Consider the following 56,201-nt stretch of genomic DNA (forward strand, 5'->3'; position numbering starts at 1 on the left):
CACGCCTATGCTCGCCAGCAGAGTATGGGTGAGGCAGCCCAGCGCACAGCCCAGGCCGAAGGCCATGCCCTGGCGCCGTCCGCGCGACATGCCCACGCCCAGCACCATCAGGTTGTCGGGACCGGGACTGGCCGTGACCAGCATGGCGGCGGCCAGGAAGGCCATCAATTGTTCGGGACTGAGCATGATTTTCGGTTCGCAGGGAAAAACTGCCATGATACAGAAACTGTTGCGGCTGCATCAGCTTTAATGCCTTAAATGCAAGTACTTGCATCCGCCCTGTACTTGTCGATTAGAATGAGAGATCCCAGCCCAGGGCCACCATGCCTAACGATGCCAGCCCTTTCCTTCCCTTTCCACCGCCGTCTTTGCCTGACACGCCGCTGCCTGGTGGCGTGGCTGGCCGTGCTGATGCTGGTCTGCCTGGCCGGCGGCGCGCGCGCGCAAGGGCAGGCGGCAACGGCCAGCATCGCCTTGCCGTTGCAGGGCATTCATCACCTGGGCACGCAAGGAAAACTCTACAGCGCCAGCAATGACGCGGCGCCGCTGGACGCCAGCGCCCTGCCCGCCTGGCTGGCGCGCCAGCGGCCGGCGCTGGAGGTCGACCTGTTCGGCGGCGCCTACTGGCTGCATGCGCGCGTACGCAACGACTCCAGTCAGACAGCCTGGGTGATCGACCCGAACGACACCCTGATCGACACCGTCGACATTCACGTGTATGGCCCCGGCCAGGCAGGCGCGCCCGTCACCCTGCTGTCCGGCTACCAGCGGCCGCACGAATACTTGCTGCACTATGGCAAGAACATCAGCCTGGCGCCGGGCGCCACGTATGACATCCTGATTCACTTTTCCAGTCCCTATTACGCGCGTCCGCCGCTGTTTGCCGTCAAGACCCAGCTGGAATACCGCAAGCTGGTGGGCAGGGAAAACTTCCAGATCATCGCCTCGCTCGGCGCCCTGCTGGCGCTGGGCCTGTTCAATTTCTTCATTTTTTCCCTGACGCGCGAAAAAGCCTCGTTCTATTACGCGCTGTATGTGCTGACCTATGGCCTGGCGTGGGCCATCACCTTCCACGTGTTTTCCGACCTGTTCGACTGGCGCTGGCTGCAGTTCCATTACGTGCCGTTCTTCCTGCTGCCGTTACTGAGCACCCTGTTCTACACGCACTTCCTGCGCCTGCGCGAGCTGGCGCCCCGGCTCCACCGGTGGAGCAGCATCAACCTGGTGCTGCCGCTGCTGCTGATGCCCAGCTGCTTTTTTTATCCGCAGTATGCGCATGCGCTGGCCACCATCGCCATCACCATCTGGATGGTGCTGGCCCTGGTCTGCGGCATCGTCGTGTGGCGCGGCGGCTACCAGCCGGCGCGCTTTTTCGTGCTGGGCTTTGTCGCCCTGATGCTGCCAGGCTTCGTGATCCTGCCGGCCAACCTGGGCCTGATACCGGCCGTGGTCAGCAACGCGCAACTATTGACGCTGCTGGGCGGCACGCTCGACGGCCTGCTGCTGGCGTTTGCGCTGGCCGAACAGATCCGGCTGCTGCGCAACCACCTGGAACAGCGGGTGCAGGAACGCACGCAGGCCCTCACCCATAGCAATGAAGCGCTGCTGGCGGCCAAGACCCAGGCCGAGGTGGTCAGCCGCCACCGCATCGATTTTCTGTCGGCCATGAGCCACGATATCCGCACGCCGCTGGCCGGCGTGATCGGCATGCTGAAATTCGCCCTGCGCGACCAGACCGTGCGCGGGCGCACCCAGGAATACCTGCGCATCGGCCTGCACAACGGCGTATCCTTGCTGACGATATTGAACGACATCCTCGATTTTTCCAAGATCGACGCCGGCAAGCTGACCCTGGAAACGGTGGACTTCGACCTGCTGGCCCTGATCGGCGACGCGGCCGGCATCGTGCAGGGCCAGGCCGACGCCAAGAGCCTGCTGCTGCGGCGCGAACTGGCGCTGGACCTGCCGCGCTATGTGCGGGCCGACCCCACGCGCCTGCGCCAGATCCTGATCAACCTGCTGGGCAACGCCATCAAATTCACCGCCAACGGCGAAGTGCTGCTGGAAGTCCGCTGCAGCAGCACGCCGTCGCACCACAAGGATTGCCACCAGATCGATTTTGTCATCAGCGACACCGGCGCCGGCATCGACGCCGACACCCTGCCCCGCCTGTTCCAGAAATTCGAGCAGGCCGACCACTCCACCACGCGCCGCTACGGCGGCACGGGCCTGGGCCTGGCCATCTGCAAGCAGCTGGTCGAACTGATGAAGGGCAGCATCGGCGTGGAAAGCCGGGTCGGCATCGGCTCGCGCTTTCATTTCACCCTGCCCCTGCCCGCAGGCAGCGCGCCGCTGGCCGACGCACGCCACGTGCCGCGCAATGCGCGCCACGAGTGCCGCCTGCATATCCTGTGCGCGGAAGACGTGCGCACCAACCAGATCATTATCGGCACCCTGCTGGAAGGCATGGGCCACACCGTGACCATCGTCGAAAACGGCGAGGAAGTGCTGCGCGCGCTGGCCGGCAGCGCCTACGACGCGGTACTGATGGACGGGCGCATGCCGCTGATGGATGGCGAACAGGCGGCGCGCCTGATACGCGCCGGCGGCAACCAGGCTTTCCCGATTCCGGACCCGCAGATCCCCATTATCGCGCTGACGGCCAACGCCAGCGAACATGACCGCCAGCGCTACCTGAACGCCGGCATGGACGACTTCCTCAGCAAGCCTGTTGACGAAGCGCTGCTGTTCCAGAAGATCGACGCGCTGATCGACCTGCTGCTGGCGCGCGGCCATGCGCTGCCATCCACCGCGCCCCTGCCGCCGCCTCAAATGCACGAAGATGCGCTGGCACGCCAGTTTGGCCTGGGCAAACCCGTCCGCGAGGAAGCCAGCGCGCCGGCCGCGCTCGACCCGATGACGGCGCCCGTGCACATCCTGCCGCTGGCCGGCCTGTCGGAGCAGCATTTGCAGCGCATCGCGCAGGCGTTTCTTGGCGAGGCGCCGCGCCGCTTCGACCTGGCCCGCCACGCCGTACGCGACGGCAACGCCAGCGCGGTGGCGGCCGCCTTCCATGCGCTCAAAGGCAGCGCGGGCTACCTGAGCCGTCCCACACTGCACGCCCTGTGCCACCAGATGGAAACGCTGGCGTCGGAAGGCAAGCTCGACGAAGTGGAAGACCATCTGCCGCAGATCGAGGCCGCGCTGGAAGAGGCGCGGCGCGACCTGGGCGCGTCAATCTGAACGGGCCTTGAGCCAGGCCTGCAGCAGCAGCGGCCAGGCGGCCGGCTCGCTGCCGGGCTTGCCCATGCCCCATCCATGGCCGCCGCGCTGGAACACATGCAGTTCCGCCGGCACTTGTGCGCGGCGCAGGGCCGCGAACATCAGCAGGCTGTTGTCGACCGGAGCTATCGGATCATCCAGCGCCTGTGCCAGGAACACCGGCGGCGTGCGGCCATCGACTTGCAATTCCACCGACAGCGCATCGCGCGCACTGTGCGAGGGCGCCGCGCCCAGCAGGATTTTTTTCGCATGCGTGGTGTCGAACGGCGCCTGCATGGTCAACACGGGGTATAACAGCACGGCAAAGTCGGGCCGCGCCGACACCGCATCGACCTTGTCGATGGCGGTGGTGAGTGGCGCATCGGGCCGCACCGCCGTCATGCCGGCCAGATGCGCGCCGGCGGAAAAACCGAGGACGCCGATGCGCGCCGGATCGATCTGCCACTGCGCCGCGTGGAAGCGCAGCAGCCGCATGGCGCGCTGCGCATCCTGGAACGGCGCCTGCGTGCCGCCACCCTCCCGCGGCAGGCGGTAGACCAGTTCAAAGGCGGCAATGCCCTGCGCCTGCAGCCACGCTGCCGCCGGTCCGCTTTCCTTGCCCGCCTCGATATGCGCATAGCCGCCGCCGCTGATCACCAGCATGGCCATGCCAGTGCTCCGCGCCGGCAGGTGGGCGATCAGGTAGGGCTGCGCCACCTGCGTGATCGAGCCCTTGCCGCTCGCCTGCTGCGGCCCGCCAGCCGCGCCACCGGGCGGCGCGCCGGGCCACAGGGCGATCGCGCCGGGCGGCATGGCCAGCGCGTGCAGGCTGGCAAACACAAGACATAGACCAGGCAGGCGTTTCATGGGCGCTCCGAAAAACAGGATGCACCATGATAGCAAGTCTAAAAATCCGTCTCGCCCTTGATCACGGCCGGGTGCCCCGTCATGGCGCGCGAGGTCTGCATGCCGGCCATCACGGCCGCCTCGACGCAGCCGGCGTTCAAGCCGGTTTTGATCCAGTCGCCGGTCAGGAACAGATTGCCGAACCCCGAGCCGTCCGTGGCCAGCCGGTATTGGGTGCTGCCGACCACCGACATCACATAGCGCTCGGACGGGTCGACATTGGCGCGCCAGTACTGGCTGTCGAAACGCGCCGGCCCGCTGGCCTCTTTCGCATCGACCAGCCATTGCCAGGGAAATGCGCCGGCCGGCCCCGCTTCGGGCCACAGCGCGGCGATCTGGTTTTCCAGCTGATTGACGGCGCCCTGTTTCGCCTGCGCGGCGCAGCGGGCCGGAAACCCCGTATCGGTGACGGGCGGATAGCTGGCGACCGGAAACGCGCTGCAAAAGTACGAGACGTTTTTGGGTTCATGACCCGCCGGCCAGTCTTCGTGCGCCAGCAGCTGGTCCATCGGCGCCCAGGTATCGTAGGGTTCCGTAAACGCCGACAGCACCGGCTGCTGGCCACCCGGCTGCCTGGTCCAGCCCATCTGCGCCAGGTCCTTGTTCAGCCACACCTGGTAGGCTTGCGTGGCCACGGTTTTCACCTTGTCGACCGTCTGCGCCAGCGCGGGGCTGGCCGCCAGCAACTGCGGGCACAGGGCCGGCAGCGAGCCGATGGAAATACCGAACACCACCTTGTCGAAGTCGACGCCCTTCTTCAATACCGTGACGGGCAGCGGCTGGCCGAAGGCCTGCCGGTACTGCTGCGGCCAGTCGCTCCAGTACGATTCCAGGTTGATGCCGGCCTGTTGCAACAGCGCCGCCTGGGCCGGCTCGAACTGGGCGTAATCGGGCGCGCTGGGCCAGCAGGCCAGGCCTTTCACGTCGACCAGCGGCGCGTAGCCATCGGCCGGGTCGCGCAGCGCCACCTGTTCGGTAATGCGGATGCTGTCGATCTCGCCGGTTCCGTTACCAGGCACCAGTTCTTCCACCCGCTGGAAGAATTTGAACCGCACGCCGCGCTTTTTCAGCACTTCATACAGCGGCGTGAAAATGGTGTCGCCCATGCCGGCCTGCATCTTGAACATGATGCCGCCCTTGTAGGCCAGGCCGATGCGCGCCATCGAACGCAGCAAGGTGCCGGCCTCGATGTTCGGCTTCGAAAAATCGCCGCCTTCGTAGGCGAACACCAGGTCGTAAAAGCCGCGCACGGGAGCCGAATCGACGCTGAAACGCTCGTCGCCGCCATGCTTGCGCAGCCAGTCGCGGAAGTCGATATCGTTGATGACGTCAAACCCGTTCTTGAACACGCCGTCCTCGAAACAGCCCTTCAGCACCGTGATGCCCAGGTCCAGGCAGGTAAACAGCCGGCGCAATTCATCGTCGGCGTCGATCAGCGCCCGGTAGCGCAGCCGCAGCCAGGCGCGGATGCCGGCAAGCGTACCGGCCAGCAGCTGGTGGCGGGCCGCATCGTGGCGCGTGGAGTCGGGCGCCAGGTCGGCCACCAGCGCCACCAGCGCGCCTACCGACAGCCCCACGTCCAGCCCCAGCTCGTCGGCCTGCTCCACCACTTCATCGGCCAGCCGGCGCAGCCAGCCCGGCCACTTGCCTTCGCCACCCTGGCCCAGGTCGGCCGCGGCGCGAGCGATGCGCGCGTCGGCCTCGGCCACCTGCCGGATCTGGCGTATCCACTGCTCGATCCAGCCCACCATCGCCACCGCCATCTGCCACAGGGTGACGTCTTCGCCGCCCTCGCCCGGTTCGCCCGGCAAGGTGGGAAACACGATCGACCAGTTGCGCCATTCGCCGCGCACGTCTTCCGACAGCGCCACGTAATCCTGCTGTTTGAAGGCGTCGCGCCAGGTGGCCAGCGGCGCGCCGGGCGGGCGATCCAGGCTGGCATACGCCTCCTTGATCATCCTGAAGGCATTGGCATAGAAGCCGAACCAGATATGCAGGCCGTGTTCCTCGATGCGCTGGCCCAGTTGCGCATTGCGCCCGCTGGCGCCCTTGCCGCCCAGGCGCCAGCCCAGTTGGTAGACGGTGATCTCATGCTGGTTTTGCCAGCCCGGCTGGTCGCTCAGGTAATACGCCGCAGTCAGCGCGCCGACGCCGCCGCCGAGAATAGCGATTTTCTCGGGCGCGATGGCCGAGTTGTCGACCAGTTCCTCGCCCGGCATGGCGGTAAAGTCGAAATTGATATTGAAGGGCAGGATCGCCGATTGCGTGCCCAGCTTCAGTCCCAGGGTCTGGTCCAGCGGGAAGCTGTCGAAGGCGTGCAAGGTGCACTCGTATTCATGGCCGAGCAAACGGCCGCTGTGCAGGCGGTTGATTTCGGCCGGCGCCGCCACCAGCGCCTGGTAGACGGCTTTCACGCCCGCGCTGTCGGGGAACTGCTTGAGAAAAATCTGGTCGATGCGCGGATTGCGCAGCAGCGACAGGATATCCTGCCAGCCGGCCGCATCGAGGTCGAAAAAGTCGGGGATCGACAGGAAAATCTTGAAGGCCTGCTCGATCAGCTCCAGGAAGCTGTTGACGGGTTTGTGCAGCCCCGTCTGCACGGTGGCGTTCACTTCCAGCAGCGGGTGCAGCGCGATTTTCGTCTCGGGCGAAAAAGGGTGGAAGCCCTTGGCGGCCACCGAACAGCGCAGCGGCTCGCTGCCGGCTTCGGGGATCTCGTACTCGCACAGGTATTTCGGGTAGCCGAACAATTCGCGCCCGTTAATCAGGGCCATCGCGTCATCGACAAAGATATGGCAGGGATACCAGTAGATATGCGCCAGCTTGCCGTGCTGGTCCATCTCGCCGACCATGATCCAGGTGACGATATCGACTTCTGTGATCCAGCCCTTGGCCTGGTCGACCGGGTTGGCCGAATCGGCATGGTTGACCCTGGTAAAAGTGAGCATCACGTACGGCGACAGTGCCTTGAACGTCATGCGCTTGCCTGCCACCTGGTTCAGGCAGGCGTTGACGGTGGCCTGCAGCTTCGCCAGGTCGCCCTTGACGAAGTAGCCGTACATTTCGGACTGTTTCAGTTGCAGCGGCGAGTGCATCATCACCGAGCCGCCCTGGTAGATATAAGAAGGTCTTGCCATCATCGCCTTGCCCCCGCAGCTGAAGAAAAAATGTTGCATATAGTCTAGGTGAAAATGAAAGATTAACGATATGAAATTAATTGCCGGGCTCGCCAAGGCGAACCCACCCCGGCGCGCCGCGCGGTGTACGATGGCGGCATGCCACTCGCACCCGCCAACCAGACTATCGACATGCAAGCCGCTACCGTGACCACCGATTACGTTTCCACCTTTTCCGGCAACCGCTTCTATCCGCTGCGGCCGCATATCGACCGGGTCGCCATCGAGGACATCGCCCACGGCCTGGCCTACCAGTGCCGCTTCAATGGCCAGACGAAAACCTTTTATTCGATTGCCCAGCACAGCCTGATCGTCGCCGGCCTGGTGCCGCCGCCGCTGCGCCTGGCCGCCCTGCTGCATGACGCGGCCGAAGCCTACCTGGGCGACATGGTGAAGCCCTTGAAAGTGCTGATGCCGGAATTTGCCGCGCTGGAAGACCAGGTGACGGCGATTATCGCCGCCACCTACGGCATCGACTTTTCCGACTACGCGCCCATCAAGCGGGCCGACCTGATCGCGCTGGCCACGGAAAAGCGCGACCTGATGCCCCATTCCGCCGAGCGCTGGGCCTACCTTGACGGCATCGCCCCCTTGCCCGGTATAATTGTTGCCATGGATCCTGGCGAAGCGAAGCAATGCTTCCTGCAGCGTTTCCATGCATTGCGCGGCGCTTGAGGCCGCGGGCTGATTGCGTGCTGGCACGCTAAGCCCCGGTTTTTGCACGGCTTTTTCAGATATCCACAGCAACTGTGGATAAAGTTGTTGATAAACCCCTCTTGACAAGCCGCAACGCCAGTATTGATGCGGGTTTCAATAATTTGCTGAATTCGCAGGCAATTTTTTTCCTGAATATAATCAATGACTTGCAACACCACCCTTGCGCTGGCGCAGCAATGTTTTGTCCATGAGGAAAAATATTTTTTCTGTGCATAAGCGCGGGGCGTAAAACCGCCCTGCCCTTTGACAAAGCGCGCGCACTGGCCTAAGGTAGATGCGGCGCGCACGCTCAACGCTGGGAAATGCATGAATACCGATACTGTAAAAGCCGCCAACGCGGATGATGAACCCGACTGGCTGGTCGACGATCCGCAGCACGGCGATGACGAAGACGCCGCCCAGGCCATCGCGCAACCGTGGCGGGTGCTGATCGTCGATGATGACGTCGACGTCCACGTGGTCACCAAATTCGCTCTCAGCCAGGCCAGCTTCGAAGGCCGCAGGCTGAGCTTTCTGCACGCCTATACGGGCGAGGAAGCACTGACCTTGCTGCGCAGTACACAAGACATCGCGGTGGTGCTGCTCGACGTTATCATGGAAACCCAGGATGCTGGCCTGCACGTGGCGCGCCAGATCCGCGAAGACCTGCACAACAGTGCCGTGCGCATCATCCTGCGCACCGGCCAGCCGGGCCAGGCGCTCGAGCACCGCATCATCATCGACTACGACATCAACGATTTCTGGTGCAAGACCGATCTCACCACGCGCAAACTGTTTACCACCGTGATTTCCTCGCTGCGCACCTACGCCAGCCTGCGCGACGCCGAGCGGCAGGTCAGCGACCTGGCGGCGGCGCTCGAGCACTGCATCGAGCTGCCGCCTCACCCTGCACGCTGATGCCGGCACGTGTGACTTTTGCTCGGTAAACAACAGCACTGGATGGGCATACAGCACTTCCAGCCTGCCGCCTGGCCCTGGCTCCGGAACCAAAAAAAACACTGTATTTTGCCGAACAAGCGCTAAGTGGCGGATTGTTAAGCGCTTTTTCAGATATCCACACAGATTGTGGATATCTTTGTGGATAAGCGCCTCTTGACAGCCCTCAAAGCCACAGCCCGTGCGGCTTTCAATAAACTGCTCAATCAAGCAGCAAAAATAAAACCTAACAAAATCAAACAGTTACAAAACCATCTATCGACAGCCGAAAATAATTTCCAGGATTTCGCGATCTCATCATTTGTGCATAACTGCGCCGCAATGATCATTTCGGCAAGCCTGGTGCTACGCTTTCTGCAATAACATTTGCAATTTGCAAATAACTTGGCAAGGGTAGCCGAGGCGGACTGCGGCGGCGCCGCCGCTTGAATTCAGGTAGCGGCAAAAGCCATGGACAAGGGCGCGCAGGCGCGGTGATAATCTGACATGACCACCCCCTCCTTCGCCCCGCCCGCCGCCGACCCGCCCGAGGGCAGCCAGCCCCGGCCTGCCTCGCTGTCCGACCTGTTCTTCTCGTTTACCTGGCTGGCCCTGCAGGGCTTTGGCGGCGTGCTGGCCGTGATACAGCGCGAAATGGTCGAGCGCAAGCGCTGGCTGACGCAGGAACAGTTCCTGGAAGACTGGGCGGTGGCGCAGATCATGCCAGGCCCGAATGTGGTGAACCTGGCGCTGATGGTGGGCGGCCGCTATTTCGGCTTGCCCGGCGCCCTGGCGGCGCTGGCCGGCATGCTGGCCGTGCCGCTGCTGATCGTGCTGGTACTGGGCGTGCTGTACACGCGCTTCGGCACCGACCCGCAACTGGCAGGCGCCTTGCGTGGCATGGCGGCGGTGTCGGCCGGCATGATCGCCGCCACCGGCATCAAGCTGGCCGCCGCCCTGGCCAGGCACCCGCTGCCGCTATGGCTGAGCTTGAGCCTGGTGGCGCTGGGCGTGCTGGCCGTGGCCGTGCTGCGCCTGCCCCTGGTGTATGTGCTGCTGGTGCTGGGCGGCCTGGGCTGCACGCTAACCTGGCGCAGGCTGTCGCCATGAGCCCGCCCCTGCAACTGGTGCTGAGCACCTCCGACTGGCTCAGCCTGTTCGGCCACTACCTGATGCTGTCCCTGATGTCGGTCGGCGGCGCCATTTCCACCACCGCCGAAATGCACCGCTTCCTGGTAGAACAGCATGGCTGGCTGACGCAGGCGCAATTCAATGAATCGATCGCCATCGCCCAGGCCGCCCCCGGACCCAACGTGCTGTTTGTCGCCCTGATGGGCTGGAACGTGGGGATGAACGCCGGCAGCACGGCCGCCGCCTGCCTGGGCGTGCTGGTCACCATGGTGGGCATCATGCTGCCCAGCACCACCCTGACCTATATGGCTGCGCGCTGGGGCCACCGCAACCGCCACCTGCGCGGCGTGCGCGCCTTCAAGCAGGGCATGGCGCCCATCGTCGTCGCGCTCCTGATCTCCACCGGCATGATCCTCGGCGGCGCCAACCACAACGTCACCACCGACTGGCCGATCTGGAGTTTATCCATCGTGGCCGGCCTGATCATCTGGCGCACCAAAATACATCTGCTGTGGCTGCTGGCGACAGGCGCCGTGCTGGGCTGGTTTCAGCTGATCTGAATCACACGGCCAGATGCCGTTTCACATCCTCGCCATCCATCAAGTCCGCCCCACCGCTGGCCACCACGCTGCCGCGTGACAGCACGATGAACTGGTCGGCCAGTTCGCGTGCGAAATCGAAATACTGTTCGCACAGCACGATGGCGATATCGCCGCGCTGTTTCAGCAGCCGGATCACGCGGCCGATATCCTTGATCACGGACGGCTGGATACCCTCCGTCGGCTCATCGAAGATGATCAGTTCCGGGCTGGCCAGCAAGGCGCGCGCGATCGCCAGCTGCTGCTGCTGGCCGCCGGACAAATCGCCGCCGCGCCGCTGCAGCATTTCCTTCAGCACCGGAAACAGGTCATACACCATGTCGTCGATGCGCGAGGCCTGCCGGCCGCTTTTAACGGCCATGCCCATCAGCAGGTTTTCCTCGACCGTCAGGCGGGCGAAGATATCGCGCCCCTGCGGCACATAGGCGATGCCCAATTTTGCCCGCGCATGCGGCGACAACTTCGTGATGTCGCGGCCATTGAACACCACCTTGCCCTGCGCCACGGGCAGCACGCCCATCAGGCACTTGAGCAAGGTGGTCTTGCCGACGCCATTGCGGCCCAACAAGGCCAGGCATTCGCCTTTTTTTGCCGTCAGGGACACGCCGCGCAAGGTGTGCGAGGAGCCATAATATTGGTTCAGTTGCGTCACTTCCAGCATGTTATCTTCCCAGGTAGACTTCGATGACGCGTTCGTCGGCTTGCACTTCGTCCATGCGGCCCTGCGCCAGCACCGAGCCTTCATGCAGCACGGTCACGATGCCCTGCTGGGCGATTTCCGTGACAAAGCCCATGTCATGCTCGACCACCATGATGGAGTGCTTGCCGCGCAACTCGTTGAGCAATTCCGCCGTGCGCGCCGTTTCCGCGTCCGACATGCCGGCCACGGGTTCGTCGAGCAAGATCAATTGCGGCTCCTGCATCAGCAGCATGCCGATTTCCAGCCACTGCTTCTGGCCGTGCGACAGCAGCCCGGCCAGTCGCGCTTCCTGGCCGTGCAGGCGGATCAGGCGCAGGATGGCTTCGATCTTGCCTTCCTGCTCGGAGTTCAGGCGCGCAAACAGGGTCGGCGCCACTCGCTTGTTCATCTTCATCGCCAGTTCCAGGTTGTCGAACACCGTGTGCTGCTCGAACACGGTGGGGCGCTGGAACTTGCGGCCGATGCCGGCATGGGCGATCGCATATTCGGTCATGGTCGACAAGTCCATGGTCTGGCCGAACCAGGCCGTGCCGGAGGTGGGCCGCGTCTTGCCGGTGATCACGTCCATCATGGTGGTCTTGCCGGCGCCGTTAGGGCCGATAATGCAGCGCAACTCGCCGACCGAAATATCGAGGCTCAGCTTGTTGATGGCCTTGAAACCGTCGAACGACACCGTGATGTCTTCCAGGTACAAAATCGCGCCATGGGTGGTATCGAGACCCTCGCCTTTCACGCGCGCATACGACGAGCCGGAGCCCGCTTCCGAACCAGCCATGCCGGGAACCATGCGGATGCTCATGCGGCCTCCTCTGCCGCCACGGCGGCTTTCTTGCGTTTCAGTTTGGCCAGCACTCCGAGGATGCCCTGCTGCATGAACAAAGTGACGACGATAAACAGCAGGCCCAGCGCGAACAGCCACAGCTCGGGCAAGGCGGCCGTAAACCAGCTTTTCAGGCCATTGACGGTAAATGCGCCCAGGATCGGGCCGATCAGGGTGCCGCGCCCGCCGACCGCCACCCACACCACCATCTCGATGGAATTGGCGGGCGACATTTCGGACGGATTGATAATGCCCACCTGCGGCACGTAGAGTGCACCAGCGATGCCGCACAGCACGGCGGACAGGGTCCACACGAAGAGCTTGAACCACAGCGGGTTGTAACCCAAAAACATCAGCCGCGCCTCGCCGTCGCGCACGCCCTGCAGCACCCGCCCCAGTTTCGAGCTGACGATGGCGCGCGCGCCGATCAGCGCGGTGACCAGGAACGCCAGGGTCAGGAGAAACAGCACGGCCTTGGTGGCGGGCGCCGTCACGCTATGGCCGAGGATGGTCTTGAAGTCCGTAAAACCGTTGTTGCCGCCAAAGCCGGTATCGTTGCGGAAGAACAGCAGCATGAAGGCATACGTCATCGCTTGCGTGATGATGGAAAAATACACGCCCTTGATGCGCGAACGAAAGGCGAAATAACCGAACACGAACGCCAGCACGCCCGGTACAAGGACAACCAGCGCCATGCAGTACCAGAAATGTTCCGTAAACGCCCAGTACCAGGGATAGGTCTTCCAGTCGAGGAACACCATAAAGTCGGGCAAGGCGCTTTGATACTGGCCCTCGGCACCGATCGCGCGCATCAGATACATGCCATGCGCATACGCACCCAGCGCAAAGAATACGCCGTGGCCCAGCGACAATATGCCCGTGTAGCCCCATACCAGGTCCAGCGCCAGCGCGGCCAGCGCATAGCACATGAACTTGCCAACGAGACCCACGGTATAGGCCGACACATGCAGCGGATGGCCTTCGGCAAACAGCAGGTTAAAAATGGGCAGCAAGGCCGCCACGATGGTGAAGGCGGCAATCGCCGCCCAGACGGGCCGCGAAAACAGGCCCTGGTTGACACGAAGTGAGGTAATCATTCGACGCTGCGTCCCTTCATGGCAAACAGGCCCTGCGGCCGGCGCTGGATAAAGATGATGATGAACACCAGGATGGCGATCTTGGCCAGCACCGCGCCCGCCACCGGTTCCAGGAATTTGTTGACTTCGCCCAGGCCAATCGCCGCGATCACGGTGCCGGCCAGCTGGCCCACGCCACCCAGCACCACCACCATGAAGGAGTCGACGATATAGCTTTGGCCAAGGTCCGGCCCCACGTTGCCCAGCTGCGACAGCGCCACGCCACCCAGGCCCGCAATCCCGGAACCGAGGCCGAAGGTCAGCATGTCGACCTTGCCGGTGGCCACGCCCACGCAATCGGCCATGCGGCGGTTTTGCGTAACGGCGCGCACGAACAGGCCGAGCCGGGTTTTATTCAGGATCAGCCACACGGCCACCACCACCAGCATGGCGAACACGATGATGGCGATGCGGTTGTACGGCAGCACCAGGGAACCGAGCACGGTGACACCGCCCGACATCCAGGCCGGATTGGCCACTTCCACGTTCTGCGCGCCAAAGATGGTGCGGACAAGCTGCATCAAAATCAGGCTGATGCCCCAGGTGGCCAGCAGGGTTTCCAGCGGCCGGCCGTACAGCCAGCGGATCACCGTGCGTTCCAGCACCACGCCCACCGAACCGGCGACAAAAAACGCCGCCGGCAGCGCCGCCAGCAGATACCAGTCCTGCATGCCGGGCAAATACGCGCGGAAGAACAGCTGGCACAGATAGGTGGTGTAGGCGCCTATCATCAGCAGCTCGCCGTGCGCCATATTGATAATGCCCATCAAGCCAAAGGTGATGGCCAGGCCCAGCGCGGCCAGCAGCAGCACGCTGCCCAGCGACAGGCCATAGAAGATATTGCCGATGAATTCGGTGCGCTGCACCCGGCCCTTGATCTGGCCTATCGTATCAACGGCGGCGATGCGCACGGCTTCGTCCGGCTCGCCGGACTTGCCGTCCGCGCCCTTGTCTATCATTGCCTGCAGCGGCGCCAGCAGGCGCGCGTCGCTGCTGATGGCCAGGTCCTGCACCGCCTGCCTGCGCGTGGCCGCGTCCGGCGCATGCAGGTTGGCGCTGGCGATCAGCACCTGCAGCATCTGTTTGATTTCGCCATCGCTCTCCTGCGCCAGCGCCTTGCGGATCAGCGGGAGCTGCGCCGGGCTGACGGCTTTTTGCAATTCCTGGGCTGCGGCAAGGCGCGCGGCACGTTCCGGCGCCAGCAGTTTCAGGCCCGACAGGGCGCCCTCGACCACGCCGCGCAGGCGGTTGTTGACCATCACGCCGTCGATGCCGTCGGGCGTTGCTGCGGTCGTGCCGGTGGCCGGATCGTAGGCTTGCCCGCCATCGCCCTCGACGATCAGCACATCGCCGCCTGGCGTGGCATACAGGGTTTCGGCCTGCAAGGCCTGCAACACGCGGGCCGCCTCGGGCGTGGCCAGCGCGGCGATCTGGCCGACGGCCGCGATCCGGGCTTCGGAGTCGTCGCCGGCCAGCGGTTTCAATAGTGCGGGATCGATGGCGGCCTGGGCATACAACGGTAGCAGGCAGAGTAACAGCAAAATACGGCTAAGCAGACGCATGCGGGTAGACCTCTCATTTTTACTTCAGCCCAAGCGAAAATCCGGGGTCAGACGGGAACGCCGAGTTCCGTCGGGTCTGACCCCGGCCTTTCAACAGCTAACTTACAGTTTCTGCTTCGCCTCATTACCCTTGATAAACGGGCTCCATGGCTGGGCGCGGATCGGCTCCTTGGTTTTCCACACCACATTGAACTGGCCGTCGGCCTTGATCTCGCCGATCATCACCGGCTTGTGCAGGTGGTGGTTGGTGGCATCCATGGTCAGGGTGAAGCCGGACGGCGCCTTGAAGGTCTGGCCACCCATGGCGGCGATCACCTTGTCGGTATCGGTCGACTTGGCCTTTTCCACGGCCTGCGCCCACATGTGGATGCCGACATAGGTCGCTTCCATCGGATCGTTGGTGACCACCGAACCGGCGTTCGGCAGCTTCTGTTTCACCGCATAGGCTTTCCACTTCTTGATGAAGTCGGTATTCACCGGGTTCTTGACGGACTCGAAATAATTCCATGCCGCCAGGTGGCCCAGCAAAGGCTTGGTGTCGATGCCGCGCAGCTCTTCCTCGCCGACCGAGAACGCCACCACCGGCACATCGGTCGCTTTCAGGCCCGCATTGCCCAGTTCCTTGTAGAACGGCACGTTCGAATCACCATTGATGGTCGAGATAACGGCCGTCTTGCCGCCGGCCGAGAACTTCTTGATATTGGCAACGATGGTCTGGTAGTCGGCATGGCCGAACGGCGTGTAGACCTCGCTGATATCGCTGTCCTTGACGCCCTTGCTTTTCAGGAAGGCGCGCAGGATCTTGTTGGTGGTGCGCGGATACACATAATCGGTACCCAGCAGCACGAAGCGTTTCGCTCCGCCGCCATCGGCGCTCATCAGGTATTCGACGGCGGGAATCGCCTGCTGGTTTGGCGCGGCGCCCGTGTAGAACACATTCTTTTCCAGTTCCTCGCCCTCGTACTGCACCGGGTAGAACAGCAGGCTGTTGAGTTCCTTGAAGACCGGCAGCACGGACTTGCGCGACACCGAGGTCCAGCAGCCGAACACCACCGACACCTTGTCCTGCGCCACCAGCTGGCGCGCTTTTTCCGCGAACAGCGGCCAGTTCGAGGCCGGGTCGACCACCACCGGTTCCAGCTTCTTGCCCAGCACGCCACCCTTGGCATTGATCTCGGCGATCGTCATCAGCGCCACGTCTTTCAGCGACGTTTCGGAAATGGCCATGGTGCCGGACAGGGAATGCAGTATCCCTACCTTGATGGTGTCGGCGGCAAAGGCCGACTGCGTGTAGGCCGAGGCAACCATGGCCAATGCGCCTGCTGCTGCCGCTTTCAAGATGATGCGTCGTGACATGTGGACTCCTGAGTGTGGATGGATAGTCGAGAGGGGCATACGAATGTTGTTAAAGCAGAATGCATGCCAGCGTGATGCACCAGTAAGTGAGCTTGAGATGCCACGCTTTGGTGCGGCGGTGATTTTGTTGCACGAAAAAAAACAGGACTGCACAAGCGCTGTGCGAAGGTGGCCGTTGCATGCAGCAAATGGCAGGGCATGTAAAAGGGAAAGTGGCGACGATGGGCTGTTGCCATTAAGAAATTGCAATACAATATAGCTTTTAATGAAACTCAGGCCGTACCCCTCTTATCGTGAATGATGAAAGGGTGTTCCTGGCGACATGCGCATGCAACCCGTCTTCGATAAAGCAATACTGTCAGTCCAACGCCTGCTGAGTCTTGAGTCGCTCGAAATTCCCGGCTACCAGCGTCCCTACAAGTGGACATTGAAAAACATCAGCGAGCTCTTCGCTGACATCGACAGCCACCGCGACAAATCCGCTTACCGCCTGGGATCGGTGGTATTCAACCTGCGTGTGGACGGTGCGATCCACCGGCTCGATATTGTCGATGGCCAGCAGCGCACGCTGACGCTCATGCTGGCCATCAAGGCCATCATCAAGGACAGGCTTGACAGCCTGAAGCGGCAGGATCTGCAACGAACCCTCGACGAACTCCGGCCCAAGGTCAACGCCTTCCTGCAGCGCCAGAAATTTTCCAGCCTGATTTCCCAAAGCAATCTGCGGCGTAATTTCCAGGAGCTGCGGCGCCTGGTCGGTCGCCACGAGTTCACCGAAGAGCATATCGACTTTCTGCTTCACCGCTGCCAGGTCGTCACCTTCGTCCTCGAGGATGTCTCGGAGGCGTTCCAGTTCTTCGACTCCCAGAATGCACGCGGGCGCGACCTGGCCCCCCATGACCTGCTCAAGGCCTATCATTTGCGCGAGTTTCCGGAACATGAAGCGTTACTCAAGGCAGAGGCAGTGGCGCACTGGGAAAGTCTGAAGAGCAAGAGCCTTGCCCATCTGTTTGCCACTTATCTGTACCGGGTACGGCAATGGGCAGAGGGCAAATCGGCGCGTTACTTCGGCAAGGACGATGTCGATCTTTTCAAGGGTGTCAGCCTGCATCGCAACAACCTACCTCCGTATGCCAGGTCGCTGCAAATCGCCCACCATTTCACCGATGATTACAACCGCCAGTATGTGCGCCAGATTGATGGCCAAAAAATGGCGTTTCCCTTTCAGCTGGACCAGATGATCATCAACGGGCGCCGCTTCTTTGAAATGGCCGAGCACTACCAGCGCCTGGTATCGGCCATCCTCCAGGAAGGCCATGCCGCCGGCGAGAGGCACATCCTGGGTGAAAAGTTGAGCGCACAGGCGAGCGAGATCATCAACACACTCGACACCTACAAGCGGCGCCATCGCACCGGTGACCAGTATGTGCGCTCGATGTTTGATTGCGCTCTTATCTTCTATATCGACAAGTTTGGCATCGAGGGCATCTCGGCTGCCATCGAAAAGTGCTTTATCTGGGCCTACCGCTGTCGTATCCGCCAGCAGAATGTACAGCTCGCCACAATGGACAACTACATGCTGGAGCACAACCTGATCCGGATTATCCGTGATGCCCGGCACCCGCGCGACCTGCTGGCCATGCCCTTGCACACGCTCAACGCCTCGCAAAACAAAAATAATCCAAACCCCGGCAACGGTAGCGAAGACGAGCTGATCACCCTCTTCAGGAAGATGAAATACTATGAATGACCAGCCTGTTCGTCCCTTCCGCATCAAGGAACTTCTCGGCGGCGAGGAGCGTTATGTGGTGCCCATGTATCAGCGCAATTATGCCTGGGGCGAGGCCGAGATCACGCAACTGCTGCAAGATATACACGATTACCAGCAAAAATCAATCGGCAAGGAAACACCGCAGACCTACCATATCGGTACCCTGGTGGTGTTCTCGCGCAAGGATGGCCGCCATGAGGTCATCGATGGCCAACAGCGTTTTACCACTTTTTCCCTGCTGGCAAGCTGGCTGCGAAATCGCGCCGCTACCATCGTCGACATGAGCTGGTATGAACGCATCAATCTTGAATTCGAAAGCCGTCCCATATCGGGCAAGACGTTCGAGGCCCTGCGGAGAGGAGATGCACCGTACCTGTTGCGTGGCGACACCTTCAACGAAGGACTGGTAGATGGCTACGAACTGATCGGCAAGGCGCTCGACAGCCTCGAACTGCGCGATGAACGCCTGGCAACCTTTTGCCACTACCTGTTCGAGCATGTCCAGATCAGCCGGATCGGAGTGCCGGCGGATACCGATCTCAACCACTTTTTCGAGGTGATGAACAACCGCGGCGAGCAATTGGAAAAGCACGAGCTGGTGAAAGCCCGTTTGATGGCTGCATTGCAAAAAATTGACGATAAAACCGTGCGTGCCAAAAGCCTGAATGCCATGGCGCTCGTCTGGAATGCCTGTGCAAACATGGAGCGCTACCTGCAATATGGCTTCACTCCCGCTGTACGCCATGTCCTTTTTGGGCAGGACGACTGGGGGCGTTTGATACCCGAGAGTTTTCAGGAATTGCTTGATCTGCTCGATTCGTGCCCGCAAAAGCAGGGCAAGGAACAGGCGTCTGATGAAACGCATGCCAATTTCACCGACATCCAGCGCTCCCTGTCCGACATTCTGGAAGACGCGACGCTCGATGCCAGGCCGAAACAACTTGACGATGCCGCAGGATCCGAGCGTTTCAACAGCGTGATCAATTTTTCAAATTTCCTGCTGCAGGTATTGAGTCTGAGTGTCCATCAGCCTGGCGCAAGGGAAGGCGTACCACTGGACGACAAGCAACTGGTCGCCCAATTCGAACTGCACGTGCTGCAACAGAAAGACCCGATCGCCGCGACGCAGGCCTTTGCCCATGCACTTCTGAAAAGCAAATTCCTGTTTGATCAATGCATACTCAAGCGGGAGTTCGCCCAAGGCAGCGATGGCTGGAGTCTGAAACGGCTACACTTTTACTCTGACAAGAGCGTCAGCTACATCAACAGCTTCGACGATGGCGAGAGTGAGCATGAGGGAGTCAATCGACAAATCCTGATGCTGCTGTCTGCCTTCCATGTCTCCACACCGACCCAAGTCTACAAGTACTGGCTGAACGGCGCCCTGCGCTATCTGTTCCTGGCTCAAAAGAAGGAGAGTCCGATACGCGCCAGGGCTTACCTTGAGCATCTGGAGCAGCTTGCACGGCGGTTCGTCTTCCTGCGCTTCCTGGCCAAGGGAGAGGGGCAATCTTATTACAGCATGATCTACGGCGAGGCGAGCAATTGGCCAGGGTTCGGGCACGGCGACCTGTCGCCCATGCTGCGTTATGGCACCATCAGGAATAACTTTGTCTTCAACTTTGTCGACTACCTGCTCTGGCGCCGGGACCTTGGAAAAAACGAGATCACCAAGCGCTTCGAATTCACTTTCCGCAGTTCCGTCGAGCACCTTTCTAAAGTGGATCCATCAGTCAAGACACTTTCCCGACTAATTTAAGCTGTGCCCGTTTCCACTGCTCCAGCTGCTCGGCGCTGACCCGTATTGCTCTCTTCCTGTGACTTCTTCTTGTCGTCACCAAACCGGTCGACGATCAGCGCACCGCCGCCAACCCCGTCGCGGTAGACTTGGTCGGGCGTCTGGTAGCTCAGCGATTGGTGCGGCCGCTCAGCGTTATAGAACGCGAAATACTGCGCCAGGCCCACCGTCAATTCCGCCATATTGGCGTATCCTTTCAGATACACATCCTCGTACTTCACGTTGCGCCACAGCCGCTCGACGAAGATGTTGTCCAGCGCCCGACCGCGCCCGTCCATGCTGATGGCGACGCCTTCGCGCTTGAGCACGTCGGTGAAGGCCGTGCTGGTGAACTGCGAACCCTGATCGCTGTTGAACAACTCCGGCTTGCCATGCTGGCGCAAGGCGTCCTCCAGGCAGTCCACGCAGAACGACGCGTCCATGCTGTTGCTGAGGCGCCAGGACAGCAACTTGCGGCTGTACCAGTCGATGATCGCCACCAAATACGCGAAGCCCCGCGCCAACCGGATGTAGGTGATATCGGTCGACCATACGTGATTAGGACGCGTCACGGGCACACCGCGCAACAGGTACGGATAGACCTTGTGCTGCGGATGCGCTCGGCTCGTATTCGGCCCCGGCGCCATGCCCGCCAGCCCCATGCCGCGCATCAGACGCTGCACGCGCTTGCGGTTGACTACATGGCCCGTCGCGCGCAGGAACACGACCATGCGCCTGCTGCCATAAAAAGGCCGACTGGTGTATTCCTCGTCAATCAGCGCGCTCAGCTTCAGGTCGCTCTCGTCCTCGCATGCCTGCCGGGATGCCGCGTCGATCCGGCGGTACACCGTCGCGCGCGGCACGCTTGCCAGCTCGCATTGGCGCGTCAGCGGCAGCTTCTCGTGCCCGGCTTCGATCCAGCCCAAGCGCGCCTCCTGGCTCACGGCCCCAGCTTTTTTTTAAGCCAGTCCACTTCCATCTTCAGCCGACCGATCTCGCCGTATAGTTTGTCCTCGGGACTGCTTTCATCGATCGGCTTGGGGCCGCGCTTGGTGTCGAACAGCGCGCCGGCGTTCTCCAGGATTTCCTTTTTCCACTGGCCCACCAGCACCGGATGCACGCCGAACTCTTGCGCGATCTCCGTCACCGTCTTGACGCCGCGAACGGCCTCCAGACCGACCTTGGCCTTAAACTCGGCCGTGTGTACCCGACGTTTTTTACCTTCACTCATTTGCTGTCATCCTTTCACGGACCACAGCTTAAACCATCGTCTCAGATTCGGGATCCACTATATTCCCCCCAGCACCCGATGAATGGTTACGCATCAATGTCCGATGCCACGCTTCATGCGTTCGGCAATCTGTGCCTGATCAGTCACAGCAAGAATTCGCGCTTGAGCAATTACCAGCCCAAGCAGAAATATGAACATTTCGAAGCGGGCATCAAGCATCATCAGATCGACAGTCTCAAGCTGCTGTCGATGCTAAACCTGATGAAAAAAAATGATCGCTGGACCGAAGATGAGGCTGTCGAGCATGAAAAGGAAATGCTGGACCTGTTAATGGCCCGACATTCCCAGTGAGTGCCCCCTTTTAACCCTGACGCCGGCTACCACGCAAGCGGCGCCATCCCTTGCGGCCCAGCGGGAACACGATGGCAAACGCCAGCAGCCATGGCAACGTGTAAGCCAGCGCCGTGATGCCGTTGGCAGCGCCTTCGGACAGGTTTTCCGTAAAGTTGCCCAGCGAGCGCTTGACGGGCGACCAGAACGATTGCCGCCCTTCCGAGCTGATTGAAATCGTCAGCAGGTCAGTGTCGATGCGCTGCATTAATAGCGCATTGGCGGCCGTCACCTGCTCCAGTTCCGTCTGCACGGTGGCCAGTTCCTTGGTGACTTTGATGAGGGCATCGACATCTTTCGCCGAGCGCTGTTCCAGCTCCTGCAACTGGGTCTGATACTGCTTCAGCATGGCCAGGCGCTTGCGGCTGTCGAGCACGGGCCGGCCGAGGTCTTGCACCTTGGTGCCTTGACTCGTTACTTCGCCTGCGCTGCCAACCAGTGCCACGATTTTCTTGATCCCGGCCGGCTTGGCACGCAAATTGATGCGCGCCCGCACTTCGCGCCCAGTCATGATATTGGAGTCCAGCAGCAGGCAGGCGTTGGCGGTGTCGACCTTGCAGGCGGCGATCACTTTCTCATACAGGGGAGCCACCTGTGCCTCGCTTGTTCCCACGTCAATATTATGCTCGTAAGCGAGCAGCTGCTCTTCTCTGCCTTCTTCGACTATGCGCGTCTCCACGGCGTCCATCTGCGAGGACCTGCCGCAGCCGGCCAATATAACCATTGCGATCAAAACAAATATTATTCTTGGCTTCAGGGACATGATTTCCTTTTTATTAATATATCATTGACTGCATTCTATTGCCAAACGTAAATTATGACCAACGCGGTGGCGAAGCTGACGAACCTGCCCGCTTTGGCCCAGCGCCGCTAACTGGTATCATGCGGGCAAACGCTGGCCGCTCAGGCGGCCCCAGCCCTGCAACACACCGCGAAGCGATCCCGCGCACGTGCGCGCCGCCGACGCCATACTATAAGAGAAACCATCCATCATGAGCACACCCAATCATCCGTCGTTCTGGCGCCGCATCCCTCTGGCCTTTGGCGCCTTTTTCAGCACCCTGTCCGATGGCGCTTATGCCGCCCGCGTGGAAAAGCTGAACCTGCCCGAGATGGCGCCCGTCGCTCCGGCACCGGCGCCTGCACCGGTGCCAACGCCCGCCGCCGCTCCCGTGATCCTGAAGGAAGCCACGCCGGACGCTGCCCTGCAACTGCTGGCCCTGCTGCAACGCGAAGCGCGCCTGATCGACTTTACCCAGGAAAACCTGGCCAGCCATGCCGACGCCGATATCGGCGCGGCCGCCCGCGTGGTGCACGAAGGCTGCGCCAAGGTGCTGCGCGAGTACTTCAGCATCGAACCCGTGCGCGCGGAAAACGAAGGCAGCCGCATCGTGCTGCAGGAAGGTTTTGATCCCGCCAGCGTGCGCCTGACCGGCAATGTGGTCGGCTCGGCTCCGTTCAAGGGTACCTTGAGCCACCGCGGCTGGCGCGCGGCTTCCGTGCGCCTGCCGAAACTGAACGACAAGCATGACGCAGCCATCCTGGCGCCGGCCGAGGTGGAACTGTGAGCGCGCTCTACGCCATCGGCATCGACCTGGGCACCACCCACAGCGCCCTGTCGTATGTGAACCTGGGCCAGAGCGACGGCGAGCAATCCGTCCACGGCGTGCTGCCGGTGCCGCAACTGTCCGCCCCCGGCACCCTGGAAGAGCTGCCGCTGCTGCCGTCGTTTGTCTACCTGCCCCACCCCGATGAAGTGGCGCCCGGTGACCTGGCCCTGCCCTGGGTAACGGAAGAAGCCGACGCGCCCTTCGTGGCCGGCGAGATGGCCCGCAGCCGTGGCGCCACCACGCCGATCCGCCTGGTGTCGAGCGCAAAAAGCTGGCTGTGCCACCCGGGCGTCGATCGCCGCGCGGCGATCTTGCCGAACGACGCGCCGCCGGAAGTGGCGCGCATCTCGCCGATCACCGCCGCCACGCGCTACCTGACGCACTTGCGCCAGGCCTGGGACCATGCGCATCCGGAAGCGCCGTTTGCGCAGCAGGAAATCACGGTGACCATCCCCGCCTCCTTCGATCCGTCCGCGCGCGAACTGACGATGGAAGCGGCGCAAGCGGCCGGCTACGGCAACCTGACCCTGCTGGAAGAGCCGCAAGCAGCTTTATACAGCTGGATACAGACCAGCGAAGGCCGCTGGCGCAAGGACGTGAAACCGGGCGACATCATCCTGGTCGTCGACGTGGGCGGCGGCACCAGCGACTTTTCGCTGATCGCCGTGCTCGAGCGCGACGGCGTGCTGGAACCGCACAGGGTCGCCGTCGGCGAACATATCCTGCTCGGCGGCGACAATATGGACCTGGCGCTGGCCCATCTGGTGGCGCGCAAGCTGGCCGCCAACGGCACCCAGCTCGATGCCTGGCAGATGCGCGCGCTGACCTACGGCTGCCGCAGCGCCAAGGAAAGCCTGCTGGCCGACAGCGGTCTCGATACGGCGCCTATCGTGGTGCCGAGCCGCGGCTCGAAACTGATCGGCGGCTCGATCCGCACCGAACTGACGCGCGATGAAGTGTCGACCTTTATTCTTGACGGCTTCTTCCCGCAGGTGGAAGCGTCGAGCCGCCCTGCCGTGCGCACGCGCGCCGGCCTGACGCAACTGGGCCTGCCGTATGCGCAGGACGCCGCCATCACGCGTCACCTGGCGGCGTTTTTGGGCCGGCAAGTGGCGGCCACCGCCGAACTGGAAGGCTTCGAAAGCCGCCAGTCGAGCGAGGCCAGCTTCCTGCACCCGACCGCCGTGCTGTTCAACGGCGGCGTGTTCAAGTCCGACCTGCTGGTGCAGCGCATCATGGGCGCCGTCAACGACTGGCTGTACCTGGAAGGCGCGGAACCGGCGCGCATGCTGGCCGGCGCAGACCTGGACCTGGCGGTGGCGCGCGGTGCCGCCTACTACAGCTATGTGCGGCGCGGCCATGGCGTGCGCATTCGCGGCGGCACGGCCAGCGCCTTTTACGTGGCGATCGAGTCGGCGATGCCGGCCATCCCCGGCATGGAACCGCCGATCCAGGCCCTGTGCGTGGCGCCGTTCGGCATGGAAGAAGGCAGCGAGCTGGAACTGCCGGGCCAGCAATTCGGCCTGGTGGTCGGCGAACCCGTGCACTTCCGCTTCTTTGCCTCGTCCACCCGCCGCAACGACCAGATCGGCGACCTGCTCGACTTCTGGGCCCCGGACGAACTGCAGGAACTGAGCGAGATCCAGGCCACCCTGTCGGCGGAAAACCGCCAGGCCGGCGACGTGGTGCAAGTGAAACTGCATGCGCGCGTGACGGAAGCGGGCACCCTGGAGCTGCTGGCCGTTTCCCCTGACGGCGCCGAGCGCTGGAAGGTGGAGTTCGACGTGCGCGGCACGGCCCAGTAAATGGCCAAAGCCAAGGCTCCAGCTTCTTGCCTGGTCGGCATCGACCTGGGCACCACCAATACGGTGGTGGCGTATGCCGACGCCAGCGATACGTCAGACGGCATCAGGCTGTTCGACATCGAACAGCTGCTGGCACCGGGCGAAGTGGGGCCGCGCGCCCTGCTGCCTTCGCTGCGCTACCACCCGGCCGATGGCGAGCTGGCACAGGATGAATTGCGCCTGCCCTGGTCGACGCCGGACGTGGCCGGCGTGAACAACGCCGTCACCGGCACCCTGGCGCGCGTGCTGGGCGGGCAAGTGCCGGGCCGCCTGGTGGCCAGTGCCAAGAGCTGGCTGTCGCATGCGCAGGTCGACCGCCACGCAGCCATCCTGCCCTGGGGCGCCGCGGACGATGTCGCCCGGGTTTCACCGGTGGCGGCCAGCGCCAGCTACCTGGCCTATGTGCGCGCCGCCTGGGATGCACGCTTTCCCGACGCTCCCCTGGCGCGCCAGGAACTGGTGCTGACGATTCCCGCCTCGTTCGACGAAGGCGCCCGCGCGCTGACCCTGGAGGCGGCGAAGCTTGCCGGCCTTCCCGCGCTCAAGCTGGTGGAAGAACCGCAGGCGGCCTTTCAAGACTTCCTGCACCGCCACCGCGACGACCTGCACACGCAACTGGCGCACACGCGCCGCATCCTGGTGGTCGATGTGGGCGGCGGCACCACCGACTTCAGCCTGATCGATGTCGCGTTCGATGAGAAAGACGCGCCGCAATTTACGCGCAGCGGCGTCGGCAACCACCTGATACTCGGCGGCGACAATATGGACCTGGCGCTGGCGCATCTGGTGGAAACGCGGATGGCTGCCGGTGCCGAAGGCGGCATGAAGCTGTCGGCGGCGCGATTGTCGCAGCTAATGGAACGCTGCCGCGCCGCCAAGGAAGTGCTGTTGTCACAGGATGCACCTGAAAAAGCCACCGTCACCCTGCTGGGTTCAGGCTCGCGCCTGATTGGCGGCACGCGCTCGGTCGAGCTCACGCGCGAGGAGGTCGCCAGCATGGTGGTCGACGGCTTTTTCCCGCTGGTGCAAGCGTCCGACACGGCCAGGAAGGGCCGCGCCGGCATCGTCGAATTCGGCCTGCCGTATGCACAGGACGCGGCCATCACGCGCCATCTGGCCAGCTTTTTGCAGCAGCACCAGGGCGAACTGCCCGACACCCTGCTGCTGAACGGCGGCGTGTTCCGCGCCGACGCGCTGGCACGGCGCCTGGCCGACACTTTGGAGCACTGGCGCGGTACGCCAGTGACCGTACTGCACAACGAGAATCCCGACGTGGCCGTCGCGCGTGGCGCCGTCGCCCATGCGCTGGCCCGCCGTGGCCAGGCGCCGCGCATCGCCGGCGGCTCGCCGCGCAGCTATTTCCTGGTGCTCGGCGAGGGCAAGGAGCAGCGCGCCGTCTGCATTTTGCCGCGCGGTGCAAACAGCGGCGAGGAAATCCGCCTGAGCGAACGCCGCTTTGCGCTGCGCCTGGGCCGGCCCGTACGCTTTCACCTGGCCTCCTCGACCGGCGAAACGGGCACGCCGCCGCAGCTGGGCGATATCGTCGATTTGAAAGACGGCGATTTCGTGCGCCTGCCGCCGCTGGCCAGCGTGCTGCACGACCCGGACCATCCGAACGACAAGCGCGAAATCACGGTGCAGCTGGCCACCGTGATGACGGAAGTGGGCACCCTGGAAGTGCATTGCGTGGCCGAGGAACAGGCCGGCTTGCGCTGGCTGCTGGAGTTCCAGCTGCGCGGCGAGGAAGAGCTGGAAGCGGGAGCATCGGCCGTCGCGCCGCGCGTCAAGGAGGCGGTCGACAAGATCGAGCGCATCTTTGGCGGCAAGGCGCAAAAAGTGACGCCGAAGGAAGTGCGCCAGCTGCGCCAGCATCTGGAACAGGGCCTGGGCGGGCGCGAAGGCTGGGATTCCACCCTGCTGCGCCAGCTGTTCGACGCCCTGCTGCAGCGCAACCGGGGACGGCGCCGCTCCGCCGACCATGAGCGCGTGTGGCTGAACCTGGCCGGCTGGTGTTTGCGCCCCGGCTACGGCGACGCGCTCGACCCGTGGCGCATCGAGCAGCTGTGGCCCATGTTCGACAGCGGCGTGCAGCACCACAAGGACAGCCAGGTCTGCGCCGAATGGTGGACCCTGTGGCGCCGCGTCACCGGTGGCCTGGACGCCACCCAACAACTGCGATTGCTCGATGATTTCGCCTTCAACCTGCAGGCCGACGCCAGCCAGCGCAGCAGCCGACCCGTCACCCTGGTCAACGGCAGCATTGATGACATGCTGCGCCTGGGCGCCTCGCTGGAACGCATCCCCGGCAGCTACAAGGCCGAAGTGGGCGCCTGGTTATTGAAACGGCTGGAAAAAGCCAGAGGCCGGACGGACGCCGGCGACGCCCACACCCTGTGGGCCCTGGCCCGCGTCGGCGCGCGCCAGCCCTTCCACGGCAGCGCGCATGAAGTGGTGGATGCTGAAACGGCGTCGCAATGGCTGGAGCGGCTATTGGCGCTGGACTGGAAAAAAACTGAAGCGGCCGCCTTTGCCAGCGCCCATATCGCGCGCATGACCGGCGACCGCTCGCGCGATATCGCCGACGCCCAGCGCGCCACGATTATCGCCCGCCTGAAAGGCATCGGTGCGCCGGAGACCTGGGTCGCCATGGTGCGCGAAGTGGTGCAGCTGGACGAAGCTGCTACCCGCCGCATCTTGGGCGAAGCGCTGCCGCCGGGCTTGAAGCTGCTGGCGTGAAGCCATGGCAAAGTCATTGAAGATGCTACCATGTGGATCTACAATGTAGAGACATGGGAGGCATGATGGAGCTATCGATACAAAAATGGGGCAACAGCGCAGCCGTACGCTTGCCCACCGAACTATTGGGCATGCTGAAGGTATCGCTGGGAGACAAACTGGACGTCGATGTCCGACCGGACGGCGTCTTCCTGAAAGCCAAGCGCCCCGTATTTTCGCTGGCCGAGCTGGTCGCACAGTGTGATGGCACCGCCCCAGAACCGGCAGACATGGCGGCATGGAGCGCCCCGAAACCCGTGGGACGCGAGTCGTGGTAAAGCGAACCAGATTTGGCCGGGGCGACATCGTCATGGTCAATCTTGAGCCAAGCGAAGGCCGCGAGCAACGCGGTACGGCACGCCCGGCGATTGTGCTGTCGACCAGTGTCTTCAATGCGCTGGGCCTGGTCCTCGTCGCGCCGATTACACAGGGCGGCGACTTTGCCCGCCATGCAGGCTTCGCCACGCCGTTGAGCGGTTCCGGCACTCAAACCCAGGGCGTGGCCCTGATCAACCAGATCCGCATGCTGGACCTGGAAGCGCGCGGCGCAAAGCGCATCGAAACCGCGCCTGAGTATGTGGTCGACGATGCGCTGGCACGGTTGCGGGCGATTACTGACTGACAACACTGTTTCAGTTACTGATACCATCGATACCAAAAACCAAAAACGGATCTGTTTATAGCATAAAAGAGCCACGGTATCGATTAGCCAGCATCAATCTTATGACTTAACAACTACGGGTATAGCCTTTCACGTAAGTTCCATTTTTTCTAAAATACCCTGAAACATAGCATTTATTTCCAGCAGTATTAGGTGTACTCGGCGCAATTGGCGCAATTGCGTATTCATTCAAAATATCATTTGTTTCGCATGGCCTTCCATCATGATCCCTATCAAGATAGGTGTGTCCTTGCGCGAATAGTGACAAAGCTTGCTCCTTGCTTATATTGGAACATTTATACTTACCTGTATCAACAATATCAACCACCCCGCGCGGCCGCACTACCACGTTGATGACATCGGTTTTGCTATTTGATTTTCCATCATTAACAACGAGCGCAAGTTCATAAATACCTGCAACATCTGCAGTGAATTTTGATGTTTTATTTGTTGGCGTCGTAAGTACGGTCATACTCAATACAGGCTTGGACTGCAGGTTCCACAAATAAGACAAGGAATCGCCATTTGCATCCGTACTCAGCCCTCCATCAAGTGCGATGACCGTGCCTGTCAGTGCTGCCTGATCCGAGCCTGCATTTGCAACCGGTGGGAAATTAATTCCAACTACGCTGGATGAAGCGGTAACAAAAATATTGACCGGCAAGCTTTTTTCATTTCCTGCATTTATAAAAAATGATATCCCATACAATCCTGCCACATCTGCAACGAATTTAGTTTTTTTTGCCGCCGGATCTATCAGAAGTGCCGTACTATTGGCAGGCTTGGCGATTAAAGTCCAATTATAAGTAATTATACGCCTTTTAGCATCTGAACTCAGACCACCGTCCAGGCTTACAGACGCTCCGACTGAGACATTCTGATTGGGTCCGCCATTCGCAAGCAGGCCAAGACTTGAACTTGAATTTCTTGACTCTGCCAAGATATTAATATTTTCTGGCAAACCATCAATTTTCCCATCATTCACAACCAGTTCAACTGTATAAACGCCAGCGACATCGGCAGTAAATGTGGACTGAACCTTGTTATTGGATGCCAAGGCAGCGACACTGGCAACAGGCCATGAGACAAGCCTCCACTTGTACGTTAAGACATCCCCATTCCCATCCGAACTGGCGCCGCCATCAAGCTTTACCAAATCCCCCACGAAAACCTGCTGGTCTGCGCCAGGGTTTGCATTTGGCCTGGCATTGATAAGTGGTGCTGCTGCAACGGGTACCGCAGGGGCTGGTGTATCACTGCCACCGCCACCACCGCAAGCGGTCAGAATACAGAAGCCAGCCAGCCCGGCTATTTTCTTCAGAAATTGCATCAATTTTCACCCTGTAATTATAAAAATTATAATTATAAAATAGATTACTAATAAGAAAATAAATTTCTTGAGAAATGTGAATTTCAAGAAGAAGGTACAGCCAGCAAATAGTCAGGTCAACTTCTTCCGAATACCGCTTATCTTCAAACATCAACTGCGCGCGCGTCCGCCTTTCCACTGCAGTACACACGAGGTTGTCGATGCAAACACAGCGGCAGAGTAACTGGGCCGGTTGCTAACGCTGAACTGAAAAAAACGTAGGTGATTATGATGCGCGAGGTGGCGAACCTCGACGAGGCCGGCACCAGGCTGCCGCCGGGCCTGAAGTTGATTGTGTAATATCACGTAGCCCGAATCAGATGGAACCGCCGAGGTGGGGCAACTGATGCCAAAGGCCGTAATCTGACAGCTTTGTTGGCCTCACCGGTGACGTCGGTTTACTTGAGCAGCGTAAAAAGTGGCCCCGTCGAACTGCCATATGCCCGCTGCACGTTCGATACGACACCTGCCTTGCTGTCATAGTCATATGGTATATGGACCGGGATCGCGAGCGAGATGAAATCGATGGGATTGCGAGTGACCAGCGCAAGATTCCAACGCACCGCAGTCGCGCCTATGATGGCGTCGGGCAGCTTGATTTTCGGTGGGGTGATCAGGCTCTTGCCCCTGATGGCAATGCACTGCTCGGTGATTTCCCAATCAATCGGGAGCAGCGCAAAGGTACTGAGCACCGCATCAAGCGCTGGCTTATCCTGAGGACGTACCATTTCTCCGGCCCGCAGCTCAATGTAGGTAATCGCGCTGATGGCAGGTTCGTCATACGAATTAAGCTCGATGGAAGCCTGGTGGCAACCACCCAGCATATCGATGAAGATATTCGTATCGAAGAGAATCAAGCTATTCGCTCCTGATCTGCTCCTGATATGCGACCCCGTCCAGCGGAATATCGTTACGGTTTTTCCACATGCCCTCGGCCGCCCGCAGCGCTTCAGCGCGTAATCGCTTCTGGTCTTCCGGCGTACCTGGTGGCCGGATAACGGTCACCGCAGAGGCAGGCTTGATATCTGGTTTGGCGCTCATTGAGCCCTCCCTTGATCAATTTGATGATGCGACCAGTGTAGCGCAATTTGTATTGCACCGCCATGCGGCATCGCTCAGGTCACGCCATCCTCGATCACTGCTCCATCAATGAATCGTAGCGACTCATTTTGGGCTACTCTCGTCGCGCGACCCCGCATACCTCGGCAACCCATCCCCCAGCCTGACCCACTCCACCTGCGTCGCCGTATAAATATGGCTCTGCGGCGGAAACCGCCCCGGTTCGTCCAGGCTGCAGGTGGTCAGGTCGACTTCATCCGGATAACGGTCGTCTTCGAACATCAGCTGGGTGCCGCAACGCGCACAAAAACTGCGCTGGCCGTGCTGGCTCGAAACATAGGTCGCGGGCTGGCCCTGCAGCCAGCGAAAGTTGGCGCGCGGCACGCTGAACCAGGCGACAAACGGCGCGCCCGAAGCGCGGCGGCAGATGGAACAGTGGCAGGCGCTCTGGTGAAAGGCGCCGGCGCCCGCTGCGTAGCGGATATTTCCGCACAAACATCCTCCGTTCAGCATGGCATCCTCCGGCGATGTGGACAGGGGCGATCAGTGTAATCTCGCCGGCGCCTCCCGCCTTGCGCTAGATCACGGCGATGATAAACAACACCACCGCCAGCGGCGCCTGCACCAGCACGATGCCAGGATGCGTGCGGCGCAATTGGGCCCACACGTTCAGGCCCGGCACTTCTTCGTGCGGGTGGTGCGCTTCGTCGCGCAGCGACATGGCGTGCAGGAACATGCCAACAATTAACGGGCCGGGATTGACCCACCAGCCCTGCTCCAGCAAGCCGTGCGACAGGTAGACGGCCAGCACGCCGATCAGCACGGGCGAGGCCCACACCACGGCCAGGATCAGGCGGATGCCGTAGAACTCGGCCAGGGTACCCATCTGGTGCAGCTTGCCGATGTCATGGTCTTCCATGCGCTTGTCGATCGCCAGTTCGGCGCGGCCATACAAGGTCCACAGGCCGCCGAACAGGCAACCAAGCAGGATGCCCAGCACGATATCGCCAGCAAATACAGCATATTTGTTGACGTCGGCCGTGCCGATGCCCAGCGAGGTGTGCGACGCCGCATGCAGGTGCAGGCTGGCCTGTTCGCCTTCGGCCGTGGTATAGCGGTCGCGCACGTCATAGGTGCTGCCGATATACACCACGTTCTTGCGCAGGGCCTTGTCGTCCACGCCGGCCTTGCCATCGATCAGTTTGACGCGCGTGCGCGTGGGGTCGAGGAATTCCGGCGCCACGGCGGTCGGGTGGAAGGGCGCGGTGACGGCGTTCTGTTCCTTGGCATCCTTGGCGTCGCCATGGATCACCGGCTCGAACGCCCAGCGGGCAAGCTCCTTTTCACTGCTGGTGCGCGTGGCCAGCTGGCATACGCGGTCGGCCAGGGCCACCACTTCCTTTTGCTCGGACAGCACGGCCGGAATCGGCTGTTGTTGTTCCTGCTCCTTGACGCCGTGCGCCAGCTCGAAGGCGACGGCGGCCAGCACCGGGCTTTTCACTTCGATGCGCGTGACGGCGCCCATGCGCTCGCGGATGCGGGCGCTGGCGAAATGCAGGCCGGCGGCGCAGCGTTCGCGTATCCATGGCAGGTTGGCGTTCTGGTCCGACTGTTCGGGCAGGATCAGCACCAATTGCTGGCCGCCTTGGGCGAGTTGATCGAGCAGGCGGTCGAGCGGGCGTTCGCCTGCCTTGTGCTGCTCATACACGGCCGGTGCCAGGTCCAGGTCGATGGCCAGCACCTTGCTGCCGCGCGCGGCCGCGCTGGCGATCAGCTGCTCCAGGCGCGATCGTTCCAAAGGTTCGCGCTCGTCGAATACTTGCTCGAACGCGGGCTGGTCGATCTCGATAATGCCGGGCCGGTACTGCGCACCCTGGTCGGTGCGTTCGCGCACGATCTGTCCGTGTTCGGCGCTGGCGCGCAGCATGGCGGCGTCGAGCCATTCGAGCACATGAAAACCTTCCAGCATCAGCATCACGGAGGCGATCAGGGTCGCGCCGATAATATGGTGCAGCAAATGCGTGCCCGTCAGCTTGAAGGCATGGCCCACTTGCACGAAGGGCCAGAGCAGGCGTTTTCCCAAACTCAGCCTTGGCGGCGGCGGCGGTGCGGCGTGGTCGTCGACGTTCATGGTGTTCCTGTCTTTCCGAAGCTTGCTTCTTGATTAATAGTTGGTAACGACAAGAATATAGTATTGCAATAGTGCTCAGAAGCAGCGCACCCTTGACCCGCATCTTGACATCCCATGCTGCGCCGCAGAATGCGCCGCACGCCACTTCGTGCTACAACCGGCGTATAAAAAAGAAAGCCAAAAGGAGACCGCCATGCCCTATGTGCGCCAGACCAGTCATCTCGAGCGGGTGCACGACCTGATCGCCGGCCGCCGGCTCAATCCCGGCGATGATGTGGCGCGCCTGGCCTCGTCCTACCGCCGCTCGCTCGACGACTACCGGCTCGATCCGGCCTCCACCACCGGCCCGCGCATCTTGACCAGCGGCGAGCTGCGCGCGATCCAGCAAGCCGAAGAAGGTTTTTTGCGCTCGACCGGCCAGTGCCTGCCGCGCCTGCACGCCATGGTGCGCGAAGCGGGCTACTGCGTGATCCTGGCCAATGCGCACGGCGTGACCATCGATTACGTGGTCGACCAGGAACAGCGCAAGCATTTCAAGAAGGCGGGCCTGTATCCGGGCTCGTGCTGGTCCGAGAACGAGGAAGGCACTTGCGGCATCGCCTCGGTGCTGCTGGACCGCGAAGCGATCACGGTGCACAAGACCGACCATTTCCGCGCCGCGTTCACCAGCCTGACCTGCAGCGCCGCGCCGATCTTTTCACCGCACGGCGAGTTGATCGGCGTGCTCGACGCGTCCGCCCTGGCCTCGCCCGACGCGCGCGACAGCCAGCGCCTGGTCAAGCAGCTGGTGCGGCAAAGCGCGACCGTGATCGAAGACGGCTTTTTCCTGAAATCGTACAGCCATTGCTGCATCGTGCTGGCGCACCGCAACCGCCATTTTGTCGAAGTGCAGCCGGAAATGCTGCTGGCCATCGACGAACACGGCGACGTGGTGGCGGCCAACCGCTGCGCGCGGCAAGTCATCGCGGGTCTCGGCGCCCTGCCCCGGCCGGTGAACGAAGTACTGGAAGTGCGCGCCGAACGGCTGTTCGATGCGCGCGCCGGCCAGAACCTGATGTCGTTGCGCCTGGTGGGCGCCGGTACATGGCTGCATGCGCGGGTACGCGCGCCGGTGAAAACAGCGTCCCTGCGCAGCCGCCTCAAAAGCGTTAAGCAAGCACCGGATCCCGACTACACAAACGAGGAAGCGGCCGAACGCACGCGCATCGTGCAGGCGATGACGGCATCGAAATGGCGGCCATTGACGGCGGCGGCCATGCTGGGCGTCTCGCGCGCCACCCTGTACCGGCGCCTGAAACACTTCCGGATCGTGCCGCCACACAAGCAGTAGACACGCCAGGCCGGTGAGATTTTTGTCTCATGGCCGTGCGTGCTGCAATGCGCAATGCGGCCTCGAATCGTGCGTGATACAACATCGTCAGCGGTGCAGTGCAAGCTGCAAAACCGCATTCCATCATCACGACATGAGGAGACACGATGAGCAACGATACCCATCAACACACGGTGGCCGCCATGCTGGAGCAGCTCGAAGGCGCCCTGCGCGCCCAGGACGTTGACGCCGCGGCCCGGCTGTTCGAAGAAGACGGCTACTGGCGCGACCTGGTGCTGTTTACATGGAATTTGAAAACCCTGGAAGGCCGGGCGCAGATCGGCGCCATGCTGCATGCCCAACTGGGCGCTGTCCAGCCGGTGACCATCCGCATCGCCGACGGCGAACAGGCGTCGGAGGCCGGCGGCGTCACGCAGTGCTGGATCACGGTGGACACCAAGGTGGCGCGCGGCGTGGGCTTTATCCGCATCCGCGACGGCCAGATCTGGACCCTGCTCACCACCATGAGCGAACTGAAGGGCCATGAGGAAGCCAAAAACGGGCGCCGGCCGATGGGCGCGGAACATGGCGCGCACACCAACCGCACCAGCTGGCTGGAGCAGCGCGAGCGCGAAGCGGCCGAACTGGGCTACGAACGCCAGCCGTATTGCGTGATCATCGGCGGCGGCCAGGGCGGCATCGCGCTCGGCGCGCGGCTGCGGCAGTTGAACGTGCCGACGATAATCATCGAAAAGAATGCCCGCCCCGGCGACAGCTGGCGCAAGCGCTACAAGTCCCTGTGCCTGCACGACCCGGTCTGGTACGACCATATGCCGTACATTCCGTTCCCCGACAACTGGCCCGTCTTCACGCCGAAGGACAAGGTCGGCGACTGGCTGGAAATGTACACCAAGGTGATGGAACTGAACTACTGGGGTTCGACCAGCTGCGAGTCGGCCAGCTTCGACGAGGCGAGCGGCGAGTGGACGGTGAAGGTGGTGCGCGATGGCCAGAACGTCACCTTGACGCCGAAGCAGCTGGTGCTGGCCACCGGCATGTCGGGCAAGGCCAATATGCCCAAGTTCAAGGGCATGGACGTGTTCCAGGGCGAGCAGCAGCATTCGTCGCAACACCCTGGACCGGACGCCTATGTCGGCAAGAAAGTGGTGGTCATCGGCGCCAACAATTCCGCGCACGATATCTGCGCCGCGCTGTGGGAAGCGGGGGTGGACGTGACCATGGTGCAGCGCTCGTCGACGCATATCGTGAAATCCGATTCGCTGATGGACCTGGCGCTGGGTGACCTGTATTCCGAACGGGCGCTGGCGGCCGGCATGACGACGGCGAAAGCCGACCTGACCTTTGCCTCGATCCCCTATAAAATCCTGGCCGACTTCCAGATCCCCGTGTTCAAGGCGATCCGCGAACGCGATGCGGATTTTTACGCGCGGCTGGAAGAAAAAGGCTTCATGCTCGATTTCGGCGACGACGACTCGGGCCTGTTCATGAAATACCTGCGGCGCGGCTCCGGCTACTACATCGACGTGGGCGCCTCCGAGCTGGTGGCCGAAGGCAAGATCAAGCTGAAAAGCGGCGTCGGCGTGGCCGAGCTGAAAGAACACTCGGTGGTGCTGAGCGACGGCACCGAACTGCCCGCCGACCTGGTGGTGTACGCCACCGGCTATGGTTCGATGAACGGCTGGGCGGCCGACCTGATCTCGCCCGAGGTCGCCAACAAGGTGGGCAAAGTGTGGGGACTGGGGTCGGCCACCACCAAGGACCCCGGCCCATGGGAAGGCGAACAGCGCAATATGTGGAAGCCGACGCAACAGCAGGCGCTGTGGTTCCATGGCGGTAACCTGCACCAGTCGCGCCATTATTCGCAGTATCTGTCGCTGCAGCTGAAAGCGCGGATGGAAGGACTGGACACGCCCGTGTACGGGCAGCAGCAGGTGCATCACTTGTCGTGACGGCCTGAACGACGGACAAAAAAAATGGCGGCGGGCAATCGGCCCGCCGCCATTTTTTCAATTCAAGACAATTACTCTTTGACCGATTCGATCGCAAACGTCAGGGTCACTTCATCGCTGACGGCTGGCGCATATTTGCCGGCGTTGAATTCCGAGCGCTTGATCTGGGCCGTGGCGTTGGCGCCGCAGGCGTCTTTTTTCAGCATCGGGTGCGGTGCGCAGTTGAACGAGGTCACGGTCAGGGTGACTGGCTTGGTCACGCCTTTCAGGGTCAGGTTGCCTTCGACGGTGGCCAGCTTGTCGCCGCTGAAGTTGAACTTGGTCGACTTGTAGGTGGCGACCGGGAACTTGGCGGTGTCGAGGAAGTCTTCGCCCTGGATGTGCGAGTTGAACAGGGTCGAGCCGGTGTCCACCGATTTGGTGTCGATCAGCACTTCGACAGAACCGGTCTTGGCGGCGCGGTCCAGGGTGATCTTGCCGGTGGTGTTATTGAAACGGCTTTGCTGGGTCGAGAAACCCATGTGGCTGTATTCAAAACGCGGGAAGGTGTGGCTGCCATCGATGACATACACTTCCGGCGCGGCGAAAGCGGACAGCGAGAAGCCGGCGGCGGCGATAAAGGCGAGCAGTTTTTTCATGATCAATTCCTGAAGGTTGTGGATTAAGGTAAAACCGCAAGCAGCGCGCATGCACATAGTGCAATCCGGCTGGCTGGTGTGGCTTCTGATGCAACGATTATGCATCGCACGAAGATCGATGTAAAACGGAAAATTTACCTAGTTAGCATCGAAAAAATCGATAGTACCGACAAAGTTCTCCCCACAGCGCCTTCTGTTGACGATTATTCAGCACACTGCTGAAAAACTCCAGCAATTTAGATGAGAATGATTCTTGTTATTATTCTCTGCGCTTGCTATCATCCCTGCCTTTTGACGCGCCACCAGCGTGACGATCGCTGCCTGCCACCCGCACTGCAGCGCCGGGCCGTATCATCCATAATAGACAGACGTAAAGCGAGCCGACCACATGACCGCAGCCATTCTTGACTCCACCACCTTGAGCGCCACCCCGGGCCAGGCCCTGCCGCGCAGCGCGCGCCTGAAGGCCGATACCTCGGCCACCCACGACGTGCTCGACAAACGCATCATGGCCAGTGCGCCGTTCGACAACCAGCAAAACTATGCACGCTTCCTGCAGGCGCAATATGCCTTCCTGCGCGATGTCGACGCCCTGTACGACCATGCCGGCCTGGCTGCCCTGCTGCCGGACCTGGAACAGCGCCGCCGCTACGCCAGCATCGCCGCCGACCTGCGCGACCTGGACACCGCCCTGCCGGCCGATTCGGCCACGCCGCCGTTCGACGCCCAGCTGGACCTGGCAACCGCCCTGGGCTGGCTGTATGTCAGCGAAGGCTCGAAACTGGGCGCCGCCGTGCTCTATAAGCTGGCGGGCAAGATCGGCCTCGATGAACACTTCGGCGCGCGCCACCTGGCCGGCCACCCGGACGGCCGTGCGCGCCACTGGCGCGATTTCACCGCCGTGCTGGACTCGGCGCCGCTGGACATCGCGGGCGAGGCACGCCTGATCGATGGCGCGCGCGCCGCCTTCATGCGCATGCACGGCCACGTCGAGGCGCTGGGCCGATGAGCGATGCGGGCCCATCGCCGATAGCGCCGCTGGCCGTGCGCGAAGCGCATGGCGCGCGCCTGCGCCGCTGGGCCTGGACGGCGGCCGGCATGCTGATGGTGGCGCTGGGGATTATCGGTGCCATGCTGCCCGTGATGCCCACCACGATTTTCCTGATCCTGGCGCTGGCCTGCTTCAGCCGCGCCTCGCCGCGCCTCGAACACTGGCTGTTGAACCACCCGCGCTTCGGCCACCCCTTGCGCCAGTGGCGCCAGCACCGCGCCGTCTCGCGCCGCGGCAAGGCCATGGCCTGCCTCGGCATGGCGATCGGCTTTGTCGCCATGTGCCTGGGCCATCCGCCCTGGTGGGTGATCGCCATGGTTGGCGCGATGGAAATCGCCGTATTGATTTACCTGCTGCGCCGTCCGGAAGGCCCGGCGCCAACTGCTGCGCCGCAGGCAGTGGCAGAATCTGCCCCGGCGCCGCCAGCCAGCGGACATTAAGTTCCTTCCAGCACCGTCATGCGGCATGCAAGCCGCATCGCCGCATTCTCCCCGCCGGCGAATATTCCCTCGGCAAACAGCCAGCCCGGTTTCGCGACCTGAATTTTATTCGGCAAAGAAGCTGGCGATCCACTTTTTGCCGTCTGAAACGCCGCCATAGACATTATTTGCATATCCAAAGCAAGATTCTGTCGTTAGAGTAATAACGCGATCGGGTATACTACGCAACCGACGTCGCATGGCGGCTATCCGCCGCCACCGCACGGGCACTGCCAGCGCCGCGACGCGCCAATAATAAAAGGAATCTGCATGACCACACCATCCCGCCCGCCGGTGATCCGCATCGAAGGCGCGAACAAGACCTTCGCGCTGCCCAAGGGCCAACAATTCCATGCGGTCAAGGATGTCAGCCTGGACGTCTATCCTGGCGATATCTTCGGCCTGATCGGCAAGAGCGGCGCCGGCAAGTCGACCCTGCTGCGCCTGATCAACCTGCTCGAACGCCCGGACAGCGGCACCATCACCGTGGCCGGCCGCGAACTGACCAGCCTGTCGAAAAGCGAACTGCGCGACGCGCGCCAGAATATCGGCATGATCTTCCAGCAGTTCAACCTGCTGCAAAACGCCACCGTGTTCGACAATGTCGCCTTCCCCCTGAAAATCCACGGCACCACCAAGGGCGAGCAGATCGCCGCCCGCGTCGAGGAATGCCTGGCGCTGGTCGGCCTGTCCGACAAGCAGCACAGCTATCCGGCGCAATTGTCGGGCGGCCAGAAACAGCGCGTGGCGATTGCCCGTGCGCTGGCCAGCCATCCCGACGTGCTGCTGTGCGACGAACCGACCTCGGCGCTGGACGCGGAAACCACGCGCGCGCTGCTGGACACCCTGCGCGACATCAATGCCCGCCTGGGCGTGACCATCGTGTTCGTCAGCCATGAACTGTCAGTGCTGGGCGCCATCTGCAACCGCGTGGCGGTGGTGGAAAACGGCGCGATTGCCGAACAGTTCGAACTCGCCGACACCGCCACCCTGCGCAAGACGGCGCTGGGCCGCGAACTGGCCTATTACGGCACCGAAGCGTTTGGCGCGACCGCCTGGAAGGATGCAAGCCATGTTTGAAGAATCGATCAATAACGTCATCGCCCTGCTGCCGGAAATCTGGGTCGCCCTCGGCCAGACCATGACCATGCTGGGCATAGGCCTGACCGCCGCCATCCTGATCGGCGGCCCGCTGGGCGTGCTGCTGTTCCTGGTGTCGGAAAACCAGTCGCTGGAAAACCGCCCGCTGTCGATGATCCTCGGCTGGCTGGTCAACACCGTGCGCTCCTTCCCCTTCATTATTTTGCTGGTCGCCCTGACGCCATTTACGCGCGTGATCGCCGGCACCTCGATCGGCCCGCTGGCCGCCGCCGTGCCACTGTCGTTCGCCGCGATTCCCTACCTGGCGCGCCTGGTGGAGCAGAATTTGCGCGAAGTGCCGCGCGGCGTGATCGAAGCGGCGCACGCCATGGGCGCGTCGGAAATGCAGATCATCGTGCGCGTGCTGCTGGTCGAAGCGCGCTCCGGCCTGGTGCTGGCCCTGACCGTGCTGTCGATCAGTTTCCTGTCGTATTCGGCCGTGGCCGGCGTGGTGGGCGGCGGCGGCATCGGCGACCTGGCCATCCGCTACGGCTATTACCGCTTCGAGACCGACATCATGGTCGTCACCGTCGCCATCCTGATCGTGCTGGTGCAGATCATCCAGTTCGCCGGCACCCGCATCGCCAAGCGCCTCGACAAACGTTAATCCATATTGAATCAAAGGACACTCATGAACATCATCCGCCGCAACCTGCTGGCCGCCACCGTCGGCCTGGCCCTGGCCTTCTCGGCCCAGGCCAAAGACCCGAAGGAAATCGTCATCGGCACCAGCGCCGGCCCGTACGGCGACCAGCTGAAGATCGGCATCAAGCCCATCCTGGAAAAGCAGGGCTATAAAGTCAAGATCGTCGAATTCAACGACTACGTGCAGCCGAACTACGCGCTGGCCGAAGGCTCGCTGGACGCCAATGTGTTCCAGCACATCGTTTATCTCACCAAGTTCGCCACCGATAACAAGCTGGCCATCACGCCGCTGATCACCGTGCCGACCATCCCCATCGCCATGTACAGCAGCAAGCACAAGGCACTGACCGAGATCAAGGATGGCGCCACCATCGCCATGCCGAACGACCCGACCAACCAGGCGCGCGCGCTGGTGGTGCTCGACAAGATGGGCTGGATCAAGCTGAAACCGAACGTCGACCCGCTGCGCGCGTCCGAACGCGACGTGGCCGCCAATCCGAAGAAACTCAAACTGGTGCCACTGGAAGCGGCGCAGCTGCCGCGCGCGCTGGCCGACACCGACTTTGCCTTTATCAACGGCAACTTCGCCCAGGCGGCCGGCATCAAGCTGACCAGCGCCCTGGTGGCCGAGAAAATCTCGGACAGCTATATCAACCTGGTGGCGATCCGCACCGCCGACAAGGGCAAGCCCTGGGTAAAAGACCTGGAAGCGGCCTACCGCTCGCGCGCCTTCCTGGACGTGACCAACAAGCATTTTGCCGGCTACGAAAAGACCGATTACCAGGTGGCGCTGGAAAAGGCCGCAGCGCCGACGGCCAAGAAGTGAAGCTGTCATTGGGGGTTGAACGTATTACCGGCCATTAACGGACGTAAAGCTGCATGATCACATGCATTGGATAACCGTCCTTCTATTCAAGCAGCGCCGGAGGCAGACCACCAGCGTTGAAGCGTGAGCATATCGCAGTTTTTGCACGAAATCGTCATGGGGCGTGCCCAGGCCAGCTTGCAGGAAATCGCCGACGAGCTGCATTACCGCTGCGGTCTGCGCGTGTGCGCAGCAACGATTCGTAGAGCCCTACGCGCGTTAGGCGTCGCACGGCTCAAGCCACTATGCCGTACGGGCGCGGTGTGCGCCGAGGCCACCAAGCGGTATGGCTACACGGCAGCCCACAGACGCGAGGCCATCTTGCCATACAGCACCAACCTGACAGATGCTGAATGGGAGCTCGTTGCTGACCTGTTCGAGCGTACGCAGGGACAGCGAGGCACGCCCGTGCGTTACAGCCGCCGCGATTTCGTTAATGCGTGTTCTTACGTGCTACGCACGGTTGCGCATGGCGGCTACTACCCGAGACGTTTCCACCCTGGCAGGCGGTCTACAAGGCGTTTTCGCGCTGGGTTGGCGCAGGTGGTGTACTCGAACAGATACAAGACCGGCTGCGCGAACAATGGCGTGCACGTATGGGACGAGCAAGTACGCCAAGCGTGGCATTAAGTGATGCACAGTCCACCCGTATCTCGCCGTAAGGTGGCGAAAGCGGATTTGATGCAGGTAAGTCAAAGGACCCAAGTGTCATCTCGTGGTCGATATAATGGCGCTGATCATCGCAGTGTACGTAACTGCGGTCAGCGTACAAGACCAGGATGCGGCGGCAGCCGTGGTGACGCAAGCGTGCAGCAAAAGCCCTCGCCTCGAAAAGCTCTATACGGACAATGCCGATGGCGGAAAATGTGCTTATGCCATCGACTAGGCGCACCTTATTCGCGTTGAAGTGGTTCGTCATCCAGCCAATGGCACGACCGGAACGCTGCACGATCACAAGATCACCCCTGAGCATACCCCAGATATAAATGGCGGGTTTATGGCCCTTCCCATGCGTTGGGTCGTCGAAAGGCCCCATGCGTGGACTGAACGCTTGCGTCACATGGTGATGCACCGCGACCGCAAACTCAATGTCTCGGCAGCTTGGCTTGGGTTGACTGAAGCGCGTATACTGCTCTACAGACTCGCTTATAAGAGTTGATTTCGTCTACATTCACCTACTGATGCCAGCGTCTATACTCATGCGCTCACATCGTCAATCGGTCCTAATATCAAATATACTTGCTCCTGAATTTTCTATGAAATTTTTAAAAAATCCACTAAAAATATAAATTAATATATTTCAAAATTTAAATTTCCATATGTAATTTTCCGCCCACTAAAAAAATGGAAATGGAGATGGAGACAACATGGAATTCTTTCAATTTAACAATCAGTTCGCCTCAAATTCAAAATTCAAATTAAATATTATCTGAATGCTGATTCATGCAAATTAAGCATTTCCCTAATATTAATGTATTTGCAATTTTCAAATTTCTCAAATTTTTCATTTGGTAAAACATCAAAATTAGTTCGTAATATTTTATCAACCCAAACGCTAGGATTGTAATACGGATCATATTTCAAAACAATATCAACAATTGCAATGATCTCTTTCATCAAGTTGGCTAGCCCTCTCATTGATTGAAGATTTACATGACTAGAAACATGCAAAAAATTACTTTTAACAAATTTTTCGATCTCAGCATTAATTTTAATTAATGCGGTGTGGCGACTATCGATGTCGCCCAATCCAATAATATCTAGTTCTTTGAAAAAAAATCTTATGAATAATTCAATTTTATTCAAAAAATTTGATGATATTGAATAATCTCCCCTTACCGAATCACGATATATTTTAATATAAAGTTGACGATAACAGTGGGAGTCAACAAAAGAGAAATTTAGCAATGACCTTCGCATGAGGAAATTAGCAGTTTCAATCGGCCCGTTTCCCACCTTATTTAAATCAGCAAGATTTTGAATTCTTTCATGTGTTCGTATTAGATATTTTTCAAACTCCTCCATATGCTTATGGTAATTCGCGAATGTATTCTGGATAGAAGCTGTTCGTATTTGCTCTCTTGTTTGCTCTGACCGATGATTTGTCGCCAACAAAGCGACAACAGGGATGGACAATGCGCATATTGATATTGGTACGCCGAAATACTCAATCGCAAACTTCAGACCAACATAATCCAGCCTAAATATCATATTCTGGCCGTTTATAACCACAAAAAAAGAAAAAATAGCCGCTATAAATATCATGGCAATACTTAATCTAACCACCCCAAGATTAATCAAACTTTTATTCGGATCAAATATTTTTTCCATTATTAAATCCATTTAACAACTATTCCAGTTTAAAAATAAAAATAACCCATGTTTCAATCAATTATTTTTACTAAACTGTAAGACTACCACTTAAAGTTGGCTGACAATTCTCAGGCAACGCCATTAACGAAATTTTCCATCGCCGAAGTACAAAAAAATCGACACTGACTTGCGCAGTTTTTCAAATTAGAGCATGAACATTTCGGCCATTTTTATTTTTAAAATAATATATTAGCAATTAATAACAAGGAGACAAGGAGACAAGGAGACAAGGAGAAACTTATTGGTTTTCGCAAAGACATAGGTGTTAGATCGGAAATTTATCTATTTGTTCTATATCTCAGAAGGTGTAAAAGGCACTTCAAGTTCCGCTCCGTCAAACCGGCGCTGAACATCCTCGTTTCTTGTTAGGCTGACCTCTCCACTATCTGACAGAAGGAAGGTCCATGTTCCCCGTTTTCAAATTTGCCCGGCTGCTGCCGCTTGCCGTCGCCATCAGCCTGGCCGCCGGCTGCGCCAGTACCGCCCCTGTCGCATCGACGGCTTCCTTGACGAATACCTACTGGAAGCTGGTGGAACTCCATGGCGCCCGCGTCGCGATGACGCCGGAACAGGAGCGCGAGGTGCGCATCACCTTGAGCGACGATGGCAAGGTCAGTGGTTTCACGGGCTGCAACCGCGTGATGGGCGGCTACACGGTGGCCGCCGATGTGCTGCGCTTTACGCAACTGGGCGGCACACGCATGATGTGCCCACCGCCCGCGATGCAGCTGGAAAGCGCCGTGCTGGCGCATCTGAACAGCGTGACCGGCTTTCGCATCGAAGGCGAGCAGTTGATACTGCTCAAGGATGGTGCGCCGGTGGCCCGCTATGAGTCCGTCTACCTGAAATAAAAACGCACTGCCGTTACAATGGCTTCCACCCTACTTTTGGAAGGAAGCCATGTCCGCCGTTCCCGCATCAACCTCCGCTGCCGTCACAAACAAGCATGGCCGCTATCGCGCTTTTCTGTTCGACATGGACGGCACGGTGATCAATTCGATCGCCGCCGCCGAACGTATCTGGGGCCTGTGGGCCAAGCGCCAGGGCCTGGACGTGGCGACCTTTTTACCCACCATCCACGGCGCGCGCTCGGTCGACACCATCGCCAAGCTGGCCCTGCCCGGCCTCGATCCGCGCCAGGAAGCGCAGGGCATCACGGATGCCGAGATCATCGATGTGGAAGGGATTATTGAAATCACCGGCGCGCAGCGCTTTTTGCAATCGCTGCCGCCCGCGCAGTGGGCCATCGTCACCTCGGCGCCGCGCGCGCTGGCCGTGGCGCGATTAAAGGCGGCCGGCATGCCGGTGCCCGCCGTGATGGTGACGGCCGAAGACGTCAAGGCCGGCAAGCCAAAGCCGGACTGCTACCTGCTGGCGGCGGAAAAACTGGGCGTGTCGCCCGCCGACTGCCTGGTGTTCGAAGACGCCTCGGTCGGCATCGAAGCCGGTGAAGCGGCCGGCGCCAAGGTGATGGTGATCACGGCCACGCACGCCCATCCGCTGGCCACGCGCCACCCCAGCATCGCCAGCTATGAAGCGATGCTGGCCACCATCGACGAAGAAGGCTTTATCGTGCTGGCGCAGTCGCCGCTGCCGCCGGCCGCAATACGCGCCCAAGAATAGTCTGCTCCAGCGCCGCGAACGCCGCGCTGCCGCGCTGGCGCGGACGCGGCAGGTCGACCTGCACGTCGAGCGTGATCTGGCCGTCCTCGATCAGCAGCACCCTGTCGGCCAGCGCCACCGCTTCGGCCACGTCATGCGTGACCAGCACGGCCGTGAAACCGCGCGCCAGCCACAGCGACTCGATCAGCTGCTGCATCTCGATGCGCGTCAAGGCATCGAGCGCCCCCAGCGGCTCGTCGAGCAGCAGCAGCTGCGGTTCGTGCACGAGGGCGCGCGCCAGCGCCACGCGCTGTTTCTGGCCGCCCGACAGGGCCGCCGGCCACTCGTCGGCCCGCTCCGCCAGGCCTACCGTCCACAACGACGCCGCGGCAGCCCCCACGCCACGCGGCAGGCCCAGCGCCACGTTTTCCAGCACCGTCTTCCACGGCAGCAGCCGCGCTTCCTGGAACATGATGCGGATATCGGGTTCAAGCTTGCCCGAGCCGACCGTGATCGATCCTTCGTCGATGCTTTCCAGGCCGGCGATCGAGCGCAGCAAGGTGCTCTTGCCGCAGCCACTGCGCCCGACGATGGCGACGAATTCACCGGCTTCCAGCTTCAGGTCGACGTTTTTCAGTACCGGCCGCGTGGTGTAGGTCTTGCTCAGGTTGATCAAGGCCAGCGGCACGCCACTGCGTTCACTGGCAGGACGGGGCGCCAGCTTCGCTTTCGCAGGCGTCGCAGAGTCATCCTGTGCGAAATGGGAAAACAAATCCGTTTCAATCTGGATCGGGGCTAGCAGCATGATGATTCCTTCTCTTATCGGTAGGCAGGGTTCCAGCGCAGGCAGTGGCGTTCGAGCCGGCGCGAGAACAGGTCGGCAAATTTGCCCAGCAAGGCGTACAGCAGGATGCCGACCAGTACGACGTCCGTTTGCAGGAACTCACGCGCATTCATGGTCATGTAGCCGATACCGGCCTGCGCCGAAATGGTCTCGGCGACGATCAGGAGCACCCACACCAGGCCCAGCGAAAAGCGCACGCCGACCAAAATCGATGGCATGGCGGCCGGCAGGATCACGTCGCGGTACAGGGGCCAGCCGGACAGGCCATAGCTCCTGGCCATTTCGATCAGGCCCTGGTCGGCCGAGCGGATGCCGTGGAAGGTGTTCAAATAAACGGGAAAGAACACGCCGACCGCCAGCAAAAACAGCTTGGCCGTTTCGTCGATGCCGAACCATAGAATCACCAGCGGAATCAGGGCCAGCGCCGGGATATTGCGCACCATCTGCAAGGTGGTGTCGAGCAGGGTTTCGGCATGGCGGAAGCTGCCCGTCAATAGCCCCAGCAGCAAGCCCAGGCCGGCGCCCACGCCAAAACCGACCGTGGCCCGCCACAAACTGGTTTTCAGGTGCAGCCACAGCTCGCCCGACTCCGCCAGGGTCCAGAAGGCCTTTGCCACCGCCCACGGTTCGGGCAGGATGCGGCTGGACAGCCAGCCCAGCTGCGAAGCCAGTTGCCAGCCCAGCAGCAGCGCCACCGGCAAGGCCCACGGCGCCAGGTTGTCGCGCCATGGATTCGGCGCAGCCTTGAGGGTAGCCGCCGCCATCTCAGGCCGCCTTTTTCTGGCTTGCCGCCGGCACGATATTGCTGGCCATGACTTCGCCGAAAGGACCGGAGAGCGACTGCTCGCCGACGGCCTTGCCCTTGCCCAGCAGCGGGAACACCAGCTCGGCGAAGCGGTACGATTCTTCCAGGTGCGGGTAGCCCGAGAAAATAAAGGTATCGATGCCCAGGTCCGCGTACTCCTTGATGCGCGCCACCACCGTTTCGGCGTCGCCCACCAGGGCCGTGCCGGCGCCGCCGCGCACCAGGCCGACGCCGGCCCACAAGTTCGGCGACACTTCGAGCTTGTCGCGGTTGCCGCCGTGCAGGGCCGCCATGCGCTGCTGGCCCACCGAATCCATCTTGGAAAACGCCGCCTGCGCCTTGGCGATGACTTCGTCGTCCAGGTGGCTGATCAGCTCATCGGCCGCGCGCCAGGCCAGCTCGTTGGTTTCGCGCACGATCACGTGCAGGCGGATGCCGAAGCGCACCGTGCGGCCTTTTTTAGCGGCGCGCGCGCGGATATCGGCGATCTTTTCGGCCACGGCGGCAGGCGGCTCGCCCCAGGTCAGGTAGACGTCCATCTGCTCGGCCGCCAGTTCATGCGCCGGCTCCGACGAGCCGCCGAAATACAGCGGCGGATACGGTTTCTGCACCGGCGGATACAGGGTTTTCGAACCCTTGACCTGGATATGCTTGCCCTCGAAATCGTAGCCAGCTGCGCCGCCCTCGCCAGCCAGGGTGGCGCGCCAGACCTTGATGAATTCATCCGAGATTTCATAGCGCTTGGCGTGGTCGGCAAACAGGCCGTCCGCTTCCAATTCGCCCTGGTCGCCGCCGGTGACCACATTGATCAGCAGGCGCCCGTTCGACAGGCGGTCGAAGGTCGAGGCCATGCGCACCGCCAGGCCGGGTGTCGACAGGCCGGGGCGCACGGCGACCAGGAATTTGAGCTTTTGCGTCACGCTGATCAGGGACGACGCCACCACCCATGCGTCTTCGCACGAGCGGCCGGTCGGCAGCAGCACGCCGTCGTAGCCCAGCGTATCGGCGGCCACGGCCACCTGGCGCAGGTAGTCGGCATCGACGGCGCGCGCGCCCTGCGAGGTGCCCAGGTAACGGCTGTCGCCGTGGGTAGGAATGAACCAGAATATATTCAATGACATGTGCTATCTCTCTTGTTTTATTTGGTGGCGACTTGCTTGGCAGGCAGCAGCGCGTCCTTGACGACGATGGGTTTCGGGATCAGCTTCAGGTTGGAAAACGCGTCGGCCACTTTTTGCTGGGCCGCGATCACATCGACCGACACCGGCTTGACGCCGTAGGCATAGCGCGAGGCGGCCAGCGCCACCACATCTTTGCTCAAACCCGTCTGCGCCGACAGGATGGTCGCCACTTCGTCCGGGTTGTTGCGGCCCCAGTCATCGACCTTGGCCACTTCGTCGAGCACGATGCGCAGGATCTCGGGATTTTTTTCAGCGTAGGTGCGCGACGCCAGGTAGAACTGGTAGTTGGCGACCAGGCCCTTGCCGTCGGCCAGCACGCGCGCACCGATCTGTTTTTCGGCGGCCGCCAGGAACGGGTCCCAGATGGCCCAGGCGTCGACGCTGCCGCGTTCGAAGGCGGCGCGCGCATCGGCCGGCGGCAGGAACACGGGCTGGATATCGGCATAGGCCACGCCCGCTTTTTCAAGCGCCTTCAACAGCAGGTAATGCACGTTCGAGCCCTTGTTCAGGGCGATTTTCTTGCCCTTCAAATCGGCCAGCGTGCGCAAGGAAGAACCCTTGGGCACGACAATCGCTTCGCTGGCCGGCGACGGCGGTTCATTGCCGACGTAGACCAGGTTGGCGCCAGCCGCCTGTGCGAAGATCGGCGGCGCTTCGCCAACGGTGCCGAAGTCGATGCTGCCCACGTTCAGGCCTTCGAGCAGCACCGGGCCGGCCGGAAATTCCGTCCATTTCACGCTCACGCCCTGCTCTGCCAGGCGTTTTTCCAGGGTGCCGCGGCCTTTCAGCAAGGTCAATGTGCCGTATTTCTGATAGCCGATACGCACCTCGCCCTTGGCTTGCGCCTGCGCCATGGTCGGCATGCCGGCCGTCATCACACCGGCGACGGCGGCAAACAGCAAGCCCACGGTGGTGCGGCGGGAAAGGCGTTTTTCTTGGCGATCGGTCATGGCGGTTTCCTGTGAAATAAAAATGGTGAATCAGGCGGTTTGCAAAGAGGCGGTGTACGGTTGCTGCTGCAGCGAGCGTTCAGGCTGGGCCGGGGTGTCGTCCACCGCCCTGTCGCTATTGGCGGCCAGCGGGCGGCGTGCGCCCTGCAGGATGAACAGGCCGGCCGACACTTCGGCGATGCCGGCCTGCACCCGCAGTTCGATCGGCGCGTCCAGGCTCAGGCCGCGCTCTTCATGCCAGTCCAGCTGCTGCGCATTGGCGTAGATGCTGGTAAACACCTGCTTGGCGCCCAGTGCGTGCAGCACCGGCCGCAGAGCATAGTCGAGCGCCAGGGTGTGGGCGTGGCCGCCTCCGGTGGCCAGCGGCAGCACCAGCTTGCCGGCCAGGCCGTCTTGCGGCAGCAGGTCGAGGAAGGCTTTCAGCAGGCCCGTGTACGACGCTTTGTAAATGGGCGTGGCGATCACGATGGCGTCCGCTTCGGCCACGGCGCGCACGGCGCCGGCGATGTCCGCATCGCTGTAGTCGGCCTGCAGCAGCGCGCGCGCCGGCAGGTCGCGTACATCGAGCTTGCTGTACGTGTGGCCATGCAGCGCCAGCTGTTCGCCGATATGCAGCAGCAAGCGGCTGGAGCTCGAAGGTATGTGCGGGCTGCCGCCCAGTAAAAGGATGCTCATGTGATGTCCGTCCCCTGAAGGTTGTCGATAGGCGTTGCTGGATATGCATGCAGCCTATCGCCATCAACGGCCGGATAAAACGAATGCTTTCACGCTTCGATATGTGTTTTTCGACTAACGCGCTACTACGCCCCGCAAACCTCACGCAATGTCGCAGGTCAAATTTTTTCGCATATCCATGTGCGCTTTTCTTCGTGTACGACGGCTGAATTCCGATGCAATACTGGCTGCATCGATTTTCTGGAATGACCGCCATGTCCGCTGCCTTTATCTATGCCACCGCGCCGCAAGCGCCTGTCTCGCCACCTGACGCCATCTCCGTCGCCACCGCCCTTGCCGCACGCCTGGCCGACACCGCCAACGCCCGCGACCAGGCCGGCGGCCATGCGGCCCAGGAGCGTGAATGGATACGCGAGTCCGGCCTGCTGACCCTGTCGATCCCCACGCAGTTCGGCGGCCAGGGCGCATCCTGGCCGCTGGTGTACCAGGTGATCCGCATCCTGGCGCGCGCCGACAGCGCGCTGGCCCACGTCTTCGGCTTTCACCATTTGCAGCTGGCCGGATTGCAGCTGTATGGCAGCGCCCAGCAGCAGCGCCGTTTGCTGACCCTGACCGTCGAAGAGCGCCTGTTCTGGGGCAATGCCCTCAATCCGCTGGACAAGCGCGTGACGGCGACCGACAGCGTCGACGGCTTTGTTTTAGAGGGCATCAAGAGTTTTTCTTCCGGCTCGGTGGGTTCCGACTGGCTGACGGTATCGGCCTGGCATGCGCCCACGCAAACGGCGCTGATCGCCGCCCTGCCCACGGGGCAGACCGGCATCACCGTGCAGCCGGACTGGGATGCGTTCGGCCAGCGCCAGACCGACAGCGGCAATGTGCATTTCGAGCAGGTGTCGCTGCCGGCGGACCTGGTGCTGCAGGCGCCCGCGCAAGCGGCCACGCCACAGGCCACCGTGCGCTCGCAGATCGCGCAGCTGATCATGACCAATCTCTACCTGGGCATCGCCGAAGGCGCCTTCGAAGCGGCGCGCGCCTACACCAGCGAGCAGGCGAAAGCCTGGTTTGCCTCGGGCGTGGCGCAGGCGGCGGACGATCCGCTGGTGCAGCACCGCTACGGCCAGCTATGGCTGCTGCTGCGCCCCGCGCAAGTGCTGGCCGACCTGGCCGCGCAGGAGCTGGACACGGTATTCCGCAAGGGCGCGCTGGTGACGGCGCAGGAGCGGGGCCAGTTGGCCGTGGCCGTGGCCGAAGCCAAGGTCTTGTCGCACAAGGCGGGGCTGGAAATCAGCAGCCAGATGTTCGAACTGACGGGCGCGCGCTCGACCTCGGCCCAATATGGCTACGACCGCTACTGGCGCAACGTGCGCGTGCATACCCTGCACGATCCGGTCGACTACAAGCTGCGCGACCTGGGGCGCTATGCGCTGTCGGGCACTTTGTCTGAGCCGACCGCTTATTCCTGATACCACCACAACCATACGGAGACACCGCCATGACCACCACCCGCCGCACCCTTCTTCTCAGCGCATTGACGCTTGCCCTGGCCACCAATTTCGCCCACGCCAAGGACCCGAAAGACATCACCATCGGCGCCAGCGCCGGTCCGTATGCGGACCAGATCAAGCTGGGCATCAAGCCCATCCTGGAAAAGCAGGGCTACAAGGTCAAGCTGGTGGAATTCAATGACTATATCCAGCCGAACTTCGCGCTGGCCGAAGGGTCGCTGGACGCGAATGCCTTCCAGCATATCGTCTACCTGAAAAAATTCGCGCTCGAGCACAAGCTGGCCCTGACGGACCTGATCCAGGTGCCGACGGCGCCGATCGCCCTGTACAGCAAGAAGCACAAGTCGCTGGCGGAAGTGAAGGAAGGCTCGACCGTCGGCCTGCCGAACGATCCGACCAACCAGGCGCGCGCGCTGGTGCTGCTCGACCAGCTGGGCTGGGTCAAGCTGCGCGAGAATATCGATCCGGTGCGCGCCTCCGAAAAGGATATCGCCGTCAATATCAAGAAGATCAAGATCCTGCCGCTGGAAGCGGCGCAGCTGCCACGTTCGCTGGGCGACACCGACTACTCCTTTATCAACGGTAATTTCGCGCTGGCCTCGGGCCTGAAGCTGACGGAGGCGCTGGTGGCCGAGAAAATTCCGCCCAACTACATCAACCTGGTGGCGGTGCGCACGGCCGACAAGGACAAGCAGTTCGCCAAAGACCTGGCGGCCGCCTACCGCTCGCGTGAATTCCTCGAGATCACCAACAAGCACTTTGCCGGCTATGTCAAACCGGACTATCAGCAGGCGCTGCAAACGGCATCGAAATAATGAGCAAAACCATCCGCTTCAACGCCTTCCAGATGAACACCGTCGGCCACCAGTCGCCGGGACTGTGGACACATGCGCGCGACCGCAGTCACCGCTATACGGACCCCGCCCACTGGACCGAACTGGCGCGGCTGCTGGAAAAAGGCCTGTTCGACGCGGTGTTCCTGGCCGATGTGCTGGGCGTGTATGACGTGTACCAGGGCAGCCTGGACGCGGCGCTGACGCACGGCGTGCAAGTGCCGCTCAACGACCCTCTGGCGCTGGTGCCGCTGATGGCGCAGGCCACCACCCACCTCGGTTTTGGCGTCACCTGCGCCCTCACCTACGAGCATCCGTATACCTTCGCGCGGCGCATCTCCACCCTCGATCACCTGACCAAAGGGCGCATAGGCTGGAATATCGTCACCGGCTACCTGGACAGCGCGGCGCGCAACCTGGGCCTGAACCAGCAACTGGGGCACGACGAGCGCTATGACCTGGCCGACGAATATCTCGACGTGGTCTACAAGCTGTGGGAAAAAAGCTGGGATGACGATGCGGTGGTGAACGACAAGGCGCGCGGCGTCTACGCCGATCCGGCCCGCGTACACGCGATCAACCACGTGGGCCGCCATTACAAAGTGCCGGGCATTCACTTGTGCGAACCATCGCCGCAGCGCACGCCCCTGCTGTACCAGGCCGGCACCTCGCCGCGCGGTACGCGCTTTGCGGCGCGCCATGCGGAAGCGACCTTTGTCAGTGGCCCCAGCAAGACGGTGGTGAAACGCTATGCGGACGACTTGCGCGCGGCCGTGCGGCAAGCCGGGCGCGACGGCGACGCGCTGGTGATCTATGCGCAGGCGCTGATTATCACGGCCGCCACCGAAGCCGAGGCGCGCGCCAAATACGAGGACTACGCCAGCCATATCAATATCGAAGCGGCGCTGGTGCTGCTGTCCGGCTGGACCGGCGTGGATTTCAGCCGCTTTCCGCTCGACGCCACCATCGAATATATCGACTCGGAAGCGGGCCGCTCGGCGCTGGCCTCGTTCAGCCAGGCCGACCCGGACCGGACCTGGACCGTGCGCGAAGCGGCGCAGTATATCGGCCTCGGTGGCCGCGGCCCCGTGATTGTCGGCGACGCCGTGCAGGTAGCGGACCAGCTGGAAAGCTGGCTGGAGGACACCGGCATCGACGGCTTCAACCTGGCGTTTGCCGTCGCCCACGACAGCATGGCGGACGTGGTCGAACATATCGTGCCCGAACTGCAGCGGCGCGGGCGCTACCGCACCGAATATGACGAGGGCAGCCTGCGCCACAAGGTCTTCGGCCAGGGTCCGCGCCTGCCGGTCAGCCATGCGGGCCGGCAGGTCAGCATCACGAACGACACCGCCGCGCTGGCGGCCTGACTTTCCATTTCTACCCAAGGACTTCATGAAACGCAGAACCGTATTACAGCTGGCCGCGGCCGGCGCCGCCATCGGCAGCTTGCCCAACCTGGCCCGCGCCGCCGCGCAGGCGCCGCTCAAAGAACTGCGCCTGGACTACGCCTACTATTCGCCCACCAGCCTGGTGCTGCGCCGCTTCGGCTGGCTGGAAGAAGCGTTCAAAGGGGACGGCACCAGCATCAAGTGGGTGCTAAGCGCCGGCAGCAACCGCGCATTGGAATACCTGAACGCCAACAGCATCGATATCGGTTCGAGCGCCGGCCTGGCCGCCCTGCTGGCGCGCGCCAACGGCAATCCGATCCGCGCGCCGTATATCTTTTCGCGCCCCGAATGGACGGCGCTGGTGGTGCGCAAGGACAGCCCTATCCGCAGCATCGCCGACCTGAAAGGAAAAAAAGTCGCCGCCACCAAGGGTACCGACCCGTATCTGTTTTTACTGCGCGCCCTGAAAACGGCGGGCCTGAAACGCAATGACATCGAACACGTGGGCCTGCAGCATGCCGATGGACGCGCGGCGCTGGAACAGGGCAAGGTCGATGCCTGGGCGGGTCTCGATCCGCATATGGCGGCCAGCGAACTGGAAGCGGGCTCGCGCCTGATCTACCGCAACGTGGCCTTCAATACCTACGGTTTCCTGAACGTGCGCGAAGACTTTTTAGCCAGCCGGCCGGCCGAAGTGGGCAAGGTCATCCAGGCCTATGAACGGGCGCGCGCCTGGACCATCGCCAATCCGGCCGAAGCGGCAAAAATCCTCGCCGAGGAAGCCAAGGTCAGCCTGCCGGTGGCGCTGCTGCAAGTCAAATTGCGCAGTGACTTCAGCAATCCGCAGCCGTCGACCGAGCATGTAAAAGCCTTGCTGGTGGCCGCCCCCATCCTGGTCGAAGAAGCGCTGGTCAAGCCGGGCGCGGACCTGAACCGCGCCATCACGGACCTGGTCGATACGCGCTTTGCCATCCCCTATATCAAGAAGGCATAGGACCCGTCATGGCCAGAGACACGCTCACCGCACCGGCGTCCGAATCTGATACCGGCGCGCGCCGCACGCTGAGATTGCCACGCGCGGCGGTTGGCCTGCTGCTGCCCCTGCTGGCCTTGATCGCGGCGGAAGCCGGCGTGCGCACGGGCCTGATACCGGCCAATCTGCTGCCGGCGCCCTCGGAGATTGCCGCCACCATCGCCGGCCTGGCGCAGCAGGGACTGGCCGGCCATGTGCTGGCCAGTACCGTGCGCGTGGCCATCGGTTTTACCGGTGGCGCGCTGCTGGCGATACTATTGGGCGCGGCAGTGGGCCTGAACCGCACGGCGGAAGCGCTGCTGGACCCCACCTTCCAGGCGCTGCGCGCGATTCCGTCGCTGGCCTGGGTGCCCTTGCTGCTGCTGTGGCTGGGCATCGACGAAGCGCCCAAGCTGGTCCTGATCGGCATCGGCGCCTTTTTTCCCGTGTATATGGGCGTGGCCTCGGGCATCCGCGACGTCGACCGCAAGCTGATCGACGCGGCCCGCATGTACCGCTTGAGCCGGCCCGCGCTGGCGCGGCGCGTGTTGCTGCCGGCCGCCCTGCCCGCGATTTTCACGGGCCTGCGCAATGGCCTGAGCCTGGCCTGGATGTTCATGGTGGCGGCCGAACTGATCGCCGCCAGCCAGGGCCTGGGCTATCTGCTCAGCGACGGGCGCGAAACCAGCCGCGCCGATATCGTGCTGGCCGCCATCGTGCTGCTGGCCCTGCTGGGCAAGGCCAGCGACAGCCTGATGCAGCGCCTGGAAAACCGCTTGCTGGCCTGGCGCGACAGCTATGCCCCTGCCTGAAGAAAGCCTCGACACATGACCGCACTGCTCGACATCACCATTCATGAAAAGGCCTATGGCGCGCGCCGCGTGCTGCATAACCTGCAGCTGCAGCTGCGGCAAGGCGAGATCGTCAGCCTGATCGGCGCCAGCGGCTGCGGCAAGAGCAGCCTGCTGTCCATCGTGGCCGGCCTCGATGGCGACTTTCGCGGCAGCTTGCGCCTGGACGGCAAGCCGCTCTCCGGCGTGCATGGCGATATCGGCCTGATCTTCCAGGAACCGCGCTTGTTCCCCTGGCTGACGGTGGCGCAAAATATCGCCTTTGGCCTGGGCCCGAAAGGCGAGCACGATCCGAAGGTGGCGCAACTGCTTGACGAAACGGGCCTGCACGGCCTGGCAAACAGCCTGCCCAAGCAACTGTCGGGCGGGCAGGCGCAGCGGGCGGCGATTGCGCGCGGCCTGTTCGGCCAGCCGCGCATCCTGCTGCTGGACGAGCCGTTTTCCGCCGTCGACGCGTTTACCCGCATGAAGCTGCAGGACCTGCTGGCCGATGTCGCCGCGCGCCACGGCTTGACGGTGCTGCTGGTGACGCATGATATCGACGAAGCGCTGTACCTGAGCGACCGCATCGTCATGCTCGATACGCGCGCCGGCCCGCCGCGCGCCCATTACGACGTGACGGCGCCCCGCCCGCGCTCGCGCGCCCCTGCCGCGCAGGCCGCGCTGAAAGACGCCATCCTCGGCGAACTGCACGCGGCGCACGCGATCTGAACGGGCGCCGCATTTGCGCGGCGCCCTTTTCCATGTCAGCATAGGCCACCCTGGCCACTGACAAGGACCGCAATGCCCCCTTTCCTTCCACGCCTGCTTGCGCTGTTGCTGACCGCGCCACTGGCTGCACCGCTGCCGGCGCAGGCGCAAAGCCTGGCGCCGTTTCGGCTGTACGCCAATACCTATTATGTGGGCACGCAGGATGCCAGTTCCGTGCTGATCACCTCGAACGAAGGCCATGTGCTGATCGACGCCGGCCTGCCCGAGTCTGCCGGCACCATCATCGCCAATATCGCCGCGCTGGGCTTTCGCATCGAAGACGTCAGGATGATCATGAATTCGCATGGCCATGCCGAGCATGCGGGCGGCCTGGCCGAACTGCAGCGGCGCAGCGATGCGCTGGTCTTTGCCAGCCCGTCGTCGGCACTCGACCTGGCCGCCGGCGAGGTGGGGCCGGACGATCCGCAATACCAT

At 61.8% G+C, this 56,201-nt stretch carries 54 protein-coding genes and 1 pseudogene (2 of these 55 cut by a window edge); 32 read left to right on the forward strand and 23 right to left on the reverse strand.

From position 1 onward, the window contains the following. Nucleotides 1-186 carry the start of a LysE family translocator gene (locus tag Q8L25_RS24750; RefSeq protein WP_308925798.1) on the reverse strand. It extends 444 nt beyond the left edge of the window, so 186 of the gene's 630 nt are visible here — the first part of the coding sequence; the start codon lies at nt 184-186; its stop codon lies off the left edge, out of view. 147 nt (nt 187-333) lie between these two features. On the opposite strand from Q8L25_RS24750, the gene Q8L25_RS24755 reads away from it, so the two are divergent. Further along, nucleotides 334-3,243: a 7TM diverse intracellular signaling domain-containing protein gene (locus tag Q8L25_RS24755; RefSeq protein WP_308921924.1), complete on the forward strand. Its 2,910-nt coding sequence runs from the start codon at nt 334-336 to the stop codon at nt 3,241-3,243. On the opposite strand, the gene Q8L25_RS24760 is transcribed toward Q8L25_RS24755, so the two are convergent. Next, entirely contained in the window at nt 3,235-4,128 is an 894-nt protein-coding gene (locus tag Q8L25_RS24760; protein ID WP_308921925.1) for an alpha/beta hydrolase, read from the reverse strand. The genes Q8L25_RS24755 and Q8L25_RS24760 overlap by 9 nt on opposite strands. Nucleotides 4,129-4,166: 38 nt before the next feature. Further along, nucleotides 4,167-7,307, reverse strand: a complete 3,141-nt coding sequence (locus tag Q8L25_RS24765) for an NAD(P)-binding protein (protein WP_308921926.1) — start codon at nt 7,305-7,307, stop codon at nt 4,167-4,169. A 135-nt stretch (nt 7,308-7,442) separates the two neighbouring features. Between Q8L25_RS24765 and Q8L25_RS24770 the strand changes: the two genes are divergently transcribed. The 5 genes from Q8L25_RS24770 (at nt 7,443) to Q8L25_RS24790 (ending at nt 10,666) form a co-directional block, all read left to right on the forward strand. Continuing rightward, nucleotides 7,443-8,018: a phosphohydrolase gene (locus tag Q8L25_RS24770; protein ID WP_308921927.1), complete on the forward strand. Its 576-nt coding sequence runs from the start codon at nt 7,443-7,445 to the stop codon at nt 8,016-8,018. A gap of 348 nt (nt 8,019-8,366) precedes the next feature. Continuing rightward, a complete protein-coding gene (locus Q8L25_RS24775; RefSeq protein WP_308921928.1) occupies nt 8,367-8,957 on the forward strand; it encodes a response regulator in 591 nt (196 codons plus the stop codon). Nucleotides 8,958-9,137: 180 nt separating this feature from the next. Continuing rightward, nucleotides 9,138-9,359 (forward strand): hypothetical protein, encoded by a 222-nt coding sequence (locus tag Q8L25_RS24780; protein ID WP_308921929.1) that lies wholly within the window; start codon nt 9,138-9,140, stop codon nt 9,357-9,359. A gap of 123 nt (nt 9,360-9,482) precedes the next feature. After that, complete coding sequence (locus tag Q8L25_RS24785; protein ID WP_308921930.1) at nt 9,483-10,085, forward strand: chromate transporter; 603 nt, start codon at nt 9,483-9,485, stop codon at nt 10,083-10,085. Then, nucleotides 10,082-10,666, forward strand: a complete 585-nt coding sequence (locus Q8L25_RS24790; protein ID WP_308921931.1) for a chromate transporter — start codon at nt 10,082-10,084, stop codon at nt 10,664-10,666. The genes Q8L25_RS24785 and Q8L25_RS24790 overlap by 4 nt, the downstream gene beginning before the upstream one ends. 1 nt (nt 10,667) lies before the next feature. Here Q8L25_RS24790 and urtE read toward each other — a convergent pair whose 3' ends face one another. The 5 genes from urtE to urtA form a co-directional block, all read right to left on the reverse strand. After that, complete coding sequence (gene urtE, locus Q8L25_RS24795) at nt 10,668-11,366, reverse strand: urea ABC transporter ATP-binding subunit UrtE (RefSeq protein WP_308921932.1); 699 nt, start codon at nt 11,364-11,366, stop codon at nt 10,668-10,670. Nucleotide 11,367: 1 nt separating this feature from the next. Then, the gene (gene urtD / locus Q8L25_RS24800; RefSeq protein ID WP_374694199.1) at nt 11,368-12,204 is read right to left on the reverse strand and encodes an urea ABC transporter ATP-binding protein UrtD; all 837 of its coding nucleotides are present in this window, start codon (nt 12,202-12,204) and stop codon (nt 11,368-11,370) included. After that, nucleotides 12,201-13,322, reverse strand: a complete 1,122-nt coding sequence (gene urtC, locus Q8L25_RS24805; RefSeq protein ID WP_308921933.1) for an urea ABC transporter permease subunit UrtC — start codon at nt 13,320-13,322, stop codon at nt 12,201-12,203. Before urtC ends, urtD begins: the two co-directional genes overlap by 4 nt. Next, a complete protein-coding gene (urtB, locus tag Q8L25_RS24810; RefSeq protein WP_308921934.1) occupies nt 13,319-14,923 on the reverse strand; it encodes an urea ABC transporter permease subunit UrtB in 1,605 nt (534 codons plus the stop codon). Before urtB ends, urtC begins: the two co-directional genes overlap by 4 nt. A gap of 102 nt (nt 14,924-15,025) precedes the next feature. Continuing rightward, the gene (gene urtA, locus Q8L25_RS24815) at nt 15,026-16,279 is read right to left on the reverse strand and encodes an urea ABC transporter substrate-binding protein (RefSeq protein ID WP_308921935.1); all 1,254 of its coding nucleotides are present in this window, start codon (nt 16,277-16,279) and stop codon (nt 15,026-15,028) included. Nucleotides 16,280-16,607: 328 nt separating this feature from the next. Between urtA and Q8L25_RS24820 the strand changes: the two genes are divergently transcribed. Both Q8L25_RS24820 and Q8L25_RS24825 read left to right on the forward strand, forming a co-directional pair. Beyond that, nucleotides 16,608-18,029 carry a DUF262 domain-containing protein gene (locus Q8L25_RS24820; protein WP_308921936.1) on the forward strand — a complete coding sequence of 474 codons (1,422 nt, stop codon included), beginning with the start codon at nt 16,608-16,610 and terminating at the stop codon, nt 18,027-18,029. Continuing rightward, complete coding sequence (locus Q8L25_RS24825; RefSeq protein WP_308921937.1) at nt 18,022-19,809, forward strand: DUF262 domain-containing protein; 1,788 nt, start codon at nt 18,022-18,024, stop codon at nt 19,807-19,809. Before Q8L25_RS24820 ends, Q8L25_RS24825 begins: the two co-directional genes overlap by 8 nt. Here Q8L25_RS24825 and Q8L25_RS24830 read toward each other — a convergent pair. Further along, a protein-coding gene (locus tag Q8L25_RS24830) for an IS3 family transposase (protein ID WP_100429696.1) occupies nt 19,806-21,058 on the reverse strand; the annotation gives its coding sequence in 2 pieces (ribosomal slippage) (nt 19,806-20,779 and nt 20,779-21,058; 1,254 coding nt in all). The genes Q8L25_RS24825 and Q8L25_RS24830 overlap by 4 nt on opposite strands. 96 nt (nt 21,059-21,154) lie before the next feature. On the opposite strand from Q8L25_RS24830, the gene Q8L25_RS24835 reads away from it, so the two are divergent. Further along, entirely contained in the window at nt 21,155-21,409 is a 255-nt protein-coding gene (locus tag Q8L25_RS24835) for a DUF1524 domain-containing protein (protein ID WP_308921938.1), read from the forward strand. Between the two features lie 10 nt (nt 21,410-21,419). Here the strand turns inward: Q8L25_RS24835 and Q8L25_RS24840 are convergent, their stop codons facing one another. Continuing rightward, on the reverse strand, nt 21,420-22,172 hold the full coding sequence (locus Q8L25_RS24840) for a DUF4349 domain-containing protein (RefSeq protein WP_308921939.1): 753 nt from the start codon (nt 22,170-22,172) through the stop codon (nt 21,420-21,422). A 268-nt stretch (nt 22,173-22,440) separates the two neighbouring features. Between Q8L25_RS24840 and Q8L25_RS24845 the strand changes: the two genes are divergently transcribed. The 5 genes from Q8L25_RS24845 (at nt 22,441) to Q8L25_RS24865 (ending at nt 28,299) form a co-directional block, all read left to right on the forward strand. Further along, entirely contained in the window at nt 22,441-23,016 is a 576-nt protein-coding gene (locus Q8L25_RS24845; RefSeq protein WP_308921940.1) for a DUF2760 domain-containing protein, read from the forward strand. Next, nucleotides 23,013-24,863, forward strand: coding sequence for an Hsp70 family protein (locus Q8L25_RS24850; RefSeq protein ID WP_308921941.1), 1,851 nt, complete (start codon nt 23,013-23,015; stop codon nt 24,861-24,863). The genes Q8L25_RS24845 and Q8L25_RS24850 overlap by 4 nt, the downstream gene beginning before the upstream one ends. Beyond that, a complete protein-coding gene (locus Q8L25_RS24855) occupies nt 24,864-27,638 on the forward strand; it encodes an Hsp70 family protein (RefSeq protein ID WP_308921942.1) in 2,775 nt (924 codons plus the stop codon). It abuts the gene before it with no gap. Between the two features lie 65 nt (nt 27,639-27,703). Beyond that, nucleotides 27,704-27,955, forward strand: coding sequence for an AbrB/MazE/SpoVT family DNA-binding domain-containing protein (locus Q8L25_RS24860; RefSeq protein ID WP_308925800.1), 252 nt, complete (start codon nt 27,704-27,706; stop codon nt 27,953-27,955). Continuing rightward, on the forward strand, nt 27,949-28,299 hold the full coding sequence (locus Q8L25_RS24865) for a type II toxin-antitoxin system ChpB family toxin (RefSeq protein ID WP_308921943.1): 351 nt from the start codon (nt 27,949-27,951) through the stop codon (nt 28,297-28,299). The genes Q8L25_RS24860 and Q8L25_RS24865 overlap by 7 nt, the downstream gene beginning before the upstream one ends. Before the next feature lie 106 nt (nt 28,300-28,405). On the opposite strand, the gene Q8L25_RS24870 is transcribed toward Q8L25_RS24865, so the two are convergent. The 5 genes from Q8L25_RS24870 to Q8L25_RS24890 all read right to left on the reverse strand — a co-directional run bounded on the left by Q8L25_RS24870 (nt 28,406) and on the right by Q8L25_RS24890 (nt 32,897). Continuing rightward, nucleotides 28,406-29,668, reverse strand: coding sequence for a PKD domain-containing protein (locus Q8L25_RS24870; RefSeq protein ID WP_308921944.1), 1,263 nt, complete (start codon nt 29,666-29,668; stop codon nt 28,406-28,408). Nucleotides 29,669-30,105: 437 nt separating this feature from the next. Continuing rightward, nucleotides 30,106-30,564 carry a PIN domain-containing protein gene (locus tag Q8L25_RS24875; protein ID WP_308921945.1) on the reverse strand — a complete coding sequence of 153 codons (459 nt, stop codon included), beginning with the start codon at nt 30,562-30,564 and terminating at the stop codon, nt 30,106-30,108. A gap of 1 nt (nt 30,565) precedes the next feature. Continuing rightward, entirely contained in the window at nt 30,566-30,748 is a 183-nt protein-coding gene (locus Q8L25_RS24880; protein ID WP_308921946.1) for a hypothetical protein, read from the reverse strand. 123 nt (nt 30,749-30,871) lie between these two features. After that, the gene (locus tag Q8L25_RS24885; protein WP_308921947.1) at nt 30,872-31,279 is read right to left on the reverse strand and encodes a GFA family protein; all 408 of its coding nucleotides are present in this window, start codon (nt 31,277-31,279) and stop codon (nt 30,872-30,874) included. A gap of 64 nt (nt 31,280-31,343) precedes the next feature. Next, a complete protein-coding gene (locus tag Q8L25_RS24890) occupies nt 31,344-32,897 on the reverse strand; it encodes a CHASE2 domain-containing protein (protein WP_308921948.1) in 1,554 nt (517 codons plus the stop codon). Between the two features lie 193 nt (nt 32,898-33,090). Here Q8L25_RS24890 and Q8L25_RS24895 point away from each other — a divergent pair, with 193 nt between their 5' ends. Together Q8L25_RS24895 and Q8L25_RS24900 are read left to right on the forward strand one after the other, a co-directional pair. Continuing rightward, on the forward strand, nt 33,091-34,227 hold the full coding sequence (locus Q8L25_RS24895; protein ID WP_308921949.1) for a GAF domain-containing protein: 1,137 nt from the start codon (nt 33,091-33,093) through the stop codon (nt 34,225-34,227). Nucleotides 34,228-34,373: 146 nt separating this feature from the next. After that, nucleotides 34,374-36,176: an NAD(P)/FAD-dependent oxidoreductase gene (locus Q8L25_RS24900; protein WP_308921950.1), complete on the forward strand. Its 1,803-nt coding sequence runs from the start codon at nt 34,374-34,376 to the stop codon at nt 36,174-36,176. A 71-nt stretch (nt 36,177-36,247) separates the two neighbouring features. On the opposite strand, the gene Q8L25_RS24905 is transcribed toward Q8L25_RS24900, so the two are convergent. Beyond that, nucleotides 36,248-36,814 (reverse strand): YceI family protein, encoded by a 567-nt coding sequence (locus Q8L25_RS24905; protein ID WP_308921951.1) that lies wholly within the window; start codon nt 36,812-36,814, stop codon nt 36,248-36,250. Between the two features lie 388 nt (nt 36,815-37,202). On the opposite strand from Q8L25_RS24905, the gene Q8L25_RS24910 reads away from it, so the two are divergent. Together Q8L25_RS24910 and Q8L25_RS24915 are read left to right on the forward strand one after the other, a co-directional pair. Further along, a complete protein-coding gene (locus Q8L25_RS24910; protein ID WP_308921952.1) occupies nt 37,203-37,823 on the forward strand; it encodes a biliverdin-producing heme oxygenase in 621 nt (206 codons plus the stop codon). Next, nucleotides 37,820-38,305 (forward strand): YbaN family protein, encoded by a 486-nt coding sequence (locus tag Q8L25_RS24915; protein ID WP_374694200.1) that lies wholly within the window; start codon nt 37,820-37,822, stop codon nt 38,303-38,305. Before Q8L25_RS24910 ends, Q8L25_RS24915 begins: the two co-directional genes overlap by 4 nt. On the opposite strand, the gene Q8L25_RS24920 is transcribed toward Q8L25_RS24915, so the two are convergent. After that, a complete protein-coding gene (locus Q8L25_RS24920; RefSeq protein ID WP_308921953.1) occupies nt 38,302-38,484 on the reverse strand; it encodes a hypothetical protein in 183 nt (60 codons plus the stop codon). The genes Q8L25_RS24915 and Q8L25_RS24920 overlap by 4 nt on opposite strands. Before the next feature lie 130 nt (nt 38,485-38,614). Between Q8L25_RS24920 and Q8L25_RS24925 the strand changes: the two genes are divergently transcribed. From Q8L25_RS24925 to Q8L25_RS24940, 5 genes and pseudogenes are all read left to right on the forward strand, one after another. Beyond that, entirely contained in the window at nt 38,615-39,424 is an 810-nt protein-coding gene (locus tag Q8L25_RS24925) for a methionine ABC transporter ATP-binding protein (RefSeq protein ID WP_308921954.1), read from the forward strand. After that, nucleotides 39,417-40,091 (forward strand): methionine ABC transporter permease, encoded by a 675-nt coding sequence (locus tag Q8L25_RS24930; RefSeq protein WP_308921955.1) that lies wholly within the window; start codon nt 39,417-39,419, stop codon nt 40,089-40,091. Before Q8L25_RS24925 ends, Q8L25_RS24930 begins: the two co-directional genes overlap by 8 nt. 24 nt (nt 40,092-40,115) lie before the next feature. Continuing rightward, nucleotides 40,116-40,955: a MetQ/NlpA family ABC transporter substrate-binding protein gene (locus Q8L25_RS24935; protein ID WP_308921956.1), complete on the forward strand. Its 840-nt coding sequence runs from the start codon at nt 40,116-40,118 to the stop codon at nt 40,953-40,955. A 156-nt stretch (nt 40,956-41,111) separates the two neighbouring features. After that, a pseudogene (locus tag Q8L25_RS31775) lies at nt 41,112-41,656 on the forward strand (transposase). Nucleotides 41,657-41,721: 65 nt separating this feature from the next. Continuing rightward, nucleotides 41,722-41,880: a hypothetical protein gene (locus Q8L25_RS24940; RefSeq protein ID WP_308921957.1), complete on the forward strand. Its 159-nt coding sequence runs from the start codon at nt 41,722-41,724 to the stop codon at nt 41,878-41,880. A 539-nt stretch (nt 41,881-42,419) separates the two neighbouring features. Here the strand turns inward: Q8L25_RS24940 and Q8L25_RS24945 are convergent. Further along, nucleotides 42,420-43,325 carry a hypothetical protein gene (locus tag Q8L25_RS24945; RefSeq protein ID WP_308921958.1) on the reverse strand — a complete coding sequence of 302 codons (906 nt, stop codon included), beginning with the start codon at nt 43,323-43,325 and terminating at the stop codon, nt 42,420-42,422. Between the two features lie 446 nt (nt 43,326-43,771). Between Q8L25_RS24945 and Q8L25_RS24950 the strand changes: the two genes are divergently transcribed. Beyond that, nucleotides 43,772-44,218 (forward strand): META domain-containing protein, encoded by a 447-nt coding sequence (locus Q8L25_RS24950; protein ID WP_308921959.1) that lies wholly within the window; start codon nt 43,772-43,774, stop codon nt 44,216-44,218. A gap of 49 nt (nt 44,219-44,267) precedes the next feature. Then, nucleotides 44,268-44,990, forward strand: coding sequence for an HAD-IA family hydrolase (locus tag Q8L25_RS24955; protein ID WP_308921960.1), 723 nt, complete (start codon nt 44,268-44,270; stop codon nt 44,988-44,990). Here Q8L25_RS24955 and Q8L25_RS24960 read toward each other — a convergent pair. The 5 genes from Q8L25_RS24960 to ssuE are packed head-to-tail and all read right to left on the reverse strand — an operon-like array spanning nt 44,935 to nt 49,424. Then, on the reverse strand, nt 44,935-45,774 hold the full coding sequence (locus Q8L25_RS24960) for an ATP-binding cassette domain-containing protein (protein ID WP_308921961.1): 840 nt from the start codon (nt 45,772-45,774) through the stop codon (nt 44,935-44,937). The genes Q8L25_RS24955 and Q8L25_RS24960 overlap by 56 nt on opposite strands. A 14-nt stretch (nt 45,775-45,788) precedes the next feature. Continuing rightward, entirely contained in the window at nt 45,789-46,577 is a 789-nt protein-coding gene (gene ssuC / locus Q8L25_RS24965) for an aliphatic sulfonate ABC transporter permease SsuC (RefSeq protein ID WP_308921962.1), read from the reverse strand. A 1-nt stretch (nt 46,578) separates the two neighbouring features. Beyond that, on the reverse strand, nt 46,579-47,739 hold the full coding sequence (gene ssuD / locus Q8L25_RS24970; protein ID WP_308921963.1) for an FMNH2-dependent alkanesulfonate monooxygenase: 1,161 nt from the start codon (nt 47,737-47,739) through the stop codon (nt 46,579-46,581). Nucleotides 47,740-47,756: 17 nt separating this feature from the next. Further along, nucleotides 47,757-48,749 (reverse strand): sulfonate ABC transporter substrate-binding protein, encoded by a 993-nt coding sequence (locus Q8L25_RS24975; RefSeq protein ID WP_308921964.1) that lies wholly within the window; start codon nt 48,747-48,749, stop codon nt 47,757-47,759. 30 nt (nt 48,750-48,779) lie between these two features. After that, nucleotides 48,780-49,424 carry an NADPH-dependent FMN reductase gene (ssuE, locus tag Q8L25_RS24980; protein WP_308921965.1) on the reverse strand — a complete coding sequence of 215 codons (645 nt, stop codon included), beginning with the start codon at nt 49,422-49,424 and terminating at the stop codon, nt 48,780-48,782. A gap of 254 nt (nt 49,425-49,678) precedes the next feature. On the opposite strand from ssuE, the gene Q8L25_RS24985 reads away from it, so the two are divergent. The 7 genes from Q8L25_RS24985 to bla form a co-directional block, all read left to right on the forward strand. Then, nucleotides 49,679-50,887 carry an acyl-CoA dehydrogenase family protein gene (locus Q8L25_RS24985; RefSeq protein ID WP_308921966.1) on the forward strand — a complete coding sequence of 403 codons (1,209 nt, stop codon included), beginning with the start codon at nt 49,679-49,681 and terminating at the stop codon, nt 50,885-50,887. Nucleotides 50,888-50,916: 29 nt separating this feature from the next. Next, nucleotides 50,917-51,744, forward strand: a complete 828-nt coding sequence (locus tag Q8L25_RS24990; RefSeq protein WP_308921967.1) for a MetQ/NlpA family ABC transporter substrate-binding protein — start codon at nt 50,917-50,919, stop codon at nt 51,742-51,744. Then, nucleotides 51,744-53,132, forward strand: a complete 1,389-nt coding sequence (locus Q8L25_RS24995) for an LLM class flavin-dependent oxidoreductase (protein WP_308921968.1) — start codon at nt 51,744-51,746, stop codon at nt 53,130-53,132. Before Q8L25_RS24990 ends, Q8L25_RS24995 begins: the two co-directional genes overlap by 1 nt. Nucleotides 53,133-53,157: 25 nt before the next feature. Continuing rightward, nucleotides 53,158-54,147 carry an aliphatic sulfonate ABC transporter substrate-binding protein gene (locus Q8L25_RS25000; protein WP_308921969.1) on the forward strand — a complete coding sequence of 330 codons (990 nt, stop codon included), beginning with the start codon at nt 53,158-53,160 and terminating at the stop codon, nt 54,145-54,147. An 8-nt stretch (nt 54,148-54,155) separates the two neighbouring features. Beyond that, nucleotides 54,156-54,977, forward strand: a complete 822-nt coding sequence (locus tag Q8L25_RS25005) for an ABC transporter permease (protein ID WP_308921970.1) — start codon at nt 54,156-54,158, stop codon at nt 54,975-54,977. A 15-nt stretch (nt 54,978-54,992) separates the two neighbouring features. After that, the gene (locus Q8L25_RS25010; RefSeq protein WP_308921971.1) at nt 54,993-55,727 is read left to right on the forward strand and encodes an ABC transporter ATP-binding protein; all 735 of its coding nucleotides are present in this window, start codon (nt 54,993-54,995) and stop codon (nt 55,725-55,727) included. Nucleotides 55,728-55,799: 72 nt separating this feature from the next. Further along, nucleotides 55,800-56,201: the beginning of a subclass B3 metallo-beta-lactamase gene (gene bla, locus Q8L25_RS25015; protein WP_308921972.1), read on the forward strand. The gene runs 453 nt beyond the window's last position; only the first 402 of its 855 coding nucleotides appear in the window; the start codon lies at nt 55,800-55,802; its stop codon lies off the right edge, out of view.

It is taken from the genome of Janthinobacterium sp. J1-1 (assembly GCF_030944405.1).
GTDB lineage: Bacteria > Pseudomonadota > Gammaproteobacteria > Burkholderiales > Burkholderiaceae_D > Janthinobacterium.

Excerpts from the sequence above, each read along its gene's own strand:
- Q8L25_RS24755 (WP_308921924.1), top strand. The coding sequence starts at position 334 with ATGCCAGCCCTTTCCTTCCCTTTCCACCGCCGTCTTTGCCTGACACGC.
- Q8L25_RS24760 (WP_308921925.1), bottom strand. The coding sequence starts at position 4,128 with ATGAAACGCCTGCCTGGTCTATGTCTTGTGTTTGCCAGCCTGCACGCG.
- Q8L25_RS24765 (WP_308921926.1), bottom strand. The coding sequence starts at position 7,307 with ATGATGGCAAGACCTTCTTATATCTACCAGGGCGGCTCGGTGATGATG.
- Q8L25_RS24770 (WP_308921927.1), top strand. The coding sequence starts at position 7,443 with ATGCCACTCGCACCCGCCAACCAGACTATCGACATGCAAGCCGCTACC.
- Q8L25_RS24775 (WP_308921928.1), top strand. The coding sequence starts at position 8,367 with ATGAATACCGATACTGTAAAAGCCGCCAACGCGGATGATGAACCCGAC.
- Q8L25_RS24785 (WP_308921930.1), top strand. The coding sequence starts at position 9,483 with ATGACCACCCCCTCCTTCGCCCCGCCCGCCGCCGACCCGCCCGAGGGC.
- Q8L25_RS24790 (WP_308921931.1), top strand. The coding sequence starts at position 10,082 with ATGAGCCCGCCCCTGCAACTGGTGCTGAGCACCTCCGACTGGCTCAGC.
- urtE (WP_308921932.1), bottom strand. The coding sequence starts at position 11,366 with ATGCTGGAAGTGACGCAACTGAACCAATATTATGGCTCCTCGCACACC.
- urtD (WP_374694199.1), bottom strand. The coding sequence starts at position 12,204 with ATGAGCATCCGCATGGTTCCCGGCATGGCTGGTTCGGAAGCGGGCTCC.
- urtC (WP_308921933.1), bottom strand. The coding sequence starts at position 13,322 with ATGATTACCTCACTTCGTGTCAACCAGGGCCTGTTTTCGCGGCCCGTC.
- urtB (WP_308921934.1), bottom strand. The coding sequence starts at position 14,923 with ATGCGTCTGCTTAGCCGTATTTTGCTGTTACTCTGCCTGCTACCGTTG.
- urtA (WP_308921935.1), bottom strand. The coding sequence starts at position 16,279 with ATGTCACGACGCATCATCTTGAAAGCGGCAGCAGCAGGCGCATTGGCC.
- Q8L25_RS24820 (WP_308921936.1), top strand. The coding sequence starts at position 16,608 with ATGCAACCCGTCTTCGATAAAGCAATACTGTCAGTCCAACGCCTGCTG.
- Q8L25_RS24825 (WP_308921937.1), top strand. The coding sequence starts at position 18,022 with ATGAATGACCAGCCTGTTCGTCCCTTCCGCATCAAGGAACTTCTCGGC.
- Q8L25_RS24835 (WP_308921938.1), top strand. The coding sequence starts at position 21,155 with ATGTCCGATGCCACGCTTCATGCGTTCGGCAATCTGTGCCTGATCAGT.
- Q8L25_RS24840 (WP_308921939.1), bottom strand. The coding sequence starts at position 22,172 with ATGGTTATATTGGCCGGCTGCGGCAGGTCCTCGCAGATGGACGCCGTG.
- Q8L25_RS24845 (WP_308921940.1), top strand. The coding sequence starts at position 22,441 with ATGAGCACACCCAATCATCCGTCGTTCTGGCGCCGCATCCCTCTGGCC.
- Q8L25_RS24855 (WP_308921942.1), top strand. The coding sequence starts at position 24,864 with ATGGCCAAAGCCAAGGCTCCAGCTTCTTGCCTGGTCGGCATCGACCTG.
- Q8L25_RS24860 (WP_308925800.1), top strand. The coding sequence starts at position 27,704 with ATGGAGCTATCGATACAAAAATGGGGCAACAGCGCAGCCGTACGCTTG.
- Q8L25_RS24870 (WP_308921944.1), bottom strand. The coding sequence starts at position 29,668 with ATGCAATTTCTGAAGAAAATAGCCGGGCTGGCTGGCTTCTGTATTCTG.
- Q8L25_RS24880 (WP_308921946.1), bottom strand. The coding sequence starts at position 30,748 with ATGAGCGCCAAACCAGATATCAAGCCTGCCTCTGCGGTGACCGTTATC.
- Q8L25_RS24885 (WP_308921947.1), bottom strand. The coding sequence starts at position 31,279 with ATGCTGAACGGAGGATGTTTGTGCGGAAATATCCGCTACGCAGCGGGC.
- Q8L25_RS24890 (WP_308921948.1), bottom strand. The coding sequence starts at position 32,897 with ATGAACGTCGACGACCACGCCGCACCGCCGCCGCCGCCAAGGCTGAGT.
- Q8L25_RS24895 (WP_308921949.1), top strand. The coding sequence starts at position 33,091 with ATGCCCTATGTGCGCCAGACCAGTCATCTCGAGCGGGTGCACGACCTG.
- Q8L25_RS24900 (WP_308921950.1), top strand. The coding sequence starts at position 34,374 with ATGAGCAACGATACCCATCAACACACGGTGGCCGCCATGCTGGAGCAG.
- Q8L25_RS24905 (WP_308921951.1), bottom strand. The coding sequence starts at position 36,814 with ATGAAAAAACTGCTCGCCTTTATCGCCGCCGCCGGCTTCTCGCTGTCC.
- Q8L25_RS24910 (WP_308921952.1), top strand. The coding sequence starts at position 37,203 with ATGACCGCAGCCATTCTTGACTCCACCACCTTGAGCGCCACCCCGGGC.
- Q8L25_RS24915 (WP_374694200.1), top strand. The coding sequence starts at position 37,820 with ATGAGCGATGCGGGCCCATCGCCGATAGCGCCGCTGGCCGTGCGCGAA.
- Q8L25_RS24925 (WP_308921954.1), top strand. The coding sequence starts at position 38,615 with ATGACCACACCATCCCGCCCGCCGGTGATCCGCATCGAAGGCGCGAAC.
- Q8L25_RS24930 (WP_308921955.1), top strand. The coding sequence starts at position 39,417 with ATGTTTGAAGAATCGATCAATAACGTCATCGCCCTGCTGCCGGAAATC.
- Q8L25_RS24935 (WP_308921956.1), top strand. The coding sequence starts at position 40,116 with ATGAACATCATCCGCCGCAACCTGCTGGCCGCCACCGTCGGCCTGGCC.
- Q8L25_RS24940 (WP_308921957.1), top strand. The coding sequence starts at position 41,722 with ATGGCGCTGATCATCGCAGTGTACGTAACTGCGGTCAGCGTACAAGAC.
- Q8L25_RS24945 (WP_308921958.1), bottom strand. The coding sequence starts at position 43,325 with ATGGAAAAAATATTTGATCCGAATAAAAGTTTGATTAATCTTGGGGTG.
- Q8L25_RS24950 (WP_308921959.1), top strand. The coding sequence starts at position 43,772 with ATGTTCCCCGTTTTCAAATTTGCCCGGCTGCTGCCGCTTGCCGTCGCC.
- Q8L25_RS24955 (WP_308921960.1), top strand. The coding sequence starts at position 44,268 with ATGTCCGCCGTTCCCGCATCAACCTCCGCTGCCGTCACAAACAAGCAT.
- Q8L25_RS24960 (WP_308921961.1), bottom strand. The coding sequence starts at position 45,774 with ATGCTGCTAGCCCCGATCCAGATTGAAACGGATTTGTTTTCCCATTTC.
- ssuC (WP_308921962.1), bottom strand. The coding sequence starts at position 46,577 with ATGGCGGCGGCTACCCTCAAGGCTGCGCCGAATCCATGGCGCGACAAC.
- ssuD (WP_308921963.1), bottom strand. The coding sequence starts at position 47,739 with ATGTCATTGAATATATTCTGGTTCATTCCTACCCACGGCGACAGCCGT.
- Q8L25_RS24975 (WP_308921964.1), bottom strand. The coding sequence starts at position 48,749 with ATGACCGATCGCCAAGAAAAACGCCTTTCCCGCCGCACCACCGTGGGC.
- ssuE (WP_308921965.1), bottom strand. The coding sequence starts at position 49,424 with ATGAGCATCCTTTTACTGGGCGGCAGCCCGCACATACCTTCGAGCTCC.
- Q8L25_RS24985 (WP_308921966.1), top strand. The coding sequence starts at position 49,679 with ATGTCCGCTGCCTTTATCTATGCCACCGCGCCGCAAGCGCCTGTCTCG.
- Q8L25_RS24990 (WP_308921967.1), top strand. The coding sequence starts at position 50,917 with ATGACCACCACCCGCCGCACCCTTCTTCTCAGCGCATTGACGCTTGCC.
- Q8L25_RS24995 (WP_308921968.1), top strand. The coding sequence starts at position 51,744 with ATGAGCAAAACCATCCGCTTCAACGCCTTCCAGATGAACACCGTCGGC.
- Q8L25_RS25000 (WP_308921969.1), top strand. The coding sequence starts at position 53,158 with ATGAAACGCAGAACCGTATTACAGCTGGCCGCGGCCGGCGCCGCCATC.
- Q8L25_RS25005 (WP_308921970.1), top strand. The coding sequence starts at position 54,156 with ATGGCCAGAGACACGCTCACCGCACCGGCGTCCGAATCTGATACCGGC.
- Q8L25_RS25010 (WP_308921971.1), top strand. The coding sequence starts at position 54,993 with ATGACCGCACTGCTCGACATCACCATTCATGAAAAGGCCTATGGCGCG.